Source organism: Pseudomonadota bacterium, assembly GCA_026388255.1.
In the GTDB taxonomy this organism is placed as follows: Bacteria; Desulfobacterota; Syntrophorhabdia; order Syntrophorhabdales; family Syntrophorhabdaceae; genus JAPLKB01.
The window spans coordinates 1-57,671 of record JAPLKC010000085.1 but is presented as its reverse complement, the minus strand read 5'-3'; the positions used below and the strand labels follow the sequence as shown (position 1 = coordinate 57,671).

At 42.5% G+C, this 57,671-nt stretch carries 57 protein-coding genes and 1 tRNA gene (1 of these 58 running past the window's edge); 34 read left to right on the top strand and 24 right to left on the bottom strand.

Going from position 1 to position 57,671, the window contains the following annotated elements:
• Both NT178_11360 and NT178_11355 read left to right on the top strand, forming a co-directional pair.
• Positions 1-261, top strand: partial view of a hypothetical protein gene (locus tag NT178_11360; GenBank protein ID MCX5813127.1) — the final stretch only. 714 nt of this gene lie to the left of the window's left edge; only the last 261 of its 975 coding nucleotides appear in the window; the start codon falls outside the window, past its left edge; its stop codon occupies positions 259-261.
• Positions 262-272: 11 nt separating this feature from the next.
• Positions 273-3,050, top strand: coding sequence for a FecR family protein (locus tag NT178_11355; GenBank protein ID MCX5813126.1), 2,778 nt, complete (start codon positions 273-275; stop codon positions 3,048-3,050).
• Positions 3,051-3,201: 151 nt separating this feature from the next.
• Here the strand turns inward: NT178_11355 and NT178_11350 are convergent, their stop codons facing one another.
• The 13 genes from NT178_11350 to uvrA form a co-directional block, all read right to left on the bottom strand.
• Positions 3,202-5,088, bottom strand: coding sequence for a PAS domain S-box protein (locus NT178_11350; protein MCX5813125.1), 1,887 nt, complete (start codon positions 5,086-5,088; stop codon positions 3,202-3,204).
• 461 nt (positions 5,089-5,549) lie between these two features.
• Entirely contained in the window at positions 5,550-7,043 is a 1,494-nt protein-coding gene (locus tag NT178_11345; protein MCX5813124.1) for a response regulator, read from the bottom strand.
• A gap of 355 nt (positions 7,044-7,398) precedes the next feature.
• Positions 7,399-7,575 carry a hypothetical protein gene (locus NT178_11340; GenBank protein MCX5813123.1) on the bottom strand — a complete coding sequence of 59 codons (177 nt, stop codon included), beginning with the start codon at positions 7,573-7,575 and terminating at the stop codon, positions 7,399-7,401.
• A gap of 25 nt (positions 7,576-7,600) precedes the next feature.
• The gene (locus tag NT178_11335) at positions 7,601-7,987 is read right to left on the bottom strand and encodes a hypothetical protein (GenBank protein ID MCX5813122.1); all 387 of its coding nucleotides are present in this window, start codon (positions 7,985-7,987) and stop codon (positions 7,601-7,603) included.
• A gap of 9 nt (positions 7,988-7,996) precedes the next feature.
• Complete coding sequence (locus tag NT178_11330; protein ID MCX5813121.1) at positions 7,997-8,317, bottom strand: ParB N-terminal domain-containing protein; 321 nt, start codon at positions 8,315-8,317, stop codon at positions 7,997-7,999.
• A 433-nt stretch (positions 8,318-8,750) separates the two neighbouring features.
• Positions 8,751-10,088 (bottom strand): PAS domain-containing protein, encoded by a 1,338-nt coding sequence (locus tag NT178_11325; protein MCX5813120.1) that lies wholly within the window; start codon positions 10,086-10,088, stop codon positions 8,751-8,753.
• A gap of 336 nt (positions 10,089-10,424) precedes the next feature.
• Positions 10,425-12,008, bottom strand: a complete 1,584-nt coding sequence (locus NT178_11320) for a class I adenylate-forming enzyme family protein (GenBank protein ID MCX5813119.1) — start codon at positions 12,006-12,008, stop codon at positions 10,425-10,427.
• Positions 12,009-12,088: 80 nt separating this feature from the next.
• The gene (locus tag NT178_11315) at positions 12,089-12,877 is read right to left on the bottom strand and encodes an IclR family transcriptional regulator (protein ID MCX5813118.1); all 789 of its coding nucleotides are present in this window, start codon (positions 12,875-12,877) and stop codon (positions 12,089-12,091) included.
• Between the two features lie 16 nt (positions 12,878-12,893).
• Positions 12,894-13,487, bottom strand: a complete 594-nt coding sequence (locus tag NT178_11310; protein MCX5813117.1) for an indolepyruvate oxidoreductase subunit beta — start codon at positions 13,485-13,487, stop codon at positions 12,894-12,896.
• Between the two features lie 11 nt (positions 13,488-13,498).
• The gene (gene iorA, locus NT178_11305) at positions 13,499-15,319 is read right to left on the bottom strand and encodes an indolepyruvate ferredoxin oxidoreductase subunit alpha (protein ID MCX5813116.1); all 1,821 of its coding nucleotides are present in this window, start codon (positions 15,317-15,319) and stop codon (positions 13,499-13,501) included.
• 13 nt (positions 15,320-15,332) lie between these two features.
• On the bottom strand, positions 15,333-16,940 hold the full coding sequence (locus tag NT178_11300; protein MCX5813115.1) for an AMP-binding protein: 1,608 nt from the start codon (positions 16,938-16,940) through the stop codon (positions 15,333-15,335).
• Positions 16,941-17,216: 276 nt separating this feature from the next.
• The gene (kdsB, locus tag NT178_11295; GenBank protein MCX5813114.1) at positions 17,217-17,981 is read right to left on the bottom strand and encodes a 3-deoxy-manno-octulosonate cytidylyltransferase; all 765 of its coding nucleotides are present in this window, start codon (positions 17,979-17,981) and stop codon (positions 17,217-17,219) included.
• Between the two features lie 13 nt (positions 17,982-17,994).
• Entirely contained in the window at positions 17,995-20,859 is a 2,865-nt protein-coding gene (gene uvrA, locus NT178_11290; protein ID MCX5813113.1) for an excinuclease ABC subunit UvrA, read from the bottom strand.
• A gap of 207 nt (positions 20,860-21,066) precedes the next feature.
• On the opposite strand from uvrA, the gene NT178_11285 reads away from it, so the two are divergent.
• The 4 genes from NT178_11285 (at position 21,067) to NT178_11270 (ending at position 24,594) form a co-directional block, all read left to right on the top strand.
• Positions 21,067-21,954 carry an exosortase/archaeosortase family protein gene (locus tag NT178_11285; GenBank protein MCX5813112.1) on the top strand — a complete coding sequence of 296 codons (888 nt, stop codon included), beginning with the start codon at positions 21,067-21,069 and terminating at the stop codon, positions 21,952-21,954.
• A gap of 318 nt (positions 21,955-22,272) precedes the next feature.
• A complete protein-coding gene (locus tag NT178_11280; GenBank protein ID MCX5813111.1) occupies positions 22,273-22,977 on the top strand; it encodes a choice-of-anchor E domain-containing protein in 705 nt (234 codons plus the stop codon).
• Between the two features lie 595 nt (positions 22,978-23,572).
• Positions 23,573-24,331, top strand: coding sequence for a HesA/MoeB/ThiF family protein (locus NT178_11275; GenBank protein ID MCX5813110.1), 759 nt, complete (start codon positions 23,573-23,575; stop codon positions 24,329-24,331).
• Positions 24,328-24,594: a ThiS family protein gene (locus tag NT178_11270; protein ID MCX5813109.1), complete on the top strand. Its 267-nt coding sequence runs from the start codon at positions 24,328-24,330 to the stop codon at positions 24,592-24,594. The genes NT178_11275 and NT178_11270 overlap by 4 nt, the downstream gene beginning before the upstream one ends.
• Positions 24,595-24,694: 100 nt before the next feature.
• On the opposite strand, the gene NT178_11265 is transcribed toward NT178_11270, so the two are convergent.
• Both NT178_11265 and gpmA read right to left on the bottom strand, forming a co-directional pair.
• On the bottom strand, positions 24,695-24,895 hold the full coding sequence (locus NT178_11265) for a cold-shock protein (GenBank protein MCX5813108.1): 201 nt from the start codon (positions 24,893-24,895) through the stop codon (positions 24,695-24,697).
• A 161-nt stretch (positions 24,896-25,056) separates the two neighbouring features.
• Positions 25,057-25,800 (bottom strand): 2,3-diphosphoglycerate-dependent phosphoglycerate mutase, encoded by a 744-nt coding sequence (gene gpmA, locus NT178_11260; protein ID MCX5813107.1) that lies wholly within the window; start codon positions 25,798-25,800, stop codon positions 25,057-25,059.
• A gap of 776 nt (positions 25,801-26,576) precedes the next feature.
• Here gpmA and NT178_11255 point away from each other — a divergent pair.
• The 14 genes from NT178_11255 to NT178_11190 all read left to right on the top strand — a co-directional run bounded on the left by NT178_11255 (position 26,577) and on the right by NT178_11190 (position 38,008).
• Entirely contained in the window at positions 26,577-27,128 is a 552-nt protein-coding gene (locus tag NT178_11255; GenBank protein MCX5813106.1) for an ABC transporter substrate-binding protein, read from the top strand.
• Between the two features lie 3 nt (positions 27,129-27,131).
• Entirely contained in the window at positions 27,132-27,671 is a 540-nt protein-coding gene (locus tag NT178_11250) for a hypothetical protein (GenBank protein MCX5813105.1), read from the top strand.
• 220 nt (positions 27,672-27,891) lie between these two features.
• The gene (locus tag NT178_11245; protein ID MCX5813104.1) at positions 27,892-28,092 is read left to right on the top strand and encodes a twin-arginine translocase TatA/TatE family subunit; all 201 of its coding nucleotides are present in this window, start codon (positions 27,892-27,894) and stop codon (positions 28,090-28,092) included.
• Positions 28,093-28,103: 11 nt separating this feature from the next.
• A complete protein-coding gene (locus tag NT178_11240) occupies positions 28,104-29,078 on the top strand; it encodes an L-threonylcarbamoyladenylate synthase (protein MCX5813103.1) in 975 nt (324 codons plus the stop codon).
• 304 nt (positions 29,079-29,382) lie between these two features.
• Positions 29,383-29,580 (top strand): hypothetical protein, encoded by a 198-nt coding sequence (locus tag NT178_11235; protein MCX5813102.1) that lies wholly within the window; start codon positions 29,383-29,385, stop codon positions 29,578-29,580.
• A 3-nt stretch (positions 29,581-29,583) separates the two neighbouring features.
• Positions 29,584-29,835, top strand: coding sequence for a hypothetical protein (locus NT178_11230; GenBank protein MCX5813101.1), 252 nt, complete (start codon positions 29,584-29,586; stop codon positions 29,833-29,835).
• Between the two features lie 172 nt (positions 29,836-30,007).
• On the top strand, positions 30,008-30,916 hold the full coding sequence (gene ftsY / locus NT178_11225) for a signal recognition particle-docking protein FtsY (GenBank protein MCX5813100.1): 909 nt from the start codon (positions 30,008-30,010) through the stop codon (positions 30,914-30,916).
• A gap of 1,429 nt (positions 30,917-32,345) precedes the next feature.
• Positions 32,346-32,936 (top strand): hypothetical protein, encoded by a 591-nt coding sequence (locus tag NT178_11220; protein MCX5813099.1) that lies wholly within the window; start codon positions 32,346-32,348, stop codon positions 32,934-32,936.
• Positions 32,933-33,496 (top strand): hypothetical protein, encoded by a 564-nt coding sequence (locus NT178_11215; protein MCX5813098.1) that lies wholly within the window; start codon positions 32,933-32,935, stop codon positions 33,494-33,496. Before NT178_11220 ends, NT178_11215 begins: the two co-directional genes overlap by 4 nt.
• Before the next feature lie 66 nt (positions 33,497-33,562).
• Positions 33,563-34,180, top strand: a complete 618-nt coding sequence (locus tag NT178_11210) for a hypothetical protein (protein ID MCX5813097.1) — start codon at positions 33,563-33,565, stop codon at positions 34,178-34,180.
• Positions 34,181-34,282: 102 nt separating this feature from the next.
• Positions 34,283-34,744, top strand: coding sequence for a hypothetical protein (locus tag NT178_11205; GenBank protein MCX5813096.1), 462 nt, complete (start codon positions 34,283-34,285; stop codon positions 34,742-34,744).
• A gap of 512 nt (positions 34,745-35,256) precedes the next feature.
• Positions 35,257-36,147 carry a hypothetical protein gene (locus tag NT178_11200; GenBank protein MCX5813095.1) on the top strand — a complete coding sequence of 297 codons (891 nt, stop codon included), beginning with the start codon at positions 35,257-35,259 and terminating at the stop codon, positions 36,145-36,147.
• Between the two features lie 771 nt (positions 36,148-36,918).
• Positions 36,919-37,449, top strand: a complete 531-nt coding sequence (locus NT178_11195) for a nitroreductase family protein (GenBank protein MCX5813094.1) — start codon at positions 36,919-36,921, stop codon at positions 37,447-37,449.
• A complete protein-coding gene (locus NT178_11190) occupies positions 37,442-38,008 on the top strand; it encodes a DUF523 domain-containing protein (GenBank protein MCX5813093.1) in 567 nt (188 codons plus the stop codon). Before NT178_11195 ends, NT178_11190 begins: the two co-directional genes overlap by 8 nt.
• On the opposite strand, the gene NT178_11185 is transcribed toward NT178_11190, so the two are convergent.
• A complete protein-coding gene (locus tag NT178_11185) occupies positions 37,988-38,743 on the bottom strand; it encodes an SDR family NAD(P)-dependent oxidoreductase (protein ID MCX5813092.1) in 756 nt (251 codons plus the stop codon). The genes NT178_11190 and NT178_11185 overlap by 21 nt on opposite strands.
• A gap of 414 nt (positions 38,744-39,157) precedes the next feature.
• On the opposite strand from NT178_11185, the gene gap reads away from it, so the two are divergent.
• The 5 genes from gap to NT178_11160 all read left to right on the top strand — a co-directional run bounded on the left by gap (position 39,158) and on the right by NT178_11160 (position 42,532).
• Positions 39,158-40,156 (top strand): type I glyceraldehyde-3-phosphate dehydrogenase, encoded by a 999-nt coding sequence (gene gap / locus NT178_11180; protein ID MCX5813091.1) that lies wholly within the window; start codon positions 39,158-39,160, stop codon positions 40,154-40,156.
• Between the two features lie 47 nt (positions 40,157-40,203).
• Complete coding sequence (locus tag NT178_11175; protein ID MCX5813090.1) at positions 40,204-41,397, top strand: phosphoglycerate kinase; 1,194 nt, start codon at positions 40,204-40,206, stop codon at positions 41,395-41,397.
• The gene (gene tpiA / locus NT178_11170) at positions 41,394-42,149 is read left to right on the top strand and encodes a triose-phosphate isomerase (GenBank protein ID MCX5813089.1); all 756 of its coding nucleotides are present in this window, start codon (positions 41,394-41,396) and stop codon (positions 42,147-42,149) included. Before NT178_11175 ends, tpiA begins: the two co-directional genes overlap by 4 nt.
• Positions 42,149-42,436 carry a preprotein translocase subunit SecG gene (gene secG / locus NT178_11165; GenBank protein ID MCX5813088.1) on the top strand — a complete coding sequence of 96 codons (288 nt, stop codon included), beginning with the start codon at positions 42,149-42,151 and terminating at the stop codon, positions 42,434-42,436. The genes tpiA and secG overlap by 1 nt, the downstream gene beginning before the upstream one ends.
• Before the next feature lie 14 nt (positions 42,437-42,450).
• Positions 42,451-42,532 (top strand) — tRNA-Leu (locus NT178_11160).
• Positions 42,533-42,605: 73 nt separating this feature from the next.
• Here NT178_11160 and recJ read toward each other — a convergent pair.
• The 5 genes from recJ to NT178_11135 all read right to left on the bottom strand — a co-directional run bounded on the left by recJ (position 42,606) and on the right by NT178_11135 (position 47,205).
• A complete protein-coding gene (gene recJ, locus NT178_11155) occupies positions 42,606-44,345 on the bottom strand; it encodes a single-stranded-DNA-specific exonuclease RecJ (protein ID MCX5813087.1) in 1,740 nt (579 codons plus the stop codon).
• Positions 44,296-45,201 carry a dihydroorotate dehydrogenase gene (locus NT178_11150; GenBank protein MCX5813086.1) on the bottom strand — a complete coding sequence of 302 codons (906 nt, stop codon included), beginning with the start codon at positions 45,199-45,201 and terminating at the stop codon, positions 44,296-44,298. Before NT178_11150 ends, recJ begins: the two co-directional genes overlap by 50 nt.
• The gene (locus NT178_11145; protein ID MCX5813085.1) at positions 45,183-45,941 is read right to left on the bottom strand and encodes a dihydroorotate dehydrogenase electron transfer subunit; all 759 of its coding nucleotides are present in this window, start codon (positions 45,939-45,941) and stop codon (positions 45,183-45,185) included. Before NT178_11145 ends, NT178_11150 begins: the two co-directional genes overlap by 19 nt.
• A 71-nt stretch (positions 45,942-46,012) precedes the next feature.
• The gene (rimI, locus tag NT178_11140) at positions 46,013-46,546 is read right to left on the bottom strand and encodes a ribosomal protein S18-alanine N-acetyltransferase (GenBank protein MCX5813084.1); all 534 of its coding nucleotides are present in this window, start codon (positions 46,544-46,546) and stop codon (positions 46,013-46,015) included.
• On the bottom strand, positions 46,543-47,205 hold the full coding sequence (locus tag NT178_11135; GenBank protein MCX5813083.1) for a molybdenum cofactor guanylyltransferase: 663 nt from the start codon (positions 47,203-47,205) through the stop codon (positions 46,543-46,545). The genes rimI and NT178_11135 overlap by 4 nt, the downstream gene beginning before the upstream one ends.
• Positions 47,206-47,467: 262 nt before the next feature.
• Between NT178_11135 and NT178_11130 the strand changes: the two genes are divergently transcribed.
• The 5 genes from NT178_11130 (at position 47,468) to pgsA (ending at position 52,667) form a co-directional block, all read left to right on the top strand.
• Positions 47,468-47,950 (top strand): TRAP transporter small permease, encoded by a 483-nt coding sequence (locus NT178_11130; protein MCX5813082.1) that lies wholly within the window; start codon positions 47,468-47,470, stop codon positions 47,948-47,950.
• Positions 47,943-49,247: a TRAP transporter large permease gene (locus NT178_11125; GenBank protein MCX5813081.1), complete on the top strand. Its 1,305-nt coding sequence runs from the start codon at positions 47,943-47,945 to the stop codon at positions 49,245-49,247. The genes NT178_11130 and NT178_11125 overlap by 8 nt, the downstream gene beginning before the upstream one ends.
• Positions 49,248-49,370: 123 nt before the next feature.
• Positions 49,371-51,347 (top strand): ATP-binding protein, encoded by a 1,977-nt coding sequence (locus NT178_11120; protein MCX5813080.1) that lies wholly within the window; start codon positions 49,371-49,373, stop codon positions 51,345-51,347.
• Between the two features lie 170 nt (positions 51,348-51,517).
• Positions 51,518-52,102 carry a lytic transglycosylase domain-containing protein gene (locus NT178_11115; GenBank protein MCX5813079.1) on the top strand — a complete coding sequence of 195 codons (585 nt, stop codon included), beginning with the start codon at positions 51,518-51,520 and terminating at the stop codon, positions 52,100-52,102.
• Positions 52,092-52,667: a CDP-diacylglycerol--glycerol-3-phosphate 3-phosphatidyltransferase gene (pgsA, locus tag NT178_11110; GenBank protein MCX5813078.1), complete on the top strand. Its 576-nt coding sequence runs from the start codon at positions 52,092-52,094 to the stop codon at positions 52,665-52,667. The genes NT178_11115 and pgsA overlap by 11 nt, the downstream gene beginning before the upstream one ends.
• Before the next feature lie 42 nt (positions 52,668-52,709).
• On the opposite strand, the gene NT178_11105 is transcribed toward pgsA, so the two are convergent.
• Together NT178_11105 and pal are read right to left on the bottom strand one after the other, a co-directional pair.
• Complete coding sequence (locus tag NT178_11105) at positions 52,710-53,792, bottom strand: KamA family radical SAM protein (GenBank protein ID MCX5813077.1); 1,083 nt, start codon at positions 53,790-53,792, stop codon at positions 52,710-52,712.
• Between the two features lie 25 nt (positions 53,793-53,817).
• Positions 53,818-54,342, bottom strand: a complete 525-nt coding sequence (pal, locus tag NT178_11100; GenBank protein ID MCX5813076.1) for a peptidoglycan-associated lipoprotein Pal — start codon at positions 54,340-54,342, stop codon at positions 53,818-53,820.
• Between pal and NT178_11095 the strand changes: the two genes are divergently transcribed.
• Positions 54,327-54,647, top strand: coding sequence for a hypothetical protein (locus NT178_11095; protein MCX5813075.1), 321 nt, complete (start codon positions 54,327-54,329; stop codon positions 54,645-54,647). The two genes, pal and NT178_11095, sit on opposite strands and share 16 nt — an antisense overlap.
• Before the next feature lie 26 nt (positions 54,648-54,673).
• Here NT178_11095 and NT178_11090 read toward each other — a convergent pair whose 3' ends face one another.
• A complete protein-coding gene (locus tag NT178_11090; GenBank protein MCX5813074.1) occupies positions 54,674-55,597 on the bottom strand; it encodes a 1-phosphofructokinase family hexose kinase in 924 nt (307 codons plus the stop codon).
• Positions 55,598-55,712: 115 nt separating this feature from the next.
• Here NT178_11090 and NT178_11085 point away from each other — a divergent pair, with 115 nt between their 5' ends.
• The 3 genes from NT178_11085 to NT178_11075 all read left to right on the top strand — a co-directional run bounded on the left by NT178_11085 (position 55,713) and on the right by NT178_11075 (position 57,257).
• Entirely contained in the window at positions 55,713-55,967 is a 255-nt protein-coding gene (locus NT178_11085) for a hypothetical protein (protein ID MCX5813073.1), read from the top strand.
• A 175-nt stretch (positions 55,968-56,142) separates the two neighbouring features.
• The gene (locus NT178_11080; protein ID MCX5813072.1) at positions 56,143-56,679 is read left to right on the top strand and encodes an outer membrane protein transport protein; all 537 of its coding nucleotides are present in this window, start codon (positions 56,143-56,145) and stop codon (positions 56,677-56,679) included.
• 200 nt (positions 56,680-56,879) lie between these two features.
• Positions 56,880-57,257: a hypothetical protein gene (locus NT178_11075; protein MCX5813071.1), complete on the top strand. Its 378-nt coding sequence runs from the start codon at positions 56,880-56,882 to the stop codon at positions 57,255-57,257.
• Positions 57,258-57,671 lie beyond the last annotated feature (414 nt).

Here is a 57,671-nt window from a genome sequence, read left to right as displayed (position 1 = left end):
TCTGCTGTTGCCGGGTACAACCTTGATATTACGTCGAAACTATCTGTTGATGTGAGCATTCGCATTTCATACATTCCTTACCAGGAGGACGGTCGTGAAGATTACAATGAGTCTGTTTCGCTTGGGATAACTTATAAGCCAAAGCCTTGGCTGATTCTGACATTTTCAAGCTTCGCGGCATTCAACCAGTCAAATAACGGCGTTTTTGAGTATAACGTAGTAAATTTAGCCCCGAATATCGGGATAAAGATTAAATTTTAAGGAGCTGCCTGATGTTTTCTCTTCTCAAGAAAACTTCAAAGATTCATTGCAGGCACAGCATTGCCTTCTTCTTACTCCTTGCATGTATAACATGCTTTACAACACTACTGTATAGTCAGACCACGAACAGCGCTGTTATCACGTTTGTGAGCGGAGAAACGCGATTGTCAAAGGGTGGTTCGGCCCCTGAGCCGGTAAAGGTCAACGATGTTTTTCAGGCTGCCGGGCAGGTTTCTACAGGAGGGGATTCTAGGACAGAGATTGTCTTTCCTGACGGTACACTGGCCAGGCTGGGCTCGAACACCGTGCTTAACGTAGATAATAATACCAGAGGGTTTACGTTAGAGCGCGGCACACTCCTTATGCAGGTACCAAAAGAAGCCGGTTCAATAAATATCATAACAGGCAATGTTTCCTATGAGGCAGACAGGGCAACTGTTTTGATTGAACACGCACCGGGAGGCTATGCAAAGTTTATCGTAGTAGAAGGGGCAGCCAAGGCATCAATCAGCAGCCGGTTTGGCGAAAGAATACCTGTGGATGCGGGCAAAATGCTTATTTTGCCTCCCGGATCAAACAGTCTGCCTGACCCTGTTGATGTAGATTTAAGACGCCTGATTCAGACATCAACGCTTATCCATCTGAAGGGAGACATCAGAACGAATACAGGTGTTACGACGTTAAATCTGAATAACATAAATAATGCTGTCTCAGAACAGCAGAAAACAATTTCTGCAGGAACGCTGATAAATACCAATCTTGTTATGTTGTCCGGTGCGAGTTTGGTCATTGCATCCGACAATCTCCTGAAGACCCTTGAAAGCAGATCAGATGTAACGCATAATGCCTCAAAACAGGGGACTTTTACCCTCGGCTCAGGTGATACCATAGATATGGGCGGACAGCTTTCAAGAAACAATATCCAGGTTGCTACAGGTGATATAAAGGGCAACCCGGCCTTTACCGTATTTGATTTCGACAGTCTTAATATTGCGGGAACTTTCGGGGTTGCCATACCTTCCGGAACGCCAGACAAGCTCGAACTGGATTCGCAAAGCAATATAAACGTTACCGGACCTTTTACCGTAAACTCCGGCCTGTCAACCCTGAAACTTGCTGCGTCAAACGGTTCCGTCAACATCAATCAAACCATCTCGGCATCGATACCTGCCTTATCGGTTGCAGACAGGGCGAAGCTCACCCAGGCTTCGGGTGAATACTATGGTGTGGACAAATGGCAGGCTTACGCGCCGATTGCAACGGGCACAAAACTCGTGCACGGAGCAACCTCTGATGCGGCGAGCACTACTGTGGCCTACTCGAATTATTTTGCAACAGAGCAGGCAAAGCAGGACGCCATGACAGGGTCAAATGTGGATGCCCGTTTATATAATGGATTCGTCCAGGTGGGCCCATACCGCAATCCGTCTGTGACAGGGGATTTCACATACAGGTCCTATGTAATTACCTATGAGGTCATGAGGCCGCTGCCGGTGACGTATGCCCTTGTGAGCAATAATCCGCAGCATAACACGACAGGCGCCCAGGGCGGCCACGACCAGTATTTTACGCCATTCAGAAGACAGGACCTCATCAGGCTGGGGTACATAAAAACAGTTGAATCAGTGGCGGCCATAAACACCGTTACAGACATCCCGCGATATGTTGCCCTCTCAGGGAGTACCACGACCTATGATAACTTAAACACCCTTGCGCAAAACGACTATTATACCTATTTCAACACTTCGGCCCCGGATCAGCTCGCCGAAGCAGAGAGACTGCGGCTGGAGGCAACTGCCCTCCGAAACAACAAGTCTCGTTCATCCCAGGAACTGACTGTGAATGCAAAAGGCTCAGGCGGTGATATAACGCTTGGCGCAAATGCAAATATAGACGGATTTGCAAACGTAGGATTTACGGCGGATAGGAATATCACGATAAGCGGAGGAATATGGGGCACAGATACCTTTTCCGCAACTGCCGGTGGGGACTTATCGCTCGTTAGTGGAGCGCTTATTGAGGCATTTACCGACAACCGGTTAACAGGCGGCGGGTCGATCGGATTGAACAGCAACGGTACGGTCAATATCAGCGGCAGGGTGCAGGCCAGCAATTCACCCTGGATTATGGGTACCTCAAGTGAAAAACCGGGAAGCATTACCATTGACAGCCAGAAAGCTGATCCTGATTCAATCGCGATAGATGTAACAAGCAGCGGGCAAATTCTCGCGCTGCTTTATGCATCTCTTCCTGCTGCGGGCCGTGCAAAGGTGCAGCTTACATCAGCCGGAGGTAAAATTCAAATCGATGGCCTGAAAGACGGCGGAGTCAATTACGGAAAAAATATTGTTGCTGATTACGGTGATCTCAGTATTGTCAATAACGGAACAAAAGGGATTATTGACATTTTAAGCGGGGCAGGGCTCCAGGCCGATATCATAAAAATAGGGGCTCTTGGGACTCAGGGGGTTTTGAATATCTATGCAGGAAGCAAGATGGACGCCAATACCCAGATAAAACTTTATGGTGGTGAATTGTCGGGCGGCGCTGTAGTATTCGGCGGAAGCGGTACGGTCACCCTCACGTCGCCGGCCATAATAATGAGCGCCGATAAGGTTCAGGTGAATACGGGTGTATATATAGATACAGGCACTGTAGTGGCAGACGTTTATGCCAACAAGCGATACTGGACGCCGGCACAGGGCGGTGATGCAGGTTCCACCCAGCTTGGCACATGGTCTAAAACACCGAATAATGCAGGTGGTCCAAAGAGTGCAGGGAGCTTCTGAGATTCTTCCATCTCTTGCGTACCTTTCTTTATGTCATTTTATATATTTAAGGTATGTGCTTTGCGGTTTTCTAAAGGCAAGGATTATCTATAGAAATGTGTCCCCCCCTTTTTCCTGGATGACAATTTTTAACACATAACATAATATTCATTCACTTCTTTTTATAGTACTCAGGATACAGTCTTTCTCCACATTCAGGGCAGATACCATGACTGAATTCCGCTTCTGAGTGGTCTTGTACATAATCCTCTATTTGTTCCCAATAGCCCTTGTCATTTCGTATCTTTTTGCACGAAGCACATATCGGAAGGAGTCCGCTCAGCGTTTTTACTTCAGAAAGTGCTTTCTGAAGTTCAAAAATGAGCTTCTCACGCTCTTCCTCGGCATACTTTTCTTTGGTAACATCCCAATAGGTTATTATATACTTATCGCCCCTTAATTGAATGGATATGAAATTAATTATCTTTTCTGTCTTATCTTTACAGATCACTTTCAGGGTTACCGGTTCTTCTTCCCTTTCTTTAATTCTATCCAGATTATTTACCCATAGAGAATAGACATAATGCCTGTAATCAGGGTCCGGGAAAGCCTTCATAAACCAATCCCTCGATGTTGAAATATCATCGAGAGTATACCCTGTGATTCCGGTAAATGCAGGGTTGATATACTCATACGTACGATCATGACCCAGCAAGGCAACACCGAAGGGATGATTTTCAAGAATAGAAAAGAACGTTTCTTTTTCTTGCTTGAGCATCTCTTCTGCCCATTTCAAATCGCTTATATTATGGATATTGAACTGAGCAACCCTTTTCTGGTTGACCAGATAGACATTGCCGACAAGTTCCGCAATGATGTTCCAGCCGTCTTTTGTTGCCAGTTGCAGGTTATCGTAATAGATTTTTCCGCTGTCCCGTAATTCCAGGAAAGTAGCTTCTGTTAATACAGTATTCTTGAAAAATTCGATCTCCCAGACCTGCCTTCCAAGTAACTCATCACGGGGATAACCCAACATATCAACCGTGAATGGGCTTACATCTTCAACCCTTCCGGTTTCTGCATCAATAATCAATATACCGTCCTTGGCTGCCTCAAATAGCCGCCGGTAACGCATCTCGGAAGCGTGAATCTTCTCTTCTGCTTGTTTACGCTCGGTAATATCCCTGAAATACACAAGCGTGACCGGTTCACCACGGAATATAGTCCTGGCGCCGGAGATGTCCAAAAAGATTGGTGTACCGTCCTTGCGAATACCCTTGAACTCATAGTTCGACGGGACAGGCTCACCTCTTTGTCTCTTCCTGTTGTACTCTATAACCATGGGAAGATCATCGGGATGCACAGTGAGCTCATGAGGCTTTCCTATGACCTCATCAGGGCTGTCGTAGCCGAAGATTTCCAGGAATTTCTTATTCACGTATATGTGCTGGTCTCCCCTTAGCAGGGCTACCCCGTCGTTGGAGTATTCAATTGCTACCCGGTAACGCTCTTCAGATTCAATGAGCTTTCTTTCGGCTTGCTTCCGCTTTGTAATTTCATGAGCAAAAATGGCTATTCTTGATGCCTTCCCTCCCTTATCAAAAACAGGGTAGCAATATATGTCGAAGAACATCCCTTCCCTGATGTCTTCAAAGTGCATCGGTTCACCGGTGAGGGAGACTCTATCAAATTGTTCTTTTCTCAGCCTTGCAACATCCGGGGGAAAATGATCATAGAGGCACGTACCTGTGAGTTCCCGAACGCTTTTGCCCAGCCTCTGGGCCACCACCTCATTCGCCAGAAGGACTGTGCCTTCATTGTCAATAAGCAACAAGGTTTCTCTCGTAGCATTGATCAATGCCTGAAGTATTTCTCCGGTCTCCTTCAGGGCTTCTTCCCGCTGCATGTATACAACTTGTGATGTTTCAAGATCAGAAATCCGCAGGCGTGACTCTGCCAGTTCATGCATTAGTTGCTCTTTCGTCTTGTGTTCGTTCCTCATCGTCTTAACAATATATACCATTTCCAGGTCATAGTCTCTGAAAATTTCCATCTTCATATTCACTACTTTTGTTTGAAATACAGCATGAAGGAAGAAGTGTTCAAACCTAACAGAGTGCCTGACATTCCGCCTGGGTTAAATCTTTATCGCTTTCTTGCACATTTATTTTGGTTGTTTCTACGGGTGGTTGCTTTGCTGCTGCCTAACGCAATTTTTGTAAAGGGATGATTAAGAAATATGTGTATTGTTTTGAGGGGTCTATATTTACCGTGATCGTACTATTGTAATAGCTGTTTGCGCTTGCCGTGGTATGGGGAACTGTCAACGGCTGACCATTCTCTCTTCCCTCAACTACCAGACGCCCTATGAAGTCTATCGTCAGGCTCGATGTGGTGCGCTCTAAAGTTAAATTTGCCCCTTACTCCCTTTCAAATACCCCCGAAAACTGACCCCCACTCCTAACCCCCCCCCTTTTTTTATGACAAGTGAAATAGGCGAAGATGTTCCTGACTCCCTTCCTAATGGCCGTCCAACGTTTTGCGGACAGTCTGACCCAGAACGGCCACCGAATAGGGTTTTCGCAAGTAAGCACTGGCTCCCAGGGCTATGGCCTCGGCAACGTGCTCACTTTCGGAGAACCCGCTGGCGATAATGGCTTTTTGCCCTGGCCTGATCTGCAGGATACCCTGATAGGTTTCCAGTCCGTCCATGCCAGGTGCCATGATCATGTCCAGCAGCACGAGGTCTACTGTGTTTTTCTTCAAATATTCCATTGCTTCTTGCCCGCTTGCCACAGTTTGAGCAACATAACCTAAGCAGGAAAGGATCTCCTGCGCAAGTTCCCGCTGTTGCTTTTCGTCATCAACGACGAGGATGGTTTCGCCGCGACCATGCCAGGCATCGGTGGCTTCCGGCAAACATGCGGATTTTATATCTTCATGAACTGCGGGAAGATAGATGGTAAAACGCGTCCCCTCACCGATCTTGCTATGCACATCCATGAACCCGTTGTGGTCCTTGACGGTTCCCCACACCACGGCAAGCCCCAGACCTGTGCCGCTACGGCCCATGACCTTTTTGGTGTAAAAGGGTTCGAAAATTCTTGCCAGATCATCGGGCGCAATCCCGGCACCCGTGTCGTTTACACTTACGAGGGCATAATCTCCAGGTGGAATGGTCTCGTAAGCATATAAAAGCGTACCCACCGTGACGTTTTCGGTAACAATCGTTACCCGTCCCGGACGACCGCCAACAGCCTCAATGGAGTTAGTCATCAGGTTGGTCAGGGCTTTGCCCAGATGAGCAGCGGATCCCCTAATATTGAGCAGGTCCGGCGCCAACCCGGTTTCAAAAGCCACTTGCGGATACGTCATGGTTAGCGTCGCAAACTCCAGGCTCTTTAGATAGTCTCTGACGGTGTTGTTGAGGTTGAGAACGGTTTCGGTCTGAACGCCTCTGCGAGCAAGGGTCAGCAAATCCTGAACAACGGCGGCGGCACGTTCTCCGGACTCTTTTATGGTTACAAGTGGTTTGTGCAGCGGGCTGTCGGGTGGCAATCCCATTAGCAATAAATCCGGATAAGTCACCAGCCCGACGAGGATGTTGTTAAGATCGTGGGCCACACCTCCGGCCAACAGCCCCAAAGCCTCCATCTTCTTGGCCTGCTGAAGTTTTTCCTCCAGAATGCGGCGTTCCTGCTCCGTGCGGATACGCTCGGCCATCTGCTTCTGAAGTTTGCGGTTAAAATCCTCCAAACTGAAGGCGCGGAGGATGAGAAAAACGGCGATTGGCCCGATAAACGCCGAGGCTACAAACGCATCGATGGTCCCTATGAGCAACAGGTTACGATCGAGGCGGCCCCACAAGATCAGGCTGGTAATGCTGTTCATGAGGAAGGTAATGATTTCGGAAGTGACCACGACAAAACCGACAAGAATCCAGGGCCAGCGCTGGGAGCCGCGCAGTATTGCGGATAGCCGATTGAATAAAATGTTAAAGTAATCGTTAATCATACCTTAACCCTTAACGGACAATATGGGTAATGGATAAAAGTTTGTTTTCACAAGAGAAAATATCTCATGAATTATGTTGCGTGTCAAACTGAAAAAAGCACTTGCTATTTGTAAGCGGGCACAAGGTAAGTTGTGCCCGCAGGTCGAGTGGAGACCATGGGTAGACCACAACTAACTGACTAACCCTGCTCAGCATCGGCGAGAAGTACGTAGCTCTTCTCCCTCGCCAGTTTTTCATCGCGTGCAACTGCGTATGCTACCCCCGGCTGGGTCATCTTCAGGCGTTCTAAAAGCTGAAGTATAGGTAGGGGACATCAGTTTCCTTCACGCTTCACGAGATACGCATCACGGTCTTTTACACTTGTGGTGGTCTTTTCTTGCCGTATGGAGCCTTTGGCGCCTGTTGTTGCACAAAATCACAGAAAACCTGTAGTTCATAAAGAAACTTTTCAATATCTTCCCTTAAATAAGTTCCAAGGCCCGTCTCAAAGGTTGTCTTCATTGATATAAGACCTTTAACCTGTTTCTTCACGGATACGGGTTTTGTATTATTCGGGTCAGGTTTTACTTTTTTGTATGCTGTGAGTCTGCTCTCTAAAGTTGTATAGGTCACTGGTGTTTTTATAATGTCGGTGAATATCTGGACAATCAAGGTTTGCAGCAAAGAGATAACCCTGAGAAACGGGGAGATTTCCTGCCTGAATTTCGGCCTGAATCTCGGGAGAAAGTTTTAAAAGTGAAATTATGTTAAACAGCGTAGATATTGACTTTGCAGCAATTTTGGAAATTGCTACAAACGTTGTAGCAATTTCCTCAGGTAGGTCTTCGGGCCTCCGATTGTACATTACTAATTCACTCATAACCCCGTCCATACCATACCCCTTGTCAGGATGTTTCGCCTGAATAAATGAGAGTATTCCTTTAGCCTGATCTATGGGATTCAAGTCCTCCCGTTAGAGGTTCTCTGTAAGTTGAAGGGCTATGGTGTCCCCTAACTCTTTGCCTGCTTCAATAACTCTCACCGGTACGGATTCAAGTCCGAGTTGCCGGGCTGCAACGAGACGTCTCTCCCCGCAGATAAGTAAATATGTTCCGTCATTCTGTGCGGTTACGATAAGCGGTTCTAAGATGCCTTTGTCTTTAATTGACTGCACGAGTGATTTAAATGAGTCTGTTTCAGTATTAATACTCGATCTCACCTGTTCCAACACTATAATCTTGTCTACGGAGATATACAGAAATTCAGGATTTACGGTTGTCTTTTTTGTTGCCATAATGTCCCCTTTTTTGAATTTTTGTGAAGCGGGTAAAGCCGTTAAGCGTTATTCGTGAAGTCCCCGCCAAGCGAGGACAGGTGCAACTCGTAACCCGCAACATTGTCTTCCAAAGTCCCTTTTAATGGTGTTTTTATTGTAGAAATATCGAATGAATGTGTCAAGGTTTTTTATGATTTTTCTATGGGGCTGTCAGGTGACCTTACATCCTTTGCGTCAATCATTATAGAACAAAATTCATTTTATTTGGAATCGGGTAGTACACAAAGAAGCAACTTCGCGGTTTTCGCAGAAGCAAGGGTTATGGATAGAAACATACTACCACGGTCCTTTTCTTGACGAATCTTTTTAACACCTACGAATGTTGCATATGGCCTTTATCTTGTGTTTGTGGATTACGGGATAAAATCAGCAAGGAATAATGAATATTCATTCATTTCTTTTTATAATATTCTGGATACAATTTTTCTGCACACTCCGGACAGATACCATGGGAAAAATCTGCTTCAGAATGGTCTCTTACATACATCTCCATCTGTTCCCAGTATCCATTATCATTGCGTATTTTCTTGCAGGAAGCACAAATGGGGAGTAATCCGCTTAAAAGCTTGACCTTGGAAAGCGCTTCCCTGAGTTCAAGGATAAGCCTCTCGTTCTCTTCCTCGGCCTTCTTACGTTCTGTAATATCAACGGCAAAGCCTATGATCCCGATAATTTGCCCTTCGTTATCTCTGTATGGTATCTTATCAGTCTGGACCCACTTTGTGCCGGTTGGCGTGTTTATTGGTTCAATTATGCCTGTCTTGGGCTTGCCCGATACGATAACCTCTTTGTCATCCTCCCAATAGTCAGCCCTCTGAGTGGGATAAATTTCAAAGTCTTTTTTTCCTTCTATTTCATCTCTGGGTAGCCCCGTTGCCTTGGCAAGTGCTTTGTTGACACGAATAAACCGCGCTTCGCGGTCTTTGTAAAATATCATAATTGGAGAAGAGTCAATGATGATCTGGAGTTCTTCACGATGTTTCTGTAAATCAAAAAAAAGAAGGCTGTAAGGATTCTCCAGGCCCGTAACAATGATTGCTTGATAAATCAGATAGAACGAAAATATTTTGAAGTAATGACCAATCAGATTTGATAAACCGAAGACACTGATATAAAAGGTAAAAGCCAACTCCGAAAGGATTGTAAAAAGGATTGACCATATAAGCAATCGCATGATTTTCGGATTAAAACTCTCTCGGTGGTGTAACAGCAGAGCCAGAGATGATATGAGGATGAGGCATATAACGTATTCACTGACAATTTTAAAAGGGGTCAGGCCCTTGCCTTCTATAAAACAATCGGGAAAGAAAGTATTGGAAAAAGCCGCAGCAAGAAGGATAAGGGTTACGGAAAGATAAAAACCGATAATAGCGCCGGGATTCAGCTTCCGGTTTATAAACCATGGAGCCGCAAGGAGTGATAGACTTTGCACATAACGGGCCATAATCCACAGTTGCGTAGGCAGATTGGCATCGAACCCGCGAAAAATCCCCATACCCTTGTAGGCCAGGGTATGAGCAAAATCAATAAGTCCAGCGAATAAAAAGGCGATGCCGAGAAAGAGGACATAGTTATTGTTTGACAGGCGACGGGTATTCCAGGAGATCATGAAGAGGGAGAAGACAATGACAATTGAAAAACTCTCTGCGACAATATGAAAGAGGAGGTAGCTATATAAACTTGTAAGATAAAGCCCGACACATAAAAAAAGCCAAATAATTAAACTCATGAAATGATTTGTGGTTATTGATTGAAATGACGCACGCATATTATTGCTCTCCGAGTTCATGTAGATTTGTTCTACATTGATCCATGAATTGACTATTCCATTCTCTTACAATTTCTATTTGTTTTCAAGCGAAACTTCACAGCCCATGGGAGATTGTTGGTTACCACTTCAAATACTGTACTGTAAAAAGTATAGCCGAATGCTCGATAAGAGGAAGTTATTTGTGCTTTATGCAGAAACGCGCGGCATGAACCCAGGCAAAAACCGCGAAGCATTAACCCAAGACCGGTTTACCCAACAAGGCAAAAACATTTTTTTTGAATGCAATCCTTGCAATTACTTTATTTTAAATGCTTCCTCCATACCTATATACTTTTTCCTCAGTTTTGTCTTCTCTATCTTACCGGTTGGATTCCGGGGAACCTCACCGAAAAAGACCTTTCGGGGGCGCTTGTACTTCGGCAATTTCTCGCAGTATACAAGAACCTCTTGCTCGGTAAGGGTCTTGCCGGGCACCACATCAACTACAATGCCGACAATCTCTCCAAGACGTTCGTCGGGTATACCGATGGCAGCGGTATCCTTCACACAGGGGTTTGTGTGGAGGAAATCTTCAACTTCAACAGGGAAGACATTCTCGCCGCCGGTGATAATGACATCTTTTTTCCTGTCCACGATATAGATAAAGCCGTCTTCATCTTCTCTTGCCATATCGCCGGTAAAGAGCCATCCGTTTATAAGCGCCTTTGCCGTTGCTTCCGGGTTCTTGTAATACTCGCGCATTACGCTGTTGCCGCGGACACAAAGTTCTCCGGGATCGCCCTTTTTTACAGGAATGTGGTTTTCATCAACAATTTTTGTTTCACAGTTAAAGCCCGGACGACCTATAGAGCCGACCTTGTGGATATTTTCAATCCCCAGATGGACACAATTCGGTCCTGTCGCTTCGCTCAAGCCATATGTGGTATCGTAGGCCATATCCAGAAAATACTTCTTCCAGTGGATGATCAGGGAAGGCGGAACCGGCTGAGCGCCTATATGCATGAGACGCCATTGGGAAAGCTTGTAATCTTTTAATTTTAGTTCGCCGCTGTCCAGTTTGAGCAGTATATCCTGAGCCCAGGGCACAAGAAGCCAGACAATCGTACCTCCTTCCTCGTTCACCGCTTCCAAAGTCCATTCCGGCGAATTGCCTTTCAGAATTACAGAAGTGCCTCCCACGATAAGGCTGCCGAACCAGTGCATCTTTGCGCCTGTATGGTAAAGGGGCGGAATCAGTATGAAGATATCCTTTTTTGTCTGGAAATGGTGCATGTTCTCAGTAATACAGGCCGTTGCCATATTTAAATGTGTAAGCAGAATCGGCTTCGGCTGGCCTGTTGTGCCGGAGGTAAAATATAGGCCGCATGGATCTTCGAAGGTAATGTTAACAGTCGGCGGCAACGGGGATGATCCGGCCAGAAGCATAGAAAATGACTCGGCATAGGAAGGATATTTTTCACCTGCGCAGATATAGTGTTTGATAAAAGATAACCCGGCCCTGATAGGCCCTATTCTTTCTTCGAATTCTTCGCCGAAAACAAAAATATCGGGTTGAGCCACATCAGCGCAATATTGGATGTCGCTACTCGTGAAGCGGAAATTGAGAGGTACTACCCATGCACCCGTCCTTACTATGCCGAAATATGCAATAAGCCAGTCTATGGAATTATTCATAAGATGCATGACCTTATCGCCTTTTTTAATGCCCTTGGACAAAAGCACGTTGGCAAAACAATTTGCGCGCTCATCAAACTCGCGCCACGTTATGGTAAACCTTTTGCCCTCTGCGGGCATCCTTTCTACAAGTGCAATATCATCAGGATACATCCTGCCGTTCCTTGCCAGCATCTCGCCAATATGGACATTAATGTCATTCATTTGTAACCCCCTTTGATTAGATTATCGAGTATTAAACCCATTTTTTGTTAATCCGTTTTGGAGACTTTTTATAGACCTCTTTAATGTCTACCGCCGAGCATTGCAGAAAATTTTCCGGCATGTTCAGCTACTATAGCGCCATACTCTTCGATACGTGATTCGGGGAATGTCCCCATGATAAACATTGACCCGATCAGTCTCTCCTGTGAATCAAAAACAGGTGCGGCAATGACATTGATGCCCGCATTCAATTCACCCATGTCAAAGGCAAAACCGGTCTGCCTGCATTGCATAAGCTCGGTTTCCAGTCTGATGCGATCCAGTTTCGAGGAGTCGCCGTGAAAAAAGAGTTTGTCCTGCTTGAGTATCCTCTCTCGTTCCTCCTCCGGCAGAAAGGCAACTATGGCCTTTCCATGGGCGCCGTGGGTAATGTTGAACCGGTATCCGAGACGGATTGTAACACTGATGTCTTTATCCGCCTCCTGCCTGGCAACAACAAAGATGTTCTCCTCATTTATGATGCCGAATAGGGCTGTGCTACGGGTCTTTTCGGCAAGGGTTTCAAGAAATGGACCTGCTATTTCGCTGTAATTTAAGCTATCCAGAACCCTCCTTGACAGGGATATCAGTCCGAGCCCCAGAGAGTATGTTTTCCCCGCAGGATCTTTCTGTACAAAACCATACTTCTGAAGGGTGTTGAGGATCGAGTACCCCTTGCTCTTATGTATACCGACATTTTTACATATTTCTGTCAGATTTATCTTCTGCGACGGGTTTTTCGTAAGGCAGAGCAGGATTCTTGCTGCCTGATCCACCGCAGGGACTAAACCGTTATATTCGGATTTCTTTACCTGTACTTCTTTATCCAAAATGCCTCCTGAGCCTTTAAATAATTTTTCTTCCTTCATAGAACGCTTTCGCGTTAAGCTCATGGAGTTTTGTCGGCAGAAGCACTTTTATCGCGTCTGTCCATTTCTCTTCCTTGATTTCGGGGAAGAAATTGGAGAAGGCGCCTGTAAGGACGACATTTGCAGCCTGAATATTACCAAGTTCCCTTGCGATCTCCTGCCCGTTGATTATCCAGACATTGTCCTTGAAGTGTTTCCTGAAAGTTTTTTCAATATCTCCGGGGTATTCTACCTGCCCAAGGCTTACGGCAGGCGGAAGAATTGCCTGTTTATTGATAATGATTTTCCCTTCCGGCTTTACCCAGTTTATGTAACGTGCAGCTTCAAGCAACTCAAAGGACAAGAGAAAATCCGCCTCACCGTACTCAATAAGAGGCGAGTACACCTTTTTTCCGAAACGGAAATGTGTGGTAACATCTCCGCCTCTCTGGGCCATACCGTGAACTTCAGCCTTTTTTACATCATACCCGGCGCCAAGGAATACTTCGGCAAGGATGTTGCTCGCAAGAATCGTACCCTGGCCGCCAACACCTGAAAGAAATATATTCGTCACTTTTCCGTTATCTGTCATAATCCGCCTCCTTACTTTGCGCCCGGTACAATGGCTTCAAATTTACAGACCTGAACGCAGACTTCGCAGCCGACGCATTGATCTTTGTTGATAAAAACCGTGCCTTTCCTTTTATAACCATCCTTTGTCTGGCCTTCGGCCTTCTGCCAGCTTACGGCAGGACAGTTGATTTCGAGACATACCTTGCAGCCTCTGCACCTGTCAGTATCTATTGTGTACACCGGGTGTTTGAACTTTCCCAGGGGATTTGCCCTGCGGAGCAGCATACAGGGACTGTTCACTGTGATAATTGCAGAGGCATCGTCCCTGTTCACCTCTTCTCTGATCACTCCCATGGTTTCTTCAATATTATAGGGATCTACTTTTCTTACATTTTTTACACCCACAGCCCTTACTATCTGTTCATAATCGACTATCGCGGCAGGTTCGCCTTTTATCGTATATCCCGTGCCCGGGGTTTCCTGTTGTCCTGTCATGGCCGTAATCCCGTTGTCGAGGATAATCGTAGTTGAATAACCTTTGTTATACACCGTGTCCATCAACGGCCCTATACCGCTATGAAGGAATGTAGAATCACCGAGCACTGCACAGATCTTCCCAAGCCCCTTCTTGCCGAGGACCTTTCCCGCGCCATAGGCGCCGCCTATACCGGCACCCATACAGGTTGAAGCGTGCATTGCAGCAAGTGGCGGTGCTACTGCCAGCGCATAACAGCCGATATCGCCGAACACATATAGCCCCAGCTTTTTCAAGGCATAGAATAATGGCCTGTGAGAACAACCGGCGCACAGGTTTGGCGGTCTTCTCGGCAGATTTTCCGGTTTTATCATTATTTTCGGTGGTTTATATTTCCTGCCCTCCACAACTTTTATAAGCGATTGTTTGATTATACCCGGCGACAATTCGCCCATTGCCGGGATCAGGTCTTTACCGTGCCAGACCTTATAGCCCATTGCCCTGATCTCTGTTTCAAAAAAAGGGTCAAGTTCTTCCACCACAATCACCTTTTTGACCTTTTTAAAGAATTCGGCAATCATGTTTTTTGGCAGCGGCCATACCATACCAAGCTTCAAAAAGGAATATTGAGGGAAAACATCCTTTGTATAGAGATAGGAAACGCCTGACGAGATAAAGCCTATGGAAGGATCATTGATCTCCATAACATTGTAGGGAAACTCCGTATCCGCGTATGCGGCAAGTTTCGCTATTTTATCCTCAAGGGCAACCCTCTTTGGTCTTGAATACATTGGAACCATTACATATTTGGGTGTGTCTTTCTGGTCAAGACCTTTTGGAATCGCAGATTCCTTTCTTTCACCCGATTCCACAACAGAATCGCAGTGTGAAACCCTTGTCTCGGTTCTTAATAGCACCGGTGTATCGAATCTCTCGCTAATGTCAAAGGCTATTTTCGTAAAGTCCTTACACTCTTGCGAATCAGCCGGTTCAATCATGGGTACCTTTCCGAAACGGGTCCAGTTTCTGCTGTCCTGTTCATTCTGAGAACTATGCTGGCCGGGGTCGTCGGCCACGACAATAACAAAACCGCCCTTGACGCCGGTGTAAGAAATGGTCATAAAAGGATCGGCAGCTACATTCAACCCCACATGTTTCATGCATGCAATAGCCCTTCCACCGGCAAGGGAAGCACCGTGTGCAACTTCAACCGCTATTTTCTCGTTGGGGGACCATTCCGTATAAATTTCATCATATCCGGATATTTCAGCCATAATTTCACTGCTCGGTGTCCCCGGGTAGGCGCATCCGATTATTACACCTGCCTCCCAGGCACCCCTTGCAATTGCCTCATTCCCTTGCATTACTTTCTTCATATCGTCGTCTCCTTTATTGATGATCGCTCCATTTTCCATATCTTTCTCTTAGTACCCTATGGAGTATTTTACCCGGCCCTGATCTTGGCATTTCCTCATCTTTAATAAAAATTACGTTCTTGGGGACTTTGTAACCTGCAATCTTGCCCTTGCAATAAGAAGAGATCTCTTCCGGTGTTGCTGTTTGCCCCTCATGGAGTACAATAACGGCTGCGACCTGCTCGCCCCACTTTTCATGAGGCACGCCGATAACCGCCACATCTTTTACCTTCTCGTGTCCGCCCACAATATTTTCCACCTCGGACGGGAAGATATTCTCGCCGCCGGAGATGATCATATTCGCCTTTCTGTCAACGAGAAATACGTATCCATCCTCATCCTTGTATGCCATATCGCCTGCAGTGAAAAAACCGTCTTTCATAACTGATGCCGTCTTAGCAGGGTCTTTCCAGTAGCCCTCGAAGAGCATGGGACTTTTTGAGTAAAGTTCTCCAACCATATTAGGTTTTGTAATAAGATTGCCATCTTCATCGTAGAGCCTTATCAAATCCGTGCCGATAAACTCCCGTCCGCATGAACCAAGTTTTGCAAGCTGCTCTTCCGGTTTCAGGATTGTGACGCAACCTGCTTCTGTTGAGCCATAGGCTTCGTCAAGTTGAGAATTGGGAAACATCTTAAGGATGCCGAGCTTTGTATCGCGTCTGGCCGGAGCAGAAGAGATAAGCAGTTTCTTGATGGAAGTGAGATCATACTTCTTCTTCACCTCATCAGGAAGGGCAAGCATCATAATATAGTGAGTCGGCACAAGGGAGGTAAAAGTGATCCTGTGGTCAGAGAATGTCTTGAGCAGGTCTTCCGGATCAAAGCTTATCATGTTGTAGCACATAACCGTTCCGCCCACCCAGGTAACAACAAAGGAATAGTTCAGCGAATTTATGTGGCAGCAGGGCATAACAAGAAGATTTGTATCATCAAAACCGAAGACATGGTCATAAATCATGATAAGGAATTGTGAGAACATGTTTGCATGGCTTTTCATGACCCCCTTGGGCTTACCTGTTGTACCGCCTGTGTACATGAGCACCCAGATGTCGTCGGCATCCACCTGCACAGCCGGTTCTTCCGGGCTTGCCGCCGCTATAACATCTTCATAGGAGATAAAGCCGTCATAATAGCGGTTATCGGAGGAGAATGAAACGTATTTTTCCACTGAGGGAAGATTCTTCTTCATGACGTTTACTATATCTATCCATGGATATGTCTTACCATCTCTCTGATCTGCCCCGCCTTGAACAATAAAGACTTTAGATTCGCTGTTATTGATATTGTATTCCATTTCCGGCGCAGAAAGTCTGAACATAATGGGCACACAAATAAATCCGCCTTTTGCAGCAGCGGCATAGATATCCATCCACTCCACACAGTTGTATGCAAGGACAGCAAACCTGTCCCCTTTCTTCATGCCCATGCCTGCAAGGGCATTTGCAAGCCTGCATGAACGTTCATTCCATTGCTTAAATGTGTATTCCTTGTACAGATCCTTAGCGCCTATCTTGTCCGGCCATTTAAAGGCATTTACCTTTAATACATCTTTTGCCGTCATCCAGTGACCGTTGTTCATATTGTCCTCCTTAATCAGTATTATATCCGGTTGATGGAACACATTATTTCATTAAATATCGTTTTTATTTGTTCGCACGTGCACAGTGCCCTTTAATCTGTGTTTAAATGTTCTGTATATAGAACTATGTTCTGTATATGATTTATATTAACGAATACAGGGATATTTTGTCAACAGGAATTGTACAGGTCTTTTTATTTTTATTTAGTATACAAAGACAAAAATATGCGCAGTAAGATAATTTTGGTTGAACAGGTTAAAATACACCTACCAAAGTCATTTCATCAAATTCCGTGCCTGTTCCAGGTCTTCTTCAGTGTCGATGCCGGCCCCGTCGTAATTGGTTACTAATACCTTAATATCGTAGCCATTTTCCAGAACCCTGAGTTGTTCCAGCGATTCCGCCGCCTCAAGTATCCCCTCTTCCATTGTAACATACTGCTTAAGAAAATCCCGTGAGAAGCCGTAGATGCCGATGTGTTTATAGACACATTTTGGATTGCGGATTTTGGATTGCGGATTTTGGATTTCAATCTCAGAGGAAGACATGGTGTCTCTAAAAAACGGTATGGGCGATCTTGAGAAGTAAAGGGCAAAACCAAACTTGTCAAGGACAACTTTAACGATATTCGGATTCAAATAATCCGCTTCCTTTTCAATGGGACTGCAGAGTGTTGCCATATGGAGGCGTTCCTTTTCCATTGTATAAAACAACGAATCAATAACGTCTGTCCTGATGAATGGCTCATCGCCCTGAAGGTTTATGATAATATCCGCTTCCTTGTCTTTAATCGCCTGGTAAACCCTGTCTGTGCCGCTTTTGCATTTCGGGCTTGTCATTACCACCTCTGCCCCGAAAGATGCCGCTGCATCCCGTATCCGTTCATCGTCCGTTGCAATGAAGATACTGTCTTTTAAAGCCGAACTCAGAGCTTTTTCGTACACCCATTGAATGATCGGCTTGCCGGAAATCTCCATAAGTGGTTTGCCGGGGAGTCTTGTTGAGGCATATCGTGCGGGAATGACAATAACTTTTTTCATAATACCCACCCTTTCATGTTTTTGCCTTCTTCCTTTGTGACCTTCTGGCCTCCTGTTCTTCCCAATACTTCTTTAAAAACATCCCGGTATAGCTCTCATCTGTCAGTAGTATCTTTTCAGGACTTCCCTTTACAATGACCTGGCCGCCTTTTTCTCCGCCTTCAGGTCCCAGGTCTATAATGTAATCGGCACATTTTATCACATCCATATTATGTTCTATAACTACTATTGTGTTGCCCCGTTCAACAAGTTCGGAAAGTACGTGGAGCAGCTTTTCGATATCTGCAAAATGCAAACCCGTTGTGGGTTCATCAAGGATATAGAGTGTGCTTCCCGTATCTCTTTTCGAAAGTTCCCTTGAAAGTTTAATCCGTTGCGCTTCGCCTCCTGACAGCGTAGTTGCTGCCTGCCCAAGTCTGATATAACCCAGACCTACATCGTTGAGCACCTTGAGCTTGGTTTTTATGTGGGGATAGGCATCAAAAAACTCTGTAGTCTGTGTAACGGTCATTTCAAGGACATCGGCAATGCTCTTGCCTTTATACTTAACTTCCAGGGTATCCAGGTTGTATCGTTTGCCTTTACAAACGTCGCAAACTATATAGACATCGGGTAAAAACTGCATCTCGATCTTTACAAAACCCTCGCCTGCACAGGTCTCACACCTGCCTCCCTTTACATTGAAACTGAATCTGCCTTCCCTGTACCCCCTCATCCGTGATTCGGGAAGCTTGGAGAACAATTCTCTGACGTGGGTGAATATGCCTGTATATGTGGCCGGGTTGGATCTTGGCGTTCTCCCGATGGGAGACTGATCGATGTCTATAACCCGGTCTATCATCTCAAAGCCTGAAATTCCGTCCACCTCTCCAGCCCTGTCTTTGGATTTATACAATTTTTGTTTGAGCAGGGGATAGAGTGTATCAACAACAAGGGTGCTCTTTCCTGACCCTGAAACACCGGTAATACAGGTAAATACCCCGAGCGGTATATCGACGTCGATGTTTTTCAGGTTATTCGCCCTTGCGCCTCTTATATTAATAAAGGCCTTCGGCACACGCCTCTTCTCGGGTTCTTCTATCCTCAGCCTGTCCGATATATACATGCCTGTTATTGATTCACTGTGATTTATCAACTCTGCCGGTGTGCCCTGAAATACGAGATATCCTCCGTTTTCACCGGCACCGGGACCCAGGTCTACCACATAGTCTGAAGACATAATCGTATCCTGGTCGTGCTCTACCACAATCACGGTATTATCGAGGTCGCGAAGCCTCTTCAGGGTTGTGAGAAGCCTTTCGTTATCCCTCTGATGGAGCCCGATACTGGGCTCATCGAGCACATACAGCACCCCCGTAAGTCCTGATCCGATCTGTGTTGCCAAGCGTATCCTCTGTGATTCCCCCGATGAAAGCGTGGCGGAATTCCTGCTCAGGGTAATATAGTCAAGTCCCACATCAATCAGAAATTTCAGGCGGGAGGCGATCTCTTTGAGTATTGTCTTGGCTATCTCTTGTTCTTTCATTGTTATTGCCGATGATTGTGCTTTGGAGGATAATGAATTGAAAAAAGTGAGACATCCGGCGATTGTCATCTTCGCAACATCGTCGATGTTCTTATCTTTTATTTTTACCCAGAGCATTTCTTTTTTTAGCCTTGCGCCTTTGCAGGCCGGACATGGAATCAGATTTATAAATCTCTCAAGCTTCTCCTTTCCCCAGAAGTCTGCCCTTTCCCATTCATGCTGCAGTTCATTTATAACGCCCTGATATGGTTTCTTGACAAATTCTCTCCTGGCGCCTCTGTCATGGAAAAACTCTATTTCCTCCTTGTCAGAACCGTAGAGGATTACATTTTGAACATGTTTAGGAAGCTCTTTGAAGGGCGTATTCACGTCAATTTTATAGTGATTTACCAGCGCTTCGAGAAAGGGTAAAAAATGGACCGGGTTCTTTTCACTCCAGGGAATAACAGCGCCCTCCCGGAGCGAGAGGTCATGATTGGGGATGATCAGGACAGGATCGAAATACTCCTTTACCCCGAGGCCGGAACAGTTTGGACATGCCCCATAAGGGTTATTGAAGGAGAACATCCGGGGAGCAATTTCCGGATAGCTTATTCCACAATCCGGACAGGCAAACTTTTCACTGAATATCTGTATACTCTTATCCGTCTCTATTTTTACAATCCCCCCTGCCTTATGTAGGGCAAGCTCAACCCCCTCATAGAGCCTTCGCTCAATCCCGTCGCGCAGGACAATTCTGTCTATAACAACGTCTATCTCATGCTTTTTATTTTTGTCGAGGACAACATCTTCTGACAGATCGATGATCTTCCCGTTGAGCTTTATTTTAGTAAAACCCTGTTTCCTTAACTCGTCTATCTCTTTTCTGTACTCACCTTTTCTGCCCCTTACAATGGGCGCAAGGATGGTTATTTTTGTCCCTGTACCAAGGGAAAGAATACTGTCCACAATCTGGGGGACATGCTGGCTCTTTATCTCCTTGCCGCAGCTATAGCAAAATACATGGCCGATGCGTGCGAAGAGGAGCCGTAAATAGTCGTAGATCTCTGTCACGGTGCCGACTGTGCTGCGAGGGTTCTTGCTTAAGGTCTTCTGTTCGATGCTTATTGCCGGGGACAGCCCTTCAATATAGTCCACATCGGGCTTGTCCATCAGTTCGAGGAACTGCCGGGCGTACGATGAAAGCGATTCTACGTACCTCCTCTGACCCTCCGCATAGATGGTATCAAAGGCAAGGGTTGACTTGCCTGAACCGCTCGGTCCCGTGATTACCACTATCTTATTCCGTGGAAGTTCCACGTCTATGTTTTTGAGATTATGTTGCCTTGCCCCTTTTATAGTTATCTTATCCACAACCTAACTAATGTATCAGATTTCAAGGTTGGAGTAAACAGCCCTGGCCCAAGTGCAGCAATTCGTGGCTATTACCTTTGATATCAGAGTTTTTTAGAGGCTATGAAAATGCAAAACAACAGATTTAAAAAAACCAAACTAAAAAATCTTTTGCAATAAAAATGAAATAGTTTAAAATACCTGAATAATCTTAAAATAAGGTAAAAATTGAAAAATATATTTATCTCTCTTAAAGCGTATCTTAATAAAAGAAATAGTATTTTTTTTATTTCAACTCTGGTGATATTAAGAATATGTTTTGAGGCTCTGATAATTCTATTTCGAATTGATACTTATGCTGAGTACTACTCCCACATTATTTTAGTCCCATTAGCAAGCGGATATCTAATCTATAAAAAAAGGAAAATTATTTTCTCTAATCTGGAGCATTCTTATGCAGTTGGCATCCCGCTTCTGGCAGTCGGGATTATTCTTTTTTTGCTTGGAAGAAACATGAGAGAAAATCTTGGTATGAATGATTATGTTGCGCTGGTAATCATTTCTGCTCTTATATTGTGGATAGGCAGTTTTATTGTTTTGTATGGTATAAATGCTTTTCGGGCGGCATTTTTCCCGTTTTTATTTCTTTTATTTATAATTCCTTTTCCAAGCCTATTGCTGGACAAGATTATCTATACATTGAATGTTATATCTGCATGGATCACTTATATTTTATTTAAGCTTGCCGGAATTTCATTTTTGAAAGAAGGGTTTGTTTTTCATTGTCCAGGTATTGATATATCAATTGACCAGCAATGCAGTGGAATTCGCTCTGCCATGGGAATATTGATGCCTGCTATATTTTCAAGTTATCTTTTTTTGTACACCGGGTGGAAAAGAGCTTTGTTTATCTTTTCTGTTTTTCCAATTATTATATTGAAGAACGGTTTCCGTATTTTTGTGCTTTCTATGATGGCAATTTATTTAAATCCACAGCATCCTGTCCTGGAGTTTTTGCATCTTCGTGGCGGTGCATTATTCGCTATACCTGCGATATGTCTTTTGGGGTGCATTTTCATATTCTTAATAAAATCAGAGAAAAAAAAGCGAAATTAAGTTTAACCCGGATTATGTGGGTCATATTCACATTTTACAGTTATTTTAAACGCACCAATAAAACCGGACAAACATCATTAACATTTTTCTGATCCAGGTTAAAATAAGTTTCTGTTGAAAAAATAATATGAATATTATGAATGTTTTTGCGTAAAGTAATGTGCCAATATTAACCAAACTGCCTGTTATTGTAATGTAATATATCTTGACAAAAAAACTATACTGTGTTAAAATAAAAATGTATTTTATTTATGATGTAAAATGAGAGGTACAATAAAGATGACAAAAAAATCAATAATATTTTCAACCACTTTTCTTTTGATTTTATGTTTAGCTATTGCAGGTGCAAAGGCAGACACAGTTTCGTACACTACGTCAACCCCTATTCCATTGACATTGACTGACTGGGCCGCTTCATATTCCCTTCAATTTCAGAAATTCAATATACCGAATGCAACATTAACCGATATGGAACTACGACTTTCAGGCGGCATGGAAACAATAATTACAGTTAAAAATACAGGTACCACACCGGTTAGATACGGCAGTGCAAAGACCGAACTCATGATGGGTGTAACTGACCCGCTAAACCTTTTACCTGATCCTTATGGCAGCCAGCTTGACATAAGTTTGCCGACAGGCACCGGTTATTTATTCGCCACCCCTCTGCTTCCCCTTGCCCCCGGTCAAACCAGGGTGTCAACCCTTTTTAATGGAAGCCAGAACATATTTATGAATTCTAACAACCCTGCAATGCTGGCTGAATTTTCAGGTACTGGGAATATTGATCTCCCCGCTTCCAGCCTAACTATGTCATGGACTTCATTTTCAGGAGGGAACGTTGATACATCTCAAACCACGACCGGGAGCTTAACCGGCCAGGTTACATATACATACAACCAAAATCTCAGTGTGCCCGAGCAATCATCTATACTGTTTGCAATACTTGGTTTTCTTGGTATTGTTGGTTTAAGCAGGAAATTCAGATCCCGACTAAACGATGCCGGATCTTTTCCACATTGAATTAGTTTGGTTTTACAAAAAAGAGAAATGAATTACCCCGCGGCAAGCTACGGGGTATGTACCCGCTGGGCAATCAAAAAATAGGACAAAATCAGGTTTCAAAGTAAAAAAACAGAACCATTAAAGCTTTGTTTTTTAAAATCGGTTACTTTATCTGTTCATCTGAAAATAATACTTTGCAAGTATTAAATATAATTTGCAGATTTAATATTTCAGAAGATTATTTCATCAAATATGATCGTGGGTTTTTTTGAGCTTTATTCTATAATAACCAGTATTCTTGTATTATAGAAAAACAGTCAAATCAGCATCCTGGTAAACAATTTATTGAAAAATTATTTAGCAGATTAGGTTAATTATGGTATAAATTATTGTCAAAATAAAGGACTCAAAAAACATTAATGTTTTGACAAAAATAAAGTGTGAATTAAATCAATAATTGATTTTTACTGAACACAGAACAGTGGAACTCGCGTGTTTCCCCTTCATATTTAAAAAACACGGAGATTATCCAATATCAATCAGGCCTAAGGATTTGAGAAAGAATTACTTTATCTGATTTTGCAGATATGAAAAGGAGGTTGGAATAAAATAAATGAATACAGAACCTATTTCATTGAGCGAAGAAGAGCATGCAAGATACACCAGGCAAATGATCTACCCCGACTTTGGTGAAGAAGGTCAGATTAAGCTGAAAAAATCCCATATATTGATTGCAGGCGTTGGAGGACTGGGCTCTCCCAATGCAACAAACCTTGCCTATGCCGGCATCGGCAAACTCACCATCATTGATTGTGATGTTGTGGAATTCTCAAACCTTAACCGTCAGTCCCTTCACTGGGAGAGAGACGTTAATGAGCAAAAGGTCATCTCGGCTGCAAATAAGCTGAAACAAATGAATTCAAAAATGGAAATTATACCTCTGCATGTCAGGATAACAAGCGAAAATGCCGGGCAACTCCTGAACGGGGTAGACCTTGTCATGGACTGTATGGATAACATGGAGACAAGGTTTATTCTCAACGAATACTGCTTCAAAAAGGGTATCCCCTACATCTTCGGAGGGATCCGCGGTTTGGAAGGTCAATTGACTACCATTATACCCGGTAAGACACCGTGTCTTGAATGTCTCTATCCACGGGGCATAGAGGGAAAAAAACCATTTCCCGTATTCGGGGCAACCCCCGCCCTGATTGCATCCTTGCAGACAATGGAGGCAATAAAGCTCCTTACAGGTCTCGGCGAGCTTCTGGCCGGCAGGATGCTGTATGTGAACGGAGAAACAATGGAATTTATGATAATAAATATAAATAAGAAAAAAGACTGCCCTGTGTGCAGCGGAGGTGAAAGATGAGTATTAAGGCAACGCTCCACCCCGTACTGAAAGACGGCGTTGAAGTCCAGATGGATGTTGAGGGAAAAACCGTCGGCGAATGTATAAAATCAATATTAAAAGTTCATCCTGCCATGGAAAAGAAGATGTTTGATAAGAACGGCAAGCTAAAGGGTTATATAGAAATACTTGTGAATGGGCAGGGTATAGGCATGAACGAACTGGCCTATGGGACAAAAGATGGTGATTCTATGTCTGTCCTTGTTTTTCTGTCAGGGGGGTAGACAAGGTAGTATTATATTACACAAAGACAAAAACCTTATTCAAACTTTGCAGGGTATATTATTGAGCAGACCCGGAGGAATCCGGGCCTGCTTGGCTGGCTTAGAGTTTTACTACGTTTGCCGCTGCTGGCCCCTTCGGACCGCTGACAACTTCAAATGTCACTTCCTGACCTTCAGAAAGTGATTTGAAACCACTGTCCTGGATGGCTGAATAATGTACGAAAACATCATTTCCATCTTCACCAGTTATAAAACCAAAACCTTTTGACTCGTTGAACCACTTAACAGTCCCTTTTACCATAGGATTAAACCCTCCTTGAATAATATTGAAGAATACGGAACTGTGTTGTGGGTGACTACAAAAAATCAAAGGCAATTTGCGGCCAAAACAACAGGTGCTTCCGAAACTTCGCTTAATAATATCGCACAGGGAAATTGCAAAATCAACTTTATTTTACTCTTTTATTTCTTTAATTGGTCTTCTACAGATTGCATCGCATGTTTTACCGCCTCCTGGTCTCCCAGGTAATAGCTCCTGATCGGCGTAAGGTCATCTGTAAGCTCGTATACAAGGGGTATTCCTGTAGGGATATTGAGGGAAGTAATCTCATCATCCGGTACATCATCCAGATACTTTACAAGGGCACGGAGACTGTTCCCGTGGGCACAGATAACCACATGTCTGCCCCCTGAGACAGCCGGTGCTACAGTGCCCTCCCAAAAAGGAATAAAACGTTCAACAGCATCCTTCAAACATTCTGTGAAAGGTATCTCCTCGGGTTTTAAACCGGTATACATGGGATTCTTGCCATTGTAGCGCGGATCATCCGGTGTGAGCGCCGGAGGGCGGATATCGTAACTGCGGCGCCAGAGAAGGACCTGCTCCATCCCGTGCTGTTCGACCATTTCGGCTTTATTAAGACCTTGCAGCGCCCCGTAATGACGCTCATTGATCCGCCAGCTATTATAAATGGGAATCCACATAAGATCCATTTCTTCAAGTACGATCCAGAGGGTTTTTATCGCCCGCTTCAGCACTGATGTAAATGCCACATCAAAAACATACCCCTCTTTTTTAAGTATACGTCCGGCCTGAATTGCTTCCTCTGTACCTTTTTCTGAGAGCGGCACATCGGTCCAACCGGTGAAACGGTTCTCCATGTTCCAGACACTTTCTCCATGTCGTACAAGGACAAGTTTTTTCATCAAAAGCCTCCTCTTACAGACCCGGAAATCTTCCTGATCCCGCATGTCCGTTTTATTCTTGTTGTTCTAAAACCGAATTTGAATACCATTTATAACAGCATCTTTTATAACAGCATCTTTTATAACAGCATCTTTTATAACAGCATCTTTTAATATCTTCTTAACACAATAAGAATTTGTTTTATAATCAAATGAAACACCAATGCAGATATTTGTCAAATTTTTTATATCAACCGGCCTATCCTCACGTTTTCCCTGTTTTCAATAAAAATTGAACAGTATCACCAATAAAACCGTGAATGGTTTTCAATTACAAGCATGAGGAAAAACCTCAACCGATTTACAACAAAACAGCCTGCAAAGAATAATGATATTTCATACATTATTTAGGTTGCAAAATAGCCGGAATTGAATCAGAATGATAAGGAAGGGTACGTATGATCCTTATAGGGGGTTATATATGATATTAACGCCAAAGGAGGTGCAGCCGGATACCGATTTGAAGCTGTTTTTGCTGACGACAAATCGAAGCCGGCTTATGCTGGCCGCCTTGCAGAGAAGCTCATTACCGAAGATAAGGCGGATTTTCTTATAGGCGTCCTCAGTTCGGAAGTGGCCATAAAGGTTACCGAAGTATCCCACAAATACAAGAAGATATTTATCGGATCGGCCCATTCTTCATCAACACTGACTATTGAATTTTTCCAGCCCTTTTATTTCAACGTCCGCAAAAACTCCTTTCAAGCTATGGCGGCAGGCACTCTCTTTCTCAGGGAATTAAAAAAACCAAACCCTGGCGGTCAATGGTCCATATCGGGCCGGACAACCGATATGGACAGGAAAATCTCATTGAGTTTCAACACAATCTCAAACGTTTTCGAGTCGATTACAGGTTCGTCACTGCATACTGGCCAAAATTGAATACCAGGGACTACAGTCCCTTTATTTCTTCTATTCTCAGAGACAATCCTGACGTCCTTGTGATCGGGCTCTATGCCGGCGACTTCAGAGAGTTCATCAGACAGGGCAATTTAAGAAAGCTTTTTTCACGCACCATTGCCTGCAAATTTATTGCAGGGGGCCATTATGAAAATTTTAGTGATTCAAAAGATGAGGTGCCCCTCGGCATGTACTTTTCTGGTTCCAATTTCCTCAACTGGCCCGACACTGAAACAAAACGTAATTTTGTCGAGAAAATAAGACATTCAACCGGAGAATATCCTTCAGTTGTTTTCGAAGACTTTTACTCTGCGGTCCACCTTTTGGCGAAAGCTATCGAAGAAGCGGGTAATCCCCATGACACCAAGGCGCTGATCAAGGCAATGTAAGCGATGAAGATCAAGTTTCCCGTAGATCCCGATGGATTTACCTCATATATGCATCCCGAAACCCACCAGATTGTACAGGTAGCAGCCGTAGGGGAGGTCATGAAGAACAATAGTTACCCTCCGGCGATACGGATGCTGGGCAACTGGAGATTTTTTCAAGGCAGAGGATCTTGTGCTGCCTATGGATTATGTTATGGAAAGAAGACAAAAGGCGTTAAAAGAAGTGGTACAAACCAACAAACTTTAAGGATAATTGATTCACACAATGAGGTTTACCTACATGCATCCCAGTTGAAGCCGCACATCGTCTACCCGGCAGATGAAACGCTTATCAGCATCGATCCTGAGATCCCGGACGAGCTTCAACGTGTCCCTTTCAGATTCCAACCGTCAACCCGGCAGTATGAGTGGGTATTGAACGACAAAAAGACCGGTGTATTCAGTCCGCTCTTTTTATGGAAGCCTGCACGCGGCAGGTATGAATTATCAATCGTCGATAAACAAAACTATGTCCTCGATTCAGTGGGTTTTGTAGTCAGGTAGGGGCAACAGGTTATGTTGTTGACTAATATATTGTAAAAGTGATACTTCTATTACCGGGGTTTGCGCCTGTCCCCGTAAGGGGGTCGTCCCCTCCACCGGCAAAGCCGTCGGAGCCACCCCCTCTTGCTTGCTGTGCAAGCTAAATAGATTCTCACGGGTGACGCAAGTAAGTTACTGGGGCATGCACATGCCCGTAAGCATATGTGCAAGGAGGAAGTATATGTTTGGCCTTGGAATGCCGGAACTCATTGTAATAATGGTGATAGCCCTGGTCATTTTCGGAGCTGGTAAACTGCCGGAGATCGGGGGTGCTATCGGCAAGAGTATAAAGAGCTTTAAAAAATCAATCAACGAGCCGGATGAAACAGATATCACCCCAAAAGATGAAAAGGATACTAAAGCCCCTCCTCCGAAGACATAATATTACCCTGTATGGAATTTTTGAACGGTTTTGAACATTCATCGATAGACAAAGCAGTTACAATATTGAAAAAAGGTGACGTTGTTGCCTTTCCCACAGAGACCGTATATGGCCTTGGCGCTGACGCCCTGAACCCTTATGCTGTCGCAAAAATATTTGAGATCAAAAAGAGGCCGAAATTTGACCCGCTCATTGTCCACATAGGAGATAGGGAATGGATATCAACCATTGCGGATTATATACCCCCTGAAGCCGAAAAGCTGATCGATAGATTCTGGCCCGGCCCCCTTACCCTGATACTTAAAAAACAGGATACCATACCCGATATCGTTACTGCCGGCCTCTCCACAGTGGCCATACGCATGCCCTCTCATCCGGTAGCGTTACAACTTATAAGGAGCTTCAATAATCCCATAGCCGCGCCAAGCGCCAACCCTTTCGGTTACATAAGCCCCACCAATGCGCAACATGTTGCAAAGATGCTTGGAGAGGTGGTGCCGCTGATACTGGATGGAGGAAACAGCAACTACGGAATAGAGTCAACAATAGTGTCCTTCAACGAAGGCAAAACATATCTGCACAGACATGGCGCAATCAGTTTCGAAGAACTTTCCGCAACAGTAGGGTCTGTTTATGAAAAGGAGAAAAATAACGCCTGTGAAGCGCCAGGGCAACTGCCCTATCACTATGCACCAATAAAACCCTTGAAAATTATTCATACAATTGACGAGATACATGATATGCAGTCATCTTTTCTCGCCTTCAGGAAACCGCATGAAACACCAATCTCAAAATATGTTAAGGTTCTGTCAAGCACAGGAGATATGAGAGAAGCTGCTGCAAATTTTTTTTCTTACCTTATCGAATTGGATCGGGATGATGTTAATATTATTTACGCTGAAAGCATACCGGAAACAGGTCTCGGGAAAGCTATGATGGAAAGGCTTAAGAAGGCGTCAAAAAAATATAGGTATATAACCCATTGATAATTTTAATAATCCGTGATAACCTATTTTTATGAAAAAGCTCATATTGAAGTATACATTTTTTGGGATAATAGCTGAATATATTAGGTTTTTAATTTGCTCAGTTCGTAGGCAAATTAGTTTAACTGCCTTTAATATCAGTATGTTAAGAACGCTATTCTATGATTTATTCACAACATTTCCACAAAAATTGTGGAAAACCTGCAAAAACCCTGTTTGTTTAAGCATATGCATAGTTTTGCTTTGCATACCGGTTTTGTTTTCTTGCAGTTCATCCAAAGCAGCCAAAAAGACAACTCCTACTATGGAAAACGCTGTGATCTCGATGAGCGAGGATGAAGTAAGGAAAAAACTCGGTGAGCCCGATGTGGTAAGCAAAACGCTTGAAAATAATATCATATGGACATACAAACCAAAGTGGAAGATTATGCCGGACAACAAAGATACGATTTATGTTGAATTTGAAAACGGCAAGGTGACAAAAATTGTTAAAGCAAGGTGAAATATGATATGCGAAAAATGTGCGGGCGAGATTGAGACTATATTATGTAAGAACTGCAATAAAGAGATTTCAAAGCTTGGTTCATACTGTTATGTCTGCGGAAGTAAATTCGAAAAAGCAGAAGAAGACGTAGAAGTAGAGGAATCGGACATTGATCTTGAACACAGAATACTATGCAGCGACGGTGCGTGTATCGGCATTATTAAAAACGGGTTTTGTAAACTATGCGGAAAACCGTACGAGCCGGAAGCTTGAGGAACAAATCCATGATAAAGTTTAGATGTTTCGGGCTTAAATGTAACATAAAACCACCAGCAATGGTATGAAGACGATATTGATCAATTTTTAACCACTAAAACAGGGTTCTACGATAGAAATTCCGGCACAGCTTCATATTAATATCATTATCTAAATCACGGGATAAAAAATGGGTTTTTTTGACAAGATAAAGAACGGTTTAACAAAAACGAGGGATCAGTTACTCACAAAGATTGAATGGGCTGTAAAGGGAAAGCCCATAGATGAAGATTCATTCGATGAATTTGAAGAGGCGCTGCTCCTTTCGGATGTAGGCGTTGAAACAACGGTATTTCTCGTAAATGCACTGAAAGAGCGGTGGAAAAGGGGACAAATAAAAACATCCGATGATATTAAACAGTGTATGATAGAAGAGACTGAAGCGCTTCTTAAGCCTGTCGAAGCGTCTGTTTTCATCGATGCCCACAGGCCTTTTATAATACTCGCCATTGGTGTAAACGGTGTCGGTAAAACAACCACAATAGCAAAGATTGCAAAGTTATATGGTGAATCCGGAAAGAAAGTCCTCTTCGGTGCCTGTGATACTTTCAGGGCGGCAGCAGTAGAACAACTTGAGGTATGGGCAGAAAGACTCGGCGTTGAGGTTGTTAAACACAAAGAAGGCTCCGATCCTGCCGCAGTAGCTTATGATGCTACAAAAGCAGCAACAGCAAGGGGCATTGATGTATTGATGCTTGATACGGCAGGCAGACTCCATACAAAGGTAAACCTTATGGAGGAGATGAAAAAGATCAAAAGGATAGTCAGTAAAGAAATTGATGGAGCGCCTCACGAGATATTGCTTGTCGTTGATGCTACGAATGGACAGAATGCTATAGCCCAGGCGAAAGCGTTCAACGAAGCGCTCAATGTAACAGGCATAGTAATAACAAAGCTTGATGGTACTGCAAAAGGGGGTTTTATCCTGCCTATTGCCCATACGTTAAAGATACCGATAAGATTTGTCGGCGTTGGCGAAAAGTTTGACGACCTCATTCCTTTTAATGCAAGGGACTTTGCAAAGGCCCTTTTCGAGTAACTAACCCCTTTTGTATTCTCAGTGAAAACCGGATTCATCGACTCAGTTATTTTTTGGCTGAATCGTACGAAGCAGCGTCTGCATTGCTTTTACGGAGATTTCCTAAATCCGTGCAACTGTTTCACGGATTTCCACAATTGCTTTCACTGTGAGAGCAATTTCCTCCGGCAGGTTTTTGAGTCTCATCTCATATCTCGTCAGATCGGCCTTTTGCCTGTGAGTAAGTGAGCATTCCCTTAATTCTTATTCCTCTCGCCCACTCCCTTGCGGTCGTTCGAGTACGCAGAGATCACAGAGTTAAAATAGTTTTTTACCCTGATTTGAGAGAATGCCCATATCAGGGTAAACTCACGGCACCTGTCGGTGCGTGATTATTGTTTATCTATGCCCCTGCCCCGAAGGGGCGTAGTGTGTGAGCAGGATCAGGTAGTCCTCGATGCTGCTCACAGATATACCTGCCTTTCTCTGCGTACTCTGTGAACTCTGCGAGAGACAATGCCTTTGATTCTTTTCCCTCACGCTCACTACCGTGCAGTAATTCGGGCGGTTTAATTGATTATTAATTCCCCAATGCCAAGGATAACCAGACACCGATATTTATCCTAATGGAAAATACGGGTTTATTTCTGCCCTGACAAGGGCATGGAATGTGGACAGAATTGAGCTTTCTCGCAATTATGGCCACAAGCATATCTCGTCTTTCTCTGCGTACTCTGTGAACTCTGCGAGAGACAATGCTTTTGATTCTTTTCCCTCACGCCCACTCCCTTACGGTCGTTCGAGTACGCAGAGATCGCGGAGTTGAGATAACTTTTGCCGGAATAGAGAGAATGATTCATTCCGGCAACCCGCACACCCTGCGGGTAAAATTTACAAGTATATCCTCTTTCTCTGCGTACCCTGTGAACTCTGCGAGAGAATAGGTTGTTCTGTCTTTTGTGTAATAGTACATTTATGGCATAAAATATTCCTTGACAACATGCTGAAATAGCAGGAGAATGAAAGAAAAAAGGGCGGGTACGACAGCAGGGATCAATCGGTTTAATAGAATTTCTTCCTGGCGGAGAATAGTCATTTACTTATTTAAGAACATCTCCTATGTTCCCCCTTGAAAAGCAATTAGATTGTGGTAATAATATCATAAGGCTGGGATGGAGGACCAACACCATGTAAACACATCATCATTTCAGTTAAAGGGTTTACATGAGACAGCAAATCAATAAAATTCAAACGGTATATCCTGAATTGCTTTGGTCATTTGTAGAGATACCGATATTATCCCAACCTGGCAAATACCAGGTAATATCAACAAACACCATTAATCAGGTCGATTTATCTTCAAAAAAGCAACATTTTGAGGGTTTTTTGTCTTTAGTATGATATGAGTTTTAAGGAAAAAGTATATTGGTATATTTTTTGTTAGCAATAGATGAATATGGATGATATTGTTCGCAAAGGAATTGTAACAATTTTAGGAAACAATATGTCGCTCCTGCGAATTCCCATAAGACAGAGAGCCAAATTTGAAGGTTGGCTAAAATTCGAGCTTGCCCATTATTTGGAAGAAATAGGCGCTAAAAACGTAGAGGTAGAATCTAAAGTCCCATACGGACGAGATAGAGCAGATATAGCGTTCCTTAATAACGGAGAAGCGTACACCTTAGAGCTAAAAACCCCGAATACAAATTGGAAGGTCAAGGGAGTGAAAGAAAATACTCGTCCCATCACAAAAAATGTGCAATCAATTATCGCTGATGCAAAAAAACTGAACTCCGAAAACGGTGTTGTAGCTTTCGTGCTCTTTCCGGTGCCTGTTGGTGACAATCGGTGGGAGCTGTATCTGAATCGCATCAATGAAGAAACTGGCCTTGGACTAAGTAAAGAACAGAATTGTGAAATCATTAACGTTAATATTGATGATAATAATGTATGTAGCTTAGTAGTTTGTACCTTCATGTCGAAGCTTTTTAGTGCCTGGAGTAGGTTCTTTTCACATGAGATAGGACCGCTAACGGGTTGAAGAATATTATCAATGCTGATCAAGAAAAAGACTCAAATGAATGGGCTAATCTTGTCAGGAGGATTTCTCAAAAAGACACTGAATTATATATTCGATCATCCGGAAGAAATGGCGCGGGGAATGAAATTTTAACATCTCTTTATAAAGCCATATTTGGCATCAATATAAAATTTGATCCGACAAATAATCAAAAGCCCACAATAGTGATTCAGGAATTGACTGGTCATAAAAAAAATAAAACAATACAAAATTATCAAGTCTCTCATGTGTTCGGAAGAACAAAAAACGTGTTCTGTTTTACTGCACCATGGAATATTATATTCATACCAAAACTAATTGACCCCCTTACGGGACATGAAGCAAAAGGTGAATACGTTAATGAGTTCCAGAAATTACTTAAAAGAAAAATAGCCACAGTCTTCCATAGAGAAATTAGCGATTATAATTCTCAAATGCTAACATTTAAGGAATCAATAGATCATTGGATCAACAACAATGTAAGAGCTAACCTAAAAGAATCGATAAGAAAAGATTTTGAAGAAATAAAAGAAGAAAGCTAACAAAATCATTACACCCGATCGCTACGCCCCGGGTGATTTTTTCGTTAGATTCGTAAGGGAATACAAATGGAGCAAGTTTTAATATCAAAAAAATATGAGTCTCCTCTTTCAAAAAAGTTTGCAGATCTTCAATCTATTCGAAGGGATCTCAATAAATCAATTGAAATGCTAAATTTATTAAAACCAGAATTAGAAAAATCAAATGAAGATGCAAACACAACATTAATTGAAAGCATTTGGAGTGCAAGCGTGATTCGATACTGCCGATGTTATGCGTCTGGGAAGCGATTTGGGCTTGATGAAGGCATATTCGAGGGATTACCTGGTGATGCTATAGGTGTGCATCAATGGATAAAAGGCATGAGGGATAAACTGATCGCGCATAGTGTAAACCCATTCGAGGAATGTAAAACAATCATCATAACAACAGATGAAGATTTACCAAAATCTTGGGGCGTAGGATTTTTTGATGCTCATTATGTTCATCCAAAATTAGACGGTATAGCTAATTTTTGTAACCTAACGGTTGTATTAAGAGATAAAATTACGGAATTATGTAATGAAGTACAATCTGAATTACAAAATGAAGTAAACAATTTGAAACCTGAAGATTTAAAGAAATTACCCAAACATGAATATGTTGCACCACCACCAGAAAAAGCTGGGACCGTAAGAGGAATCTAACAAGCGCGTGCAGCGAATCCGCAAAAAATGCGTCTCGCTGACGCTTATGTTCGGCTGGGACAAAAGCAAAATGCCGTCTCAGCCGAACATAGCGGAAAGGAAATGATGAAGTCGATTATTATTGTACTATTTCTGACATTTGTTTTTCTGAACGTATGCAATGCCGAGGAATTCTGCATTGAAGACCAGGATTTGAAGCCGGTACCAGAGAATGCTGTGCGAGCCATCCTGTCGAGTGAAAGAAATCCTGACTGGAAGACATGCAGATTCTTGGGCAAGCCAATTAATCTTGACGGCGACGGTAAGTCCAAAGACCTGTTTGTTACTACTGCCGACGGATGCGGTTGTGGCAATGCGCTTTGTACCATATGGGTGCTTCAGCCAAAAAGAGATTCTTATTCCGTTGTTCTTTCTGACGGAGGATACTGTATGAAAATAAAAAGATCGAAAATCAAGAAAATGCCGGATATTGCCTTTGAAGCTTCCACTGCCGGTTGGTCACAGGAAAGTCTCTGGAAATTCAACGGAAAACGTTATATAAGGGTAAAATTAAAAACAAATTAACCGCTAACAACGGCTTGCAGCGAACCTGCACGAAGCGCGTCTCGCTGACCCGCGTGTTGGAACCTAAAAAAATGATAAACAGTCATAAATCTTCAATAATGAGACTTTGTAGACAATGTGTCTACAACATTGGTAGCAAATGTTGCTACTGAATTTAAAATCTTAGCTAAGCCAATACAGGCTTAGGTTTGGGCAATTAAGTATATTTTTCTAACACTGTGTTAGAAAACGTATAAATGTCTTGATAAATGTATTATATGAAGTACATAAAGGCTGAAAAAGAAGGTTTTAAAATAGCTGGCTTCTCTTCTCCATAAGATTTTAGAAAAGAATAAAGACAAAAGACAGGATAGAAGCTATAATAAACAAAAACATGGAAAAGCCGATAAAGGCAAAAAATAGTTCCAACGATTCACCGGAGCCAATCGGCCATAAAGCCGGCCTCTGGTTGATCCTGGCGTTAGGCGTCAAGGCCCGGCAGCGCGATAACAAAAGAAGGAGGAAAGAAGCCGATGATCAAAAGAGTTATTGTATTATCAATCTTTTTGGCCGGTATATTGGTGGCTGGATTATCACAGGCATCAAGCCCAATCATAGAAACCAAGCACCTCATTATTAGTGATGCCACCGGCAAATTGTCGAATGATCAACTGAAAAGCCTGGCCGATCAAGCGCAAGCAATGTTGGAGCGCATTCTTGCATTCTGGTCTGCCGATTCCGGAATAGACCGATTCGGGAAGATACAGGTCATTTTCGATGTACCACGCAGGGATGTCTATTCGAGTGTCTTTTACTGGGAAAACAAGGATGGTGAACGTATACGCATCGTTCGGGTCTTCAGTTCTGAAGGATCGCCGCAAATGATGGCGCACAAGCTTACAAGCGCGGTATTTCCACAAAAGGATAAATTGATTCGCAACATGATGGGTATTCTTACAGAAGCGAAAGTCGGGAATCCGTTAACCTTTCCTATGTGTGGATTCGGCAGTGACGAATGGGTGTTGGCTCTTCTGGAAACGAAATCATACATCCCCCTAAATGAATTGGGACCTGATCATGAGTCATGGGGCATGAAAGACGCCGGGGGCGGCAAACTTTCGATTCTTGATAAAGCCAAACAACACAAGGCATATGCTGAAACGGGGTCTTTTGGAAATTATTTGTATAAAATCTATGGAATCAACAAGATAAAGCAGCTACAACGACTCTCCCAGGAGAAGGATAGGCCATGGCAGGACGTGTTCGGGATCAGCATACGGGAACTTGAGGCCAATTGGATCAATGCTCTGAGGGAGAATGAAAAAACAAGAGAGAAGAATGTTTCTATAGTATCGAAGTTGATTGAAAGAAACCCGGGTACAGCCTGTACGGAGGCGCAGCAGCTTGTAAGGAGCAACCCGTAACCCAGGGATAAGGGGACATCCTTTAAAAACTAAATAACTTTTGGAAACAGAGGTTTTATTGATACAAAAAACTTACAAAAGAGAACCCGCCCAACCATCGGTTGCAGACAATCGGCAATAAAACCTGCCTCTGGCTAACGCTGGCGTTGGAACCGGATGATAATAAAGTATCGATTTCATATCATTTTGTGCGATTACAGACACTGTGTCTGTAGTGTTTGCTCTCACATTGAGAGCAAAGAGCTAAATCTCTGTAAAGCCAATACAGGCTTTGGTTTGAACAATTAGATGTATTTTGCTTGCACAGTGCAAGCAAGTATGGAAACCTTTTTAATAATGTTTTTTATGGAGTGCAGAAAGGCAAAATAAGAAGGTTCTTTAAATCGGTTGGTAAGACCTTGGGGACAGGAGGTTTTTTTGGTAGTCTGATAAAAAACTTTTTTCTCTGTTATTCTTTGGGGTAGAATCTGGGGTCATGGTAATATATAACGTCGAGGAGTGTGACGAGGAGACAACAAAGGTATGCAAATGAAGGCAACTTGGTATTAAGTACCAATCGTAATGTCGTATATCAGTCATAGGTCGAAAAACTCTTTTGCAGAAAGTTGTCAGTGTATTAGGCAAAAACAGCATAGTGTGAAGTTTCTGTCAACAACTCTTGGAAATCTATAATACATAAACCAGTATGTTTTATATTTTACATTTTACGTTATATAAAATCAGGATTTAATTTAGTATAATTTATCCGGAAAATAGACAGGAGGCTGCTATATGATCGAACTATTACGCAAGCGTCGGAGTATCCGCAAATACACGAATAAAGGCATTGATAAAGCATCCCTTGATGTACTTATAGAAGCATTGCTCAGGTCTCCCTCCTCGCTGAACAACAGGCCCTGGGAATTCATTATTGTAGATAAGCCTGAGCTATTGTCAAAGCTGTCAAAGGCAAAGGCACATGGCTCACAATTCCTGGAAAAGGCAACCTTGGGGATCGTGGTGTGCGCAGACAGCTCAAAATCCGATGTTTGGGTTGAGGATTGTTCTATCGCATCAATACTGCTTCAACTGACAGCAGAGTCATTGGGGCTGGGAAGTTGCTGGATACAGATAAGAAAACGGGAATACAACGACGCGAAGACCTCTGAAGCATATATACAGGAAATATTGGGGATACCCGAACATATCAATGTGGAATCGATAATCGGCATTGGCTGGCCGGATGAAACAAAAAAACCTGTTCCGAAAAGCAGCCTGGATTATCAGAAAGTCAGGCACAATAATTATAATGAACATGAATAATCCCGACATTAAGATCGGTGTCAGCGCATGCCTCCTTGGGGAAAATGTCCGCTATGACGGTGGGCATAAACACGATCACTATATTACAGATACCCTGGGCCGGTTTTTTCACTGGATTCCCGTATGCCCGGAGGTTGAATACGGTCTTCCCGTTCCGAGGGAGGCAATGCAGCTTGTGGGTAATCCTGCATCCCCTTGTCTTGTAACAATTAATACAGGCATCGACCATACGGACGGGATGAAAAAGTGGGCCGAAGAAAGGCTGAATAAGCTTGCACGGGAAGGAATCTGCGGTTTTATCTTTAAGAGCAGGTCTCCCAGTTCCGGTATGCAGGACGTCATGGTTTATACTGAAAATGGGATATTGGCGCAAAAGGGTGTCGGCATTTTCGCTGCCGCTTTTATGAAAAGGTTCCCCCTTATCCCTGTCGTTGATGATGAAGGCCTTAAAGATCAGGTCCTCCGGGAAAGTTTCATAGAACGGGTATTCGCATTGAGCGGACTGCAAGAGATTCTTAAAAAGGGATGTTCCCTGTTTTTATATCCCCCATCCCCCTGAAACCGTAATGGTTGTTCCTGTTATGTATGATGACTCATCAGATGCAAGGAAGGCAATCACCCTGGCCACCTCTACAGGCTCGCCCATGCGTCCCAGCAGGGTCTGATCAATTATGGGCTGTTTATACTTGTCCGGTAATTTTATCATCGGGGGGGTACGGATAAGCCCCGGCACAATCGCATTTATTGTTACATTGTCTGCCCCTGCCTCTCTCGCCGTAGTCTTTGTCAGTCCGATAATACCTGCCTTTGCAGTACAATAAGCTGCTTCTCCCTTTGCCCCGGAGAGACCATAAACAGAACTTATATTGACTATGCGTCCCCATCGGCGGGCGCGCATTTCCGGAAGGAGCCATTTCGTCAGGAGAAAGGGTACGCTGATATGTATCCCCAGAACAGCATTAAGGTCTGTTTTGTCTGTTTTTGCCGTTACACCGGGCCTGTCAAAACCGGCATTGTTTACAAGTATATCTATCGTTCTTTCTGCTTTCATTTCTTCTATTAATTTTTGAAGCGAAGTTGTACGGGTAAGGTCTATGATATGCGCAATCACCTTTCCCCCTTTTGATGCTATCCTGTCGGCTACGCGAGGAAGGGTTTTCCTGTTTTTGTCGAGTAGGATAAGGTCAGCACCCCTTTCTGCAAATACCTCAGCGCAGGCCTCGCCGATCCCCTGACCTGCCCCGGTAATTAACGCCGTATGTCCCTTTAAATGCATGGAGTTTTTTGAATTCATCAATTCACCTCTTTTTTGGCTGTCATAATTATTCCAAAAAATGTATTTATCTCTGATCGTCTCTTAACAGAAAACCTATTTTTACAGTTACATCAATGGTTTCCAAACAATCAATCTGATGCAAAAGGAGAAACAAAAATACGGAAAAATTCTACCATACCGATCCGGGTGAACAAAGTAAAAATTGCTTTTACTGGAAAGATTATGGCCGCGCATGAAAGCTTTAGTTCCTTTGCAACTTTCTTTAAGATGAGAACATCATAAGGAGTTATGGATTAATAATGAAGAATATATACATATTTGAGCTCCGGTGTTTGATTTTGTCGGCTTTTCAGACAACTAAAAATTCATTGACAAGGTTATCCCCTTATGATTACTATTTAATGCGATCTAAACCAACAAGAGGAGGTTTTTATGTCTGTAAAGATAGCGATAAATGGTTTTGGAAGAATTGGAAGACTCGTTTTCAGGGCAGGCTATAAAAATAAAGACGTTGAGTTTGTAGCAATAAACGATATTACGGATGCAAAAACCCTTGCACACCTCCTAAAATATGATTCTATACACGGCACTATGGATGCTGAGGTAAAAGCAAAAGACAATGCAATTATGGTAAATGGAAAGGAAATAAAGACATATGCCATACGGGATCCGGAAACACTGCCATGGAAAGAACTTGGTGTTAATGTGGTTCTTGAGAGCACGGGAAAATTTACTGACAGGGAAGGGGCGGAGAAGCATATAAAGGCCGGCGCGCAAAAGGTTGTAATATCGGCGCCTGCGAAAAACCCGGATGTGACGTTTGTTCTGGGAGTAAACCAGGAAGTATATGATAAATCAAAACATCATGTAATATCCATGGGTTCGTGTACTACAAATTGTCTTGCACCTATTACAAAGATACTGCAGAAAGAGTACGGTATTGAGCAGGGGCTTATGACTACCATTCATTCTTTTACAAACGATCAGGTTGTACTTGACGAGCCTCATAAGGATTTGCGCAGGGCGCGTGCGGCGTCGCTGTCTATGATACCGACAACAACCGGTGCTGCAAAGGCAATATCAGAAGTTATACCTGAATTAAAAGGAAAACTTGACGGTCTGGCAATCAGGGTTCCGACACCAAACGTTTCTATCGTTGATTTCGTGGCTTTATTATCGAAGAGCACAACAAAGGAAGAACTGAATAATAAGTTTAGAGAATATGCAGACGGCCCTATGAAAGGGATACTTTTCTGCTCTGAAGAGCCTCTTGTTTCAAGAGATTTCAATGGAAACCCGCACTCTTCCATAATTGATATGGAAAATACAAACGTTATCGGCGGTAAGATGATAAAAGTGTTGTCATGGTATGATAACGAATGGGGTTTTTCAAACAGGATGCTTGAGCTGCTGTCTTTTATTGTGAAATAGCAAAATCAGGCGCTTTTCTTTCCACCTTAAAAAAGGATGGGTGACATATGAAATACATAGATCAGGTCGATATAAAAGGTAAAAGGGTTTTTCTCCGTGTTGACTTCAACGTACCAATGGATGAATATGGGAATATTACCGATGACGCACGGATACGCGCACATCTCCCGACGATAAATTATGCTCTCGATGAACACGCGAAGGTAATTATCGCGTCCCATATGGGCAGACCAAAAGGGAAGAAAACTGAAGAATTTTCCTTGAAGCCTGTTGCAAAAAGACTTTCAAGACTGCTTCAAAAAGACGTTACATTCCTTGATGATTGTGTAGGCGATGATGTTGAAAAGGCGATATCGGACATGAAGGATGGGAATGTAGTTCTACTCGAAAATCTTAGGTTTTATATAGGCGAAGAAAAAAATGACAGCGAGTTTGCATCTCAACTTGCCAGATTGTGTGATGTATATGTTGACGATGCTTTTGCGGTATCTCACAGGAAAGCAGCATCAAATGCTGCAATCACTGAATTTGTTAAAGTATGCGCTGCCGGTTTTCTCATGCGAAATGAACTGGATTATTTCAATAAGGCAATGGGTGATCCGATAAGACCTTTAGTGGCAATCATCGGAGGCGCAAAAGTGTCGGACAAAATTGGTGTTCTTGAAAAACTTATGGAGAAAGTTGACAAACTGATTGTCGGCGGTGGTATGGCTTTTACTTTTTTAAAGGCTCTTGGAAATGAGATCGGCAAATCCATATGTGAAGAAAATATGCTTGATATGGCAAGAGATATTATTAGTAAAGCTAACAGCAGGAAAGTCAAGTTTTATCTGCCTGTTGATTGTGTTGTGGCGGAGAAGGCAACAGTTGATGCAGAGGTAAAGATATGTACGGTTCAGGAGATACCAAAAGATTGGATGGGCCTCGACATAGGACCTGCCACAACATCGCTTTTTTCCGAAGCTCTTCAGGATGCAAAAACCATAGTATGGAACGGTCCTATGGGTATGTTTGAACTTGACCCCTTCAGCAGGGGAACTTTTGCCATGGTAACTTATGTGGCAAATGCCCATGCGCTTACCATTGTAGGCGGCGGTGATACTGATGTTGCAGTCCATCGTGCAGGCGAGAGCATGAAAATCTCTTACATATCTACCGGCGGCGGCGCATTTCTTGAGCTTCTTGAAGGGAAAACCATGCCTGCAATTGAGGCCCTTGAGAAATCCGGCGGCGCCTCATGAGAGGATGGATGGTAGCAGGCAACTGGAAGATGAATAATACAGTCAGCGAGGCTATAAATCTGTCGGAAGCAGTAAGGCAAGGTACTGCCGGGATTAAAGGAGGCGATGTTGTACTGTCGCCGCCGTTTACAGCCTTGCACGCTGTTTATGAAACAATAAAGGGCTCGCATGTAACGCTTGCTGCACAAAATATGTTTTACGAGGAAAAGGGAGCATACACCGGCGAAGTGTCGGCATCCATGATTAAAGATATCGGCTGCACCTATGTGATCATCGGACATTCCGAGAGAAGGAAATATTTTGGTGAAACCGATGAATGGGTCAATTTAAAGGCAAAGAAAAGTCTTGCTGTCGGTCTTAAACCGATTATATGTGTAGGCGAGACTGATGCTGAAAGAGAAAGGGGAATTACAGAATTTGTTGTTGGGATCCAGGTTAAAAAAGCACTTGGCGGTATAGACAGCATGGATAATATTGTTATAGCCTATGAGCCTGTATGGGCAATAGGCACCGGGAAAAATGCTACTCCGGCAGAAGCGGAAGGGGTTCACGGGTTTATACGAAATGTCCTTGGAGACATGTACGGCGATGCGTGTAAAAATGTGAAAATATTATATGGAGGAAGCGTAACACAGCAAAATATCAGCGATTTAATAGAAATGAAAGACATAGACGGGGCGCTTGTTGGTGGAGCATCCTTGAAAAGTGAAGAATTTGTTGGTATAATAAAAAAAGTGTCGGAGAAAAGATAATGTTGATAGCGATAGCAGTTATTCATGTGGTTGCAACCATTGCCCTTATCCTTATTGTGCTTTTGCAGACAGGGAGGGGTTCTGAGATAGGAGCAGCCTTTGGCGGCGGTTCAAGCCAGACACTGTTCGGCAGTTCCGGTTCCAGCGGGTTTATGACAAAGCTGACAACAGCTACTGTTATAATATTTATGCTCACAAGCCTTTTGCTTGCATATTTTTACAGTCACAGAGAGTATGTGGGGAAAACAGCCCCTATAAAGGCTGAAGAGAAACTACCGACAAAATGAGACAGTTAATAAGTGCCGAAGTGGTGGAATTGGTAGACACACCATCTTGAGGGGGTGGCGGGGAGACTCATGCGGGTTCGAGTCCCGCCTTCGGCATTATATAACTATTTGATTTAATTAGATTCATACACCGATAATCCGGTTTCACTGTTTTTCGCAAAATCTGATTTTACAAAGTTCCCTCATCCTCATTCAATACAAATTCTTTTATATAAATATTTATGAATTTTTCATCCCTTTCCTTTTTAATAAAAGGATATCCGATGATTGCCGAGGTGTTAGGCGGTGGAACAGAGCAGCCTTTGTTTTGAATTATCCCGTCCCATGTCTTCTTGTTTTTGTCGATGATCCTGACACGACGTTGATTAATCACCGAAACATCCGAAGGCATCAGAAAAAGATCGGGTCTTGGATTACCAATCCCATGTGGTGCTAATTGCTCAATAAGCTCCATAAATTCGTTTGTTATTTCCTCAAATTCAGCATGTGTATCTACATGAAATTGTTTGCTTATCTCACGCGGCATGACTTTTACACGTTCTTCGAAGGCATCCCTGAAGGGGATGAGGTTCTCCTCTGAAAGCGATAAACCGCAGGCGTATTTATGCCCGCCATGTTTTAAAAGCAAATGTGAGAGAGACGCTATTGTCTCAAGCAGGTTCATTCCGTTGCCGCCTCTCCCCGAGCCCTTCCATATGCCGTTTACTTCCGTTATTATTATAGAGGGTTTGCCGAATTTCTCAACAAGTCTCTGTGCAACAATACCAATTACCCCTAAATGCCAATCCTTCTTAAACAGAACTATTGAATTTTTATCTGAGAGATTATCTTTGGTTACAACTCCTTCGATTTCGCTTAAAATTGATTTTTCTTTATCCTGTCTTTCTTTATTTGCTTTTTGGAGATCAAGCAGCAATGCCTCGGATTCATTTTCTTCATTACAGACCAAAAAATCCAATGCTATTTCCGGTTTGGATATCCTGCCTGTTGCATTGATCCTCGGTATAATAATAAAATTCAACGCAAATTCATCAATGTTTCCCCCGCGTGGTATAAGATTTTTTTTAAGAAATGTCTTTAACCATACCCTGGGCTGCCGCCTCATGCTTTCTATGCCAAATTTGACAAGTACCCTGTTGTCTTTTATGAGCGGCACCATATCACCAATAGTACCTATTGTTACAAGGTCAAGCTCTTGTTTGAGATTTATCTTGTTCTTCAACAGACCCCTCTTATGCATAATTCTTCTGAGAGCCCATAAGAAGAAGAAGGTCACGCCACACGCTGCCAGTTCTCTTGTCGGGAAGCGTGAATCCTTACGTTTCGGGTTAATCAATGCACAGGCCTCCGGTATTTCATCCGGTAGTTCATGATGGTCAATAACAACCGTTTCAATGCCTGATTCCTTTGCAAATGCTATCTCATCACGGTTTGACGAACCACAGTCAAGACAAATCAGGAGTTCCGGGCTTTGTAACTTAAACCTGTTTATTGCCTCAATATTCAGCCCATAGCCTTCCTGTCTTTTGGGTAAATAAACCTCCGGGGATTGCCCTATATGCTTAAAGAAGTTTATCATGAGGGCGGCAGATGTAATCCCGTCTGCGTCATAATCACCGTAAATACAAATCTTTTGCCTTTCCACTATTGCCCTGATAACCCTGTCAACACCTTTTTCCATATCAGGGAGCAAAAAAGGGTCGGAAAGGTCATCGAGTTGCGGATGCAGAAATGCCTCTGCCTCGACAACATCTATTATTCCTCTTGAGACAAGAATTCTTGCAAGGATGTTCGGAACCCCAAGCCCCTCCTCAATGGATTTCACAGCATCAGCAATATCTGTCCCGGGGCTCTGCCTGTTATTGGTCATGGGTGATTCCGATAATGTTCTCAATACCTGCATATCCATGCACGTCCAGGTACTCCCTCAATTCTTCGATAATTTTCGGGATTTTATAAGGGTCTATGAATGTAGCAGTACCGATCTGGATTGCATGTGCACCTGCCATTAAAAACGCTACAGCGTCTTGTGTATCCATAATTCCGCCTACGCCGACAACCGGTATGGGAACTGCCTTTGAGCACTCATAGACTGCCCGCAGGGCAACTGACCTTACAACAGGACCCGACAGTCCGCCTTTTATCGGGACTGTTCTTTTGTTTACATCTACAACGGCTGCCGGAATAGTATTAATAAGGGTTAGCCCGTCTGCGCCAGCCTCATAAGCAGCAACGGCAATCTCAACAATATTTTTCACCTCTGGAGTAAGCTTGGCCAAAAGCGGTATTTTGGTGACTGCCTTTACGTTCCTTACAATCTCGTATACCGTATCCGCTTCTTTTCCGAAGCTGATCCCGCCTTTCTTGATATTCGGACAGGAAAGATTCATCTCTAAGGCAATAATCTGCCTGTCAGGTTTGATCTTTTGCGCACAGCCGATGTACTCGTCTTCGGTAAAACCAAAAAAATTTATGATTATAGGGGTTTTCTTACGTTTAAAAAAGGGGAAGTATTCTTCAAAGAAACGCTCGACGCCGATATTCTGAAGCCCTATGCTGTTTATCATGCCGCATCTCTCTTCCCATATCCGCGGAAGAGGATTCCCGTGATGCGGCTTCATTGACAGGCCTTTTGTTACATAGCACCCAAGTGTTTCAACACCCCAGAGCGGTTCTATCTCTTTGCCGTAACCGAGCGTACCCGAGGCATTCATAACAGGGTTTTTCAGTGTCTTGCCGAATAATTTTAAAGTGATATTTCCCATAAATCGAATACAGGCCCCTCCTTGCATACCCTCTTATAAGGTTCATTTTCGTCGATTGTTTTTTTCACACAGCCGAAACAGAGACCAAGTCCGCATGCCATCCTTTCTTCCACAAGCGCCTGGCAGGATATTTTATTCTTGTTAATTGATGTTTTGAGGTTTTTTAGCATCCCTTCAGGACCACATACAAATATCTCCCGGTCAATGTTTTCGGTGGTTTCAAGATGATTTTTCAGCATCTCAACAACATTGCCTTTATATCCGTATGAGCCGTCAAGCGTCGAGACCATGGGATTTAAATTCGCTATATCTTCAAGAAGGGCTGTCTCAATATGAGAGGAACATCCAAAAAATACTGATGCTTTTTCCTTCAGGCTTTTGACCAGAAAATGTATACCTGCTATGCCGATTCCTCCGGCCACTGTCAAATATGCATCCCTCTGATTAACATGGAATCCATTACCCAGAGGGCCAAGCACAGAAGTCAACGTATCCTTGCCTGTTTTGCTTAAGAGCTCTGTCCCCTTCCCTACGACCTTATACATAATTGTTAGTATGCCCATATCGTAATCATATATGCTAAAGGGCCTTCTCAGAAAGACCTCATTGCCGGGTATCTTCAACATAACAAATTGACCGGGCATTATTTTCCCCATAGTCTTAGCCGGCTTCAGTCTGAGCAGAAAGTAGTCCAGAACAACGTTCTTGTTTTCTATAATCTGTGCTTCTGTATCAACCATAATTCCTCATGTAAACGTTTAGCTGGCAGTAAAAATACCGTCTACGATCTACGTTGAATGCTCCATGCTGTTTAATGCAATGAAAGCTGCATTACAAGAGCGTCTTCATGTGTGTCTGTATAATACCCTTTTCTTTTTCCAATAACTTCAAAACCAAACATTCTATACAACTTTTTAGCTTTGATGTTACTATCTCTTACCTCAAGGAAGAATTCTGATATATCTCTTTTCTCGCAATATTCAATTGTATGCCGTATAAGTCGTGAGGCATATCCTCTTCTCCTGTAATCAGGATTTGTTGCAAGATTTAATATATGAGCTTCATTCAACACAGAATATAACATGATATAACCGAGCAAAAGTTTGCTTTCCTTAATTACAAGACTGATAGATATGGGCGAAGATAATGTCTCGTTAAGCATTTTTTTTGTCCAGGGCGTAATAAAAGAACGTTTTTCTATCTCAAGGATTTTTTCAATGTCGCCTTTCTGCATCTTGCTGATAACCAATTCATTATTACAGGAGGCATAGCGATGTTCTTCTTGCCCTTCATCCGTTAACGGTTGTTGTCCCTCGTGCATTATTCCACGTCTCTGGATGATCATATAGGGCTCCTCTCTTGCAGGTCAATGCTGGATCCGGCAGGGCTTTTTGCCCTTAGTCGGGGGTTTATTTTGTTTACTGTACTAACCTGGTTTTGTAATATTACCAGATCATCGATTGTATTGATATTCGTGAACACAGAATAACCATTATTTGTAAAATATGGGTGTTCATCTAAAACTCTCACAGAAAGAAAAGGGAAAACACCTGTGGCTTTTAAACTGTTCTGTGCTATCAATTTAAATAGATGGGGGATACATGATCTGCCATATATCGCATAAAGCGGTTCATAGCCTCCTTTCGATCTGGGGATTATTAAGTCCTCACCGTGCGCTTCATCTATCATATATTCTATTGATTCTTTAGAGACAAAGAGCATATCGCATGCAAGTACAAACACATAGGGCGTATCGGCGTACAACAGCGCTGATACAATGCCTACAATAGGGCTTTGTACAGGGAGAATATCTTTAAATATCGGGACATCAAGGCCGGCAATGATTTTATGGTGATTTGAGATGATAATGATCTCATCAAAAACCTTTTTTGCTTCATCATATACCCGGTTTATCAGCGGCTTTGTCCCGACAGGGAGGGTTGCCTTGTCACTCCCCATTCTTTTGCTGTTACCTCCGGCAAGAATAGCACAGGTCATATTCATGTATATAGCTTTTACCATCTTTTGGTGAATGTGTAAAGGCACAACGTTCAGTTCTTTAAAACGCTTCTGTTGTTATTATGATTCAGATGTATTGTATAATAAGTTATGCATATAACAAATAAATGTTCTGTCGACAGAATATGCTATAAAAAGCAGCAGATCAATATTTTCACTTGACAAAGTGTATACAAAAATGGAAATATTTATCTGCTGTTTTTGCACAAAAATAAGTATTGGAAAATAGCATCAATCAGGAGGGTTTATGGGTGGATTTCTAAGAATTGTCGAAAAACTAAGCAAATGGATGGGCTTTGTTTCCGGATGTGCGCTGACAGTTATTATGCTTGTCACAGTAGCAGATGTATTTTTGCGGATTTTCAACCGTCCCATTGTAGGCACATATGAAATAGTTGGTTTCGGCGGGGCAATTGTTATAGGATTTGCTGTTCCCATTACATCGTGGATAAGGGCTCATATCTTTGTTGATTTTGCTGTCAAAAGTTTTTCAAATAAAATTCAAAATGTGTTTAATGTTGCCACGCGCATCACCGGTATCATATTGTTTATTCTCATAGGCTGGAACCTCTTTGTTTACGGATCAGATCTTTACCAGTCAGGAGAAGTAAGCACTACACGCCAGATGCCTTTTTATCCTATCGCATTCGGATTGGGCGTGTGCTGTTTTATACAATGCCTCGTACTTGTATCTGATATCGTTAAGATCGCCGGAGGACAATATGAATGAGGTAACTGTCGGACTGATAGGATTAACCGCTATACTGATTATGTTTCTCACAGGCATAGAATTGGCCTTTGCCATGATTCTCATAGGTTTTATAGGATTTGGCTACCTCATCTCCTGGAGCGCTTCGATGAACCTGCTTGCAAAGGATTTTTTCGATGTCTTTGATTCATATGGTTTTACCGTCATCCCTCTTTTTATTTTAATGGGACAGGTTGCCTTTAACTCAGGTATTGCAAAAAGACTTTTTACCTGTGCATATAAATTTATAGGGCATATCCCCGGCGGTCTTGCCATGGCAACCGTTGCAGGCGCAACTGCTTTTAAGTCAATATGCGGTTCTTCTCCGGCAACTGCTGCAACCTTTGCCAGTGTCGCTGTTCCTGAAATGGACCGTTACAACTATGACAAAAGACTTTCGACAGGTATCGTTGCAACTGTGGGAACTCTGGGCATCTTATTGCCGCCGAGTGTTACGCTGATCATATTCGGCATTATTTCCGACCAGTCTATTGGAAGGCTCTTCCTTGCAGGCATATGCCCCGGCCTTCTTATTGCCTTCTTTTTTATCGTAATTATCTACGGATGGTGTAAAATTAATCCTGCTCTTGGGCCCAAGGGGCCAAAGTTTACCTGGGCGGAAAGATTCAAGGCACTCCCGGAGGTTATATGGGTTGTTGCAATCTTTATCCTGATGATAGCCGGCATTCTCAAGGGATTCTTCACGCCGACCGAGGCTGGAAGCGTGGGAACCTTTTTCGTGCTTGTTTTAACCTTTGCCAAGAGGGACCTGAACTTCAAAGGTTATATAAAATCAGTCTCAGAATCAATAAGGACCGCATGCATGGTGCTTATGCTCATAGCCGGTTCAACCGTGCTCGGACACTTTATTGCCGTAACAAGGATACCCATGATCGCCGCCGACTGGATCGTAGGTCTTCCCCTTCCAACATGGCTTATAATGGTCTTTATCACATTCGTTTATCTTATCGGCGGTTCTTTTATTGATGACCTCGCATTCATGATACTGGCAACACCTATCTTCTTCCCCGCAATCATCAAGCTCGGCTATGATCCTCTGTGGTTCGGCATCATGATCGGCGTTACCGTTATGGTTGGTGTTGTCATACCGCCTGTGGCAATTAATGTCTTTGTTGTAAAGAATATCACCAAAACTCCCTTCAGTGTGATCTATGCCGGTGTATATCCTTTTCTGATAAGTCTTGTAGTCGGGGCAATTCTCCTTTTTATATGGCCCGGTCTTGCCACATGGCTTCCAGGCTTTTTGATGCCGGGATGAAAAGGCAGTGAATAGTTGTTGTTAAATCAAGCAGGGCTTCTCAATCGAGAAGCCCTGCTTGATTTATGGAAAAGAATTTCCTTGCACCATTTCTTTACTTATTGTAATTTCAAAATATCAGCGATGAATATTTACAGCATACCGCCTCTTCTAAGTGCGATAATTCTCCTCATACTCTTTTTGATGGGAATATTTAAAGCAAAAAATGCGCATATAAATCTGTTGTTTTCTCTGATATGTATTATTGGTTGCATGCTTAACATTGATAAGACCTTGCTTACTATTGTGCAGGATGAAGCTCTGGCAATCAGGATAAGCAGAATAGACCATATTTTTCTTGTTTTTATTATCCCTCTTTATCTGCACTTTACGATTTTGGCCACAGGACATAAGGGGTGGATGCCTCTTGTGAAAATATTTTATATCATCGCATTTTTTCTTATACCTCTCACGCAACACCCCCTTTACCTGACGGGTGTCATACGATATTATTTTGGTTTTTTTGCTGCTTCAGGCTCGTTATTTTACGTATTCGGCACATTCTGCACGTTAAGCGTTGTACTCTCACTTTACCTCCTTTTCAAAAACCTGAAGGAGGAAAAGGTTTCAATCAAGAAAACAAGAATAAAATATATTATTTTAAGTTTTGGCCTCGCTGCCTTTGTAAACCATTTTGATGTTGCTGTTATGGGTGGATACGAGGCATATCCCATCGGTAATTTTATCTTTGTCCCTATGTGTCTTCTCGGATATGCAATTTACCGGCATGATGTGATGGAATGGAAGATATTCCTGAATAAGGGCATTGTGTTTGTTACCCTGCTCCTCATATCAATAGGTTTCTTCATCGGCCTGGAAGTGCTGTTAAAAAACCTTTTTCGAAATTCATTAAACACTGATTTGATATCGTTGACAGCAATGATATTTACATTTCTTTTAATTTATATTTCCAAGGAACGGGTACAATATTTTCTCATACAATTTCTCCAGCAGGAATTCATAAAAAACAGAAAAGCGATAAAAGATCTTAGTTTTGAAATATTAACGCTTTATAGTGTCGGTAAAATTAAAAAAACAATTATTGAAAGGTTATCGAATACGTTTACTCTCGAAAGATGTAATATTATGATGGTTCCAAGGACAGAAGAAAGCGAGGTTTTTCGATTTATTCATGAAGCCGATGAGCTATGGAAACAGGGTTATAGATTGTCCCTGCCCGTGCCATCCAAATTGCATCCTGCATATCTGTTATTGGGTGAAAAAGGAGATATGAGTCTTTATACCGGCGAGGAAACTGAAATATTATCGATCCTTGCAAATCATATAGCCCTTGCCCTTGACAATGCCGCTTCGTATAAAAAAATACAGGATTTTTCCAACTCGCTCGAAAAGCTTGTCGACGAGAGGACAAAAGCCCTTATTCAGAGTGAAAGTCTTGCTGCGGTTGGACGACTTGCCGCAGGTATTGCCCACGAGCTTAACAACCCCATTGCAGGAGTTATGAGCACCCTTGAATACTACATTGACCACCTTGAAGGTCAAAATGAACTTCTCGATGACCTGACTTTCTCCCTTAATGAATTGAAAAGGACAAAAGAAATTATTAAAAGCTTGCTTGAAGCTTCAAGACAGAAAGATGAAGTAAAGGAGCTTGTAGAAATACATGCGCCTATAGAAGATACTTTAAGAATACTTCACAATCAGTATAAATTAAAAAAGATTTCCATCAATAAAAAATTCAATGCAACCAGCAGCATTATTAAAGGGAATTCTGCAAGACTGTGCCAGGTATTTATAAATATAATAAAGAATGCAATTGATGCTATCGGTGATGAAAACGGTGTTATTACCATTGAGACATTAAATAAAGACGAAAGCCAGCTTGTATGCAAAGTAACGGATAGCGGCGCAGGCATAGAAAAACATGTATTGAAGGATATTTTTAAACCTTTCTTCACGACCAAACAGCAAGGCAAGGGGATAGGCCTCGGCTTATTTATTGTACATGAAATTATAAAAGATCATGAAGGATCAATAGAAGTAGAAAGCAATAAAACAACTGGGACTACCTTTACGTTTATTTTCCCCTGCCATCGATAAAACTGTTGAATATATTGACCTGGGGGGTGTCTATAAGCCACATTTCAAAGGTATGGACGATGAAAAAATCTTTTTTGTGCATTGCCGTGGAGCCCTGATTTCAATGGTTAAGTTTTGTATTATAGCTCAAAATGCTTGACAAGCTTGAAAAAGTTTACGAAAATAAGTCAATGAATTTAAAAGCGATAGCATTGATCATCATTTGCCTTGTCCCGATATGTGGATATGCAGGCATTTATGGTTATACTGACGAGCGTGGTGTTTATCATTTTACAAATATTGTCCCTGTCGGCACAAAATACCATGTCGTAATATCCGAAAAAAACACTTCCATGCTGACCAAGAGTATAGATAATAGCAACTACGATAAGATTATTATGTATCATTCAAAGCTCCACGGGATGGACCCTTCACTCATAAAGGCTGTTATGAAGGCCGAATCCAACTTTAACCCCTTTGCATTATCCAATAAAGGGGCGCAAGGGCTAATGCAACTCATGCCCGATACGGCAAAACTAATGAAGGTGGACGACCCCTTTAACCCTGACGACAATATTCAAGGAGGAACAAAATATTTGAAATTGTTAGACAGCATCTTTGATGGAGATCTTGAATTGATGCTTGCCGCATATAATGCAGGCCCGAATAGAGTTATAGAGCATAATATGAAAGTTCCCCCGATTGAGGAAACCAGGACATTCATAAAAAAAGTGAAACAATACTACGGTAAATTAAAGAAGCCAGATGAAGGCTAAAGATGAAAAAGCATCCCTCTGGACGCTTCCCAATAGACTCAGCATAATAAGAATACTTTTTGTACCACTCATCATTATTTTTATATCTACAGAAGAAGAAGAGCTGATCTTTGCGGCGTGCCTTTTGTTTATTATTGCAGGCATAACGGATGGTCTTGATGGGTACATAGCTCGAAAAATGTCCATGAAAACAAAGCTGGGGCTATATCTTGATCCGATTGCCGATAAGATTCTTGTTACCTCGGTCCTTATCACACTTTCATACTACAGGCTCGTGCCTCTTTGGATTACGCTAATCCTTGTCGGAAGAGAATTTCTGATAAACGGCCTCAGATCTTTTTATGCAACAGAAGGCATTGCTATCTATCCATCTTTTTCCGGCAAGCTGAAGACTGCCCTGCAAATCATCGGGATTACCTGCATACTTTTTTACAGTTCGATCTACAAGCTTGACCATATAATACACCTGCTCGGGTTGATAATCTTATATGCTTCACTTTTTTTCAGCATATATTCTGCCGTGTATTACATAATTGCAATATTCAGAATGCCAAATAAACCGTAAATGCATTACCGGTAACACATTTACGGGCAAAGACTTCTAATTTCAGGGCAAACCTTGTTTGCAGATATTACATTTTGAGCAAATACTCTGTTTAGCATCATCATTGTAAATACCTGTTTTGCCGGACAAACCTTCAACAATAACCTTATTGCCCCGTCTTTTCTTGATATATTTGTAATCCACCGAAACCTTGCCGAGGCCTCCGGTAATGTCCAGCGCATATTGCGGTATTGCGAGACCAGAGTTGTTAGCCCTTAAATATCTCATTATCTCAACACCTTTTTTTAATTTTACCTTAAAATGTCCGGCGCCTCTGACTTCATCAAGCTGAAAAAGATAATAGGGTTTGACACCACAGTAGACAAGATTTTCAAACAATCTGGCAAGAACGTGCGGACAGTCGTTTACGCCCCTTAAAAGCACGGTCTGGCTTATAATGATATTGCCGGCATCCCTTAATCTGTTTACGGTTTCAATAAAATCAGTTGAGACTTCACGAGGATGATTTATATGAATCACAATCCATAGAGGCGAACTCTTTTTTAAAGCATCAAAGTGACCCTGTTTCAAACCCTCAGGATATACAACGGGCATCCTTGTGCTTATTCTGGTATTTTTTATACTCCGTATAGACCTCAATCTTGATAAAATGTAATCCAGTTCATCAGATGAGAGCATAAAAGGATCTCCTCCAGAAATGATAACCTCATGTGTTTCTCTATCCCTTTCTAAATATTGAAATGTTTCCTCCCAGTGCAACCTGGCGTCCCATTTTTTACCGATAAGCCTTCTTCTGTTGCAGAATCTGCAATACATAGCACAGTCCGAACTTGCTAAAAAAACGCCCCTATTCTGATACCTTTTAAAAAATGAGGGTGTTAAGGATATTTTTTTTTCGTTGAGAGGATCAGTATCTCCGTTGCCGGTTAGCTCTTCTTTTGAAGGCACGGATTGTTTCCTTATGGGGCAAAGAGGATTGTCTTTTTCCATAAGGTCTAAATAAAATTTTGGTATTCTAAAGGGATGAGATATGGAAACCTTTTCTATTTCTTCTTTTGTTTTTTTATCTAAGCATAGATGTTTTGATAATTCTTCAACAGTATGGATAAAAGGGAGGGTAGTCAAAGTGCCCTCCCTTTTTCGCATCACCTTACTTAAGCGGTAAAAACTGAGCTCTTCTGTTTTTTGCCCATGCTGCTTCGTTGTGTCCCGGATCAAGTGGTTTTTCTTTCCCATAGCTTACTGTCTCTATAAGATTTGCATCAACCCCGAGATTTACGAGATATGATTTTGCGGAGTCAGCCCTCTTTTGACCAAGGACAAGGTTATATTCTATTGTGCCTTTTTCATCGCAATAACCTTCGACTCTGACTTTTTTGCCTGGGATAGCCTTAAACCAGTCCGCATTCTGTTTCAATATCTCGGCATCTCCTGGTCTTATATTGTATTTATCAAAATCGAAATTCACATCTTTCATTGCTATTGCAGGAGCCGCCTCCGGCTGCGGTGTTTCAACAGGTATTACCGGTTTTACTTCAGGCGCAACAACTTTTGCTCCCGGAGCCTGAGGAGGAGGAGTTTCCCCTTTAATTTGCTGCATAAAGCATCCGCACCCGCCTAATGACAGTGAAGCTAAAATAACAAATAAAATAAGTCCAAATGATTTTGCTTTCATGGTTCACCTCTTTCTTCATTGGTTTAGGGTATACCCACGAATGGATATACCCTGATAAAGTGAAAAACTACTTTTTCTCTGGCGCTGGTGCTGGAGCTTTTTCCGGTGCTGGCGCTGGTGCTGGAGCTTTTTCCGGTGCTGGCGCTGGTGCTGCCGGTTTTGCTTCTTCTTTAGGCGCTGGCTTTGGTGGCTCTGCTGATGGACCACAGCTTACCAAAGTAAAACTGGTAAAAAAGGCAATAGCTATGAATAATATCACAAGCTTTTTCATGTACTTTCACCTCCTTTCATTATGTAATATATAATACACATCATTAAAAAGATAAGTAAATTAAATAATTTTAATCTTTACATCTTTTTTTATTGTATCAATATCCTCTTTCTTACACAACTCTCTTCCTTGATTAAGGGTGGCAGCTGTACCGCTTGCAACACCCAAAACAAGGGCCTCCTTAAAACTTTTACCCTCACTGAGCGAAAAAACAAGGCCTCCGACAAGCGAATCACCTGCACCAATGGAGCTTCCTACCTTTATTTTAGGTGGAATGACGTGATATACCACATTATTTGAAATACCAAGCACCCCCATAGCACCCATCGAAACTGCTATATATTCTACAACATTTTTATAAGGTTTTGCATACTCAATTATTTCTTCAACACTTGATATATTATTTTCGGTAAGCCTGCCGAACTCATGAATGTTCGGCTTTATTAAAAAAGGTTCTGCACTTATACCATTTTTTAATGCTCCGTGATCAGTATCAAGGATTACTTTTATATCTTTTTCTTTTAGAGTTATTATAAGCTGTGCGTAAAAATTATCACTAACAAACCTTGGTGCATTTCCAATGATCACTACAAGACTGCCCCTTGGAATTTCCTTTATTTTATTAAAGAAGGTTATGATCTCGAGAGAACTTACATCCGGGTCTGAAGAACTCAGCAAGGTCTGTATTTTTTTATTCTTCTGATAAACTGTGGTATTTGTTTTTGTCTCGTTATTAATGCGTGTAAAATCGCAGATTATTCCTTCGTTTATGAGTCTGCTTTCAAGCTCCAGTCCGCTGTATCCGCCGATTAATCCAAGGACAATGCTCTGACCGCCGAGTTCTTTGATGACCCGTGAAACATCTATGCCTTTCCCGCCGGCATGTTTTTTCTCCTCTACGATTTCGTTTACATCGTCGTATACAAGTTCTTCAATATCTATCGTTTTGTCAAGATATGGATTGAGTGTTATTGTATATATCATCAAAACCTCAAGGGTTATTTTATTAAATATTTTTCTAAATGGCTACAAAAATATTAAATATTGTTTTTTTCAAGCTGTAATGCTAATTAGATTTATTAAATAAAGACTATAAAAAGTGAAAAAATATCTTCTTTTTTTGCCTATAATGTTTTTGCCTCTAAATGTACTCGGGGCTGCATTTATCATTTATAACCAGGATGCGAAAGTAAATGGTATGGGGATGGCAGGCATCTCCGTTGATAATCCGTCTGCGATATTTTACAACCCTGCCTTGCTTGTCCATCAAAAAGGCTTCGGTGCTTCTGTAAACAGTACAATGATTTCCCCGAATACCCGATACGAAGACCCGTCAACCGGGAAAAAGACTTAAGCAAAAACTTCTACGCATCATATACCGTCTATACATTAAATATACAAAAGACTATGTTTCCTTTGGAATCGGGATCTTTTCCTTATTCGGCTTATCAACGGAGTGGCCGAAAGATTGGTCGGGAAGATACATAAGCACTTTTGCTGAAATAAAAACTACTTATTTAACTCTGTTTTTGCATATAAAATACAAAGGAGGGGCATATTTTTATCTTCCTTCTCCATTATCTTCCTCGTCAACAAGGGCTGCTGCCACATTTACTCTGCCTTTTGTAGCTGCTGCTGGTCTGTCGAAACAAATCGGGGCGCTTGTGCTGGAAGGAGATGTGCTTTATAGCGGATGGTCTTCCATGAGCAGTTATCGTGTATCGTCGGACAATGGTTCAACAAATACTTTCTATTACAAAGGTTGGCGTAATACTCCAAGCATTGCTTTTGGCGCAAACTACCGGTTAAACAAATATTTTGAAATACGGGGTGGTTATATGTTTGATAAGAGCCCTATACCAAGAAAAACACTTGGTCCTGAACTTCCCGACAGCAAAAGACATATATATACTCTTGGAGCAACATGTCGGAAGAACTCATTTAAGGCAAGCATAGGTTATCAGACTACCCTCTTTAACAATGAAAGATCATACCTTCCGGCCATAAATGGAACATATAGAAATTTTGCCCATGTCGGGTTTATGAGTTTTGAGTATAATCAATAGGTAGTCCATATGATTTGGCTGTCAATTATCGGCGTATAATCCATTCAAAATAAAGGTGGGCAGGTTTTTACAGAACATGCTCCAATTCTTTACCTGAACGCGTAATACTTGCTGTTAATATTTTCATCTATTATGCGATAAAATATAAAGTATATAGCCAATAGAGCAACCATCATAAATTCTGAAAAGGAGACCGGAATATGAAGGAAAACAGGATTGATTTACGTTGTGATGTAAAAGAAGAAAAGTATAGCCGGTTTTTTATCAAGAATTCGGACTTTAAGGAAAAGGTAAAAATATTAAATATCAGTAAGACCGGTCTTTTATATGAATTCCCAAAAAGTAGAAATAATACTATGGAAGTCGGTGATGTTGCTACGCTTATGTTCCAAACAGGTGAAGAGGTCTCTACATTTGCAGTAACGATACGTTGGGCTTCAGACTATTTTAAAAACACAAAAAAGAAGGAGTTCAGGAAATACGGTGCTCAAATAAACAGAACAACTCTCACCAATCCTTATCTATGGGACGATTACACGAAATTTCTATTAATGAAAAAGAGATTTTCTTTAAAATAGCAGGAACCACAGGGCCTTTATATCAGGCATTTTCCAATAACTTGTCGGAAAAGCCCGCGCATTGTGGGCGCCGCGTTGACTATACTGACAAATGCTGTTAACGGCTAACACACTGCTTCCGATTGTATGATACCAAAAACCTCCTTGACAACATACTGAGATTGCAGGACAATAGAAAAAATAGGGCGGGTATGACGGGGATCAATCGGTTCGATAGAATCTCTTCTTGGCTGGGGAAAGATATTTACTTATTTATGGACGTACCCAGATCCCCAATGTCAAGAATAAACGGCCTGTTGCCCAAATCCCCTTAACCTTTGCGAGGGTAGTCCAACTATTTTGCTACAATGTCCACAATAGTATACAATAAACTGGCATTTTATGCCTTCATATGATACAATAACTCATCTCAAC

Bases quoted from the DNA above. Each gene is read 5' to 3' on its own strand.
- NT178_11095 (MCX5813075.1), top strand. From the start codon at position 54,327: ATGATTTTGCTTTCATGGTTCACCTCTTTCTTCATTGGTTTAGGGTAT.
- NT178_11090 (MCX5813074.1), bottom strand. From the start codon at position 55,597: ATGATATATACAATAACACTCAATCCATATCTTGACAAAACGATAGAT.
- NT178_11075 (MCX5813071.1), top strand. From the start codon at position 56,880: ATGAAGGAAAACAGGATTGATTTACGTTGTGATGTAAAAGAAGAAAAG.
- NT178_11245 (MCX5813104.1), top strand. From the start codon at position 27,892: ATGTTTGGCCTTGGAATGCCGGAACTCATTGTAATAATGGTGATAGCC.
- NT178_11235 (MCX5813102.1), top strand. From the start codon at position 29,383: ATGGAAAACGCTGTGATCTCGATGAGCGAGGATGAAGTAAGGAAAAAA.
- NT178_11120 (MCX5813080.1), top strand. From the start codon at position 49,371: ATGAATATTTACAGCATACCGCCTCTTCTAAGTGCGATAATTCTCCTC.
- NT178_11310 (MCX5813117.1), bottom strand. From the start codon at position 13,487: ATGACAGATAACGGAAAAGTGACGAATATATTTCTTTCAGGTGTTGGC.
- gpmA (MCX5813107.1), bottom strand. From the start codon at position 25,800: ATGAAAAAACTTGTCCTTGTACGACATGGAGAAAGTGTCTGGAACATG.
- rimI (MCX5813084.1), bottom strand. From the start codon at position 46,546: ATGATCATCCAGAGACGTGGAATAATGCACGAGGGACAACAACCGTTA.
- NT178_11320 (MCX5813119.1), bottom strand. From the start codon at position 12,008: ATGAATGACATTAATGTCCATATTGGCGAGATGCTGGCAAGGAACGGC.
- NT178_11150 (MCX5813086.1), bottom strand. From the start codon at position 45,201: ATGGGAAATATCACTTTAAAATTATTCGGCAAGACACTGAAAAACCCT.
- NT178_11135 (MCX5813083.1), bottom strand. From the start codon at position 47,205: ATGAATATGACCTGTGCTATTCTTGCCGGAGGTAACAGCAAAAGAATG.
- NT178_11345 (MCX5813124.1), bottom strand. From the start codon at position 7,043: ATGATTAACGATTACTTTAACATTTTATTCAATCGGCTATCCGCAATA.
- recJ (MCX5813087.1), bottom strand. From the start codon at position 44,345: ATGGATATGCAGGTATTGAGAACATTATCGGAATCACCCATGACCAAT.
- NT178_11115 (MCX5813079.1), top strand. From the start codon at position 51,518: ATGAATTTAAAAGCGATAGCATTGATCATCATTTGCCTTGTCCCGATA.
- NT178_11130 (MCX5813082.1), top strand. From the start codon at position 47,468: ATGGGTGGATTTCTAAGAATTGTCGAAAAACTAAGCAAATGGATGGGC.
- NT178_11240 (MCX5813103.1), top strand. From the start codon at position 28,104: ATGGAATTTTTGAACGGTTTTGAACATTCATCGATAGACAAAGCAGTT.
- NT178_11220 (MCX5813099.1), top strand. From the start codon at position 32,346: ATGAATATGGATGATATTGTTCGCAAAGGAATTGTAACAATTTTAGGA.
- NT178_11210 (MCX5813097.1), top strand. From the start codon at position 33,563: ATGGAGCAAGTTTTAATATCAAAAAAATATGAGTCTCCTCTTTCAAAA.
- pgsA (MCX5813078.1), top strand. From the start codon at position 52,092: ATGAAGGCTAAAGATGAAAAAGCATCCCTCTGGACGCTTCCCAATAGA.
- pal (MCX5813076.1), bottom strand. From the start codon at position 54,342: ATGAAAGCAAAATCATTTGGACTTATTTTATTTGTTATTTTAGCTTCA.
- NT178_11330 (MCX5813121.1), bottom strand. From the start codon at position 8,317: ATGGCAACAAAAAAGACAACCGTAAATCCTGAATTTCTGTATATCTCC.
- NT178_11200 (MCX5813095.1), top strand. From the start codon at position 35,257: ATGATCAAAAGAGTTATTGTATTATCAATCTTTTTGGCCGGTATATTG.
- gap (MCX5813091.1), top strand. From the start codon at position 39,158: ATGTCTGTAAAGATAGCGATAAATGGTTTTGGAAGAATTGGAAGACTC.
- NT178_11145 (MCX5813085.1), bottom strand. From the start codon at position 45,941: ATGGTTGATACAGAAGCACAGATTATAGAAAACAAGAACGTTGTTCTG.
- kdsB (MCX5813114.1), bottom strand. From the start codon at position 17,981: ATGAAAAAAGTTATTGTCATTCCCGCACGATATGCCTCAACAAGACTC.
- iorA (MCX5813116.1), bottom strand. From the start codon at position 15,319: ATGAAGAAAGTAATGCAAGGGAATGAGGCAATTGCAAGGGGTGCCTGG.
- NT178_11275 (MCX5813110.1), top strand. From the start codon at position 23,573: ATGAATACAGAACCTATTTCATTGAGCGAAGAAGAGCATGCAAGATAC.
- NT178_11190 (MCX5813093.1), top strand. From the start codon at position 37,442: ATGAATAATCCCGACATTAAGATCGGTGTCAGCGCATGCCTCCTTGGG.
- NT178_11300 (MCX5813115.1), bottom strand. From the start codon at position 16,940: ATGAACAACGGTCACTGGATGACGGCAAAAGATGTATTAAAGGTAAAT.
- NT178_11265 (MCX5813108.1), bottom strand. From the start codon at position 24,895: ATGGTAAAAGGGACTGTTAAGTGGTTCAACGAGTCAAAAGGTTTTGGT.
- NT178_11195 (MCX5813094.1), top strand. From the start codon at position 36,919: ATGATCGAACTATTACGCAAGCGTCGGAGTATCCGCAAATACACGAAT.
- NT178_11325 (MCX5813120.1), bottom strand. From the start codon at position 10,088: ATGAGTTTAATTATTTGGCTTTTTTTATGTGTCGGGCTTTATCTTACA.
- NT178_11350 (MCX5813125.1), bottom strand. From the start codon at position 5,088: ATGAAGATGGAAATTTTCAGAGACTATGACCTGGAAATGGTATATATT.
- NT178_11355 (MCX5813126.1), top strand. From the start codon at position 273: ATGTTTTCTCTTCTCAAGAAAACTTCAAAGATTCATTGCAGGCACAGC.
- NT178_11230 (MCX5813101.1), top strand. From the start codon at position 29,584: ATGATATGCGAAAAATGTGCGGGCGAGATTGAGACTATATTATGTAAG.
- secG (MCX5813088.1), top strand. From the start codon at position 42,149: ATGTTGATAGCGATAGCAGTTATTCATGTGGTTGCAACCATTGCCCTT.
- tpiA (MCX5813089.1), top strand. From the start codon at position 41,394: ATGAGAGGATGGATGGTAGCAGGCAACTGGAAGATGAATAATACAGTC.
- NT178_11125 (MCX5813081.1), top strand. From the start codon at position 47,943: ATGAATGAGGTAACTGTCGGACTGATAGGATTAACCGCTATACTGATT.
- NT178_11175 (MCX5813090.1), top strand. From the start codon at position 40,204: ATGAAATACATAGATCAGGTCGATATAAAAGGTAAAAGGGTTTTTCTC.
- NT178_11250 (MCX5813105.1), top strand. From the start codon at position 27,132: ATGAAGATCAAGTTTCCCGTAGATCCCGATGGATTTACCTCATATATG.
- ftsY (MCX5813100.1), top strand. From the start codon at position 30,008: ATGGGTTTTTTTGACAAGATAAAGAACGGTTTAACAAAAACGAGGGAT.
- NT178_11205 (MCX5813096.1), top strand. From the start codon at position 34,283: ATGATGAAGTCGATTATTATTGTACTATTTCTGACATTTGTTTTTCTG.
- NT178_11270 (MCX5813109.1), top strand. From the start codon at position 24,328: ATGAGTATTAAGGCAACGCTCCACCCCGTACTGAAAGACGGCGTTGAA.
- NT178_11185 (MCX5813092.1), bottom strand. From the start codon at position 38,743: ATGAATTCAAAAAACTCCATGCATTTAAAGGGACATACGGCGTTAATT.